Origin of the sequence: Pseudomonas sp. PA-5-4B, assembly GCF_021606215.1 — a bacterium.
Lineage (GTDB): Bacteria > Pseudomonadota > Gammaproteobacteria > Pseudomonadales > Pseudomonadaceae > Aquipseudomonas > Aquipseudomonas edaphica.
Window position 1 is genome coordinate 1 of the sequence record NZ_WKDB01000053.1, and the last position, 47,607, is coordinate 47,607.

The window sequence follows — 47,607 nt, forward strand, 5'->3', positions numbered from 1 at the left end:
AGTGGAAAGGTGGATGGCAGCTTTGCTCCCACTCGTGCTTCTAGCACCGCGGACTCACAGCTTGCCATCCACCCCTCTCACCTCAGAGTTTATTCCCAGATCAAGACACAAGCGGGCTTGCCCGCGAAAGCGGTGGGTCAGTCAGCATCATTGTTTACTGTGCCGACGTCTTCGCGGGCAAGCCCGCTCCCACACGTTTTGCGCTTAACTGAGCGGCATTGATGCAAACCCGTCTGCCACAAAGAGTAACGACTACAGGTTGTATTGCTCTTTGTAGGCTTTGAGCACCTTGAGTCGCTCACGCTTGAGCGCCTCGCCCAGCTCCGGGCCTTTGAAACCTTTCTCCAGCAAGGGCGCCACCGGTACTTCGCGAGCGGCCTTGGCTGCGCCGCGTAAATAATCCGCCTGTGGATAACTTCTCTGCTCCAGGCCCTTGCGGCCCCGGGCGTCCATTTCGCAACTCACCACAAACTCTTCAAAGCGCTGCGGCCGGCGATACACGTCAAAACTTTGCAGCAACTCCAGCAGCGTCGAGGCTTTCAGCTCCAGCGCACGGTGGCCGTGGGTGTGGTATTGGCCGACCAGCAGGGCCAGTTCCTGGCAATCCTTCGGCACCTTGAAGCGTTCATTGACCGCCTTGATCAGCTTCAAGCCCGTGTGTTCGTGGGCAATATGCTGCGGCAACTTATCCACAGGCGTCAGGCCTTTGCCCAGGTCGTGCAGCAGGCAGGCCCAGCGCACGGTCAGCGGCTGCTGATGCAAGGCGGCTTGCTCGAGCACGCTAAGGGTATGGATGCCGGTGTCGATTTCCGGGTGATGAGCCTCGGGTTGTGGCACGCCAAACAGTGCATTCACTTCGGGCATCAGGGTTTTCAGCGCGTTGCAGTCGCGCAGTACCTGAATAAACACCTGCGGCTGATCCTCCATCAGCGCCCTGGAAATTTCTTTCCAGCTGCGCTCCGGGGTCAAGGCTTGCAGTTCGCCGGACTCGCTGAGTTGGCGCATCAGTTCCAGGGTTTGCGGGGCGACGGTAAAACTCAAGTGAGCGTAACGCGCAGCAAAGCGTGCAACACGCAGCACTCGCAGGGGATCTTCGGCGAACGCGGGAGAAACGTGACGCAGAATCCGTGCTTCTAGGTCGCTCTGGCCGCCATAGGGATCGGTCAGGTTGCCGTCATCATCCTCGGCCATGGCGTTGATGGTCAGGTCACGGCGAATCAGGTCTTCTTCCAGCGTGACCTCGGGGCTTGCGTGAAACACAAAGCCGCCATAACCCCGGCCACTCTTGCGTTCGGTGCGGGCGAGGGCGTATTCGTCGCCGTTCTTTGGGTCCAGGAATACCGGGAAGTCAGCACCGACTGGCTTGTAGCCTTTAGCGAGCATTTCTTCAGTGGTCGCACCGACCACGACGCGGTCGATATCGGTGACCGTGAGGCCGAGCAGGCGATCACGCACCGCACCGCCGACTGTGTAGATTTTCATGAAAAAGCCTCCATTAGCGGCACAGGATACCGCCTGAGCCGGACCAATGGAGGCTTTGCTGTTTCAGAGATGTACGACGGCCAGGTCCAGGCGGCCGTAGTCGTTATCGTTGTGGTCGGTGCGTGGCGGCACGTGGTGGGTTTTCATCACCTGATCGCCCTGCAGGGTTTCCAGGTGAATGTCGAAGCCCCACAGCCGGTGCAGGTGTTTGAGCACTTCCTCGGTGGACTCGCCCAAAGGTTTGCGGTCGTGCTGCTGGTGACGCAAGGTCAGCGAACGGTCGCCGCGCACATCAATGCTGTAGATCTGCACGTTTGGCTCACGGTTGCCCAGGTTGTACTGCGCTGCCAGGGTTTCACGGATGGTGCGGTAGCCGGGCTCATCGTGGATGGCAGGCACCACCAGATCATCCTTGAGGTCGTCATCAAGAATGCTGAACAGCTTGAGGTCGCGAATCACCTGGGGTGACAGGTACTGCAGGATGAAACTCTCATCCTTGAAGCTGCTCATGGCGAACTTGATGGTCGACAACCAGTCGCTGCCGGCGATTTCCGGGAACCAGCGGCGGTCTTCTTCGGTGGGGTGTTCACACATGCGCCGGATGTCGCGGTACATGGCAAAGCCCAGCGCGTAGGGGTTGATGCCGCTGTAATACGGGCTGTCAAAACCGGGCTGGAACACCACGCTGGTATGGGAGGTGAGGAACTCCATCATGAAACCGTCGGTGACCAGGCCTTCGTCGTACAGGTCATTCATCAAGGTGTAGTGCCAGAACGTTGCCCAGCCTTCGTTCATCACCTGGGTTTGGCGCTGTGGATAAAAATACTGTGCGATCTTGCGCACAATGCGCACGATTTCTCGCTGCCACGGCTCCAGCAACGGCGCGTGTTTTTCCAGGAAATACAGGATGTTTTCCTGAGGTTCGGCGGGGAAGCGTGCATTGTCCTTGTCGCTGTTTTTGCCGGCCTTTTTAGGAATCGTGCGCCACAGGTCGTTGATCTGCTTTTGCAGGTGCTCCTCACGCTCCTTCTGGCGCAGGCGTTCTTCCTCGGCGGAAATCGGATACGGGCGTTTGTAACGGTCGACGCCGTAGTTCATCAGCGCGTGGCAAGAGTCGAGCAAGTCCTCTACCGCATCGATGCCATGGCGTTCCTCGCATTGCATGATGTACTGCTTGGCGAACACCAGGTAATCGATGATCGAGCTGGCATCGGTCCAGGTGCGGAACAGGTAGTTGCCCTTGAAAAAACTGTTATGCCCGTAGCACGCGTGGGCCACCACCAGCGCCTGCATGCAGATGGTGTTTTCTTCCATCAGGTAGGCGATGCACGGGTCGGAGTTGATCACGATCTCGTAGGCCAGGCCCATCTGCCCACGGGTGTAGGACTTCTCGGTGCTGAGGAAGTGTTTGCCATAGGACCAATGGTGATAGCCCAAGGGCATGCCGACCGAGGCGTAGGCATCCATCATCTGTTCGGCGGTGATCACTTCAATCTGGTTGGGGTAGGTGTCCAGGGCATAACCCGCCGCGATACGGCTGATTTCCCGGTCATAGGCCTGGATCAGTTCAAAGGTCCACTCGGAGCCAGTGGAAATGGGTTGGCGCTTATGCTCTTTTTTGGCGGTCATGTCACTAACCTGCGCTGGAAGAGTTCACGGAAGACCGGGTAGATATCGCCGGCCGAGACCAGTTGCTGCTGGGCGAACGTATCGGCAAAGGCTTCACCGATGCGCTCGTATTCGAACCACAGTGCCTGGTGCTCACGAGGGGTAATTTCAACGTAGGTGTAGTACTGCACGAACGGCATGATCTGGTTGATCAGGATGTCGCGGCAGATCGGCGAGTCATCGTTCCAGTTATCGCCGTCGGAGGCTTGCGCGGCGTAGATGTTCCACTCATTGGCAGGGTAGCGCTCGGCCATGATTTCCTGCATCAGCTTTAACGCGCTGGACACGATGGTGCCGCCGGTTTCCCGCGAGTAGAAGAACTCTTCTTCGTCCACTTCCCGGGCGCTGGTGTGATGGCGGATGAACACCACGTCGATCTTGTCGTAGTTACGCTTCAGGAACAGGTACAGCAGGATGAAAAAGCGCTTGGCAATGTCCTTGGTGGCCTGGGTCATGGAGCCGGACACGTCCATCAGGCAGAACATCACCGCCTTGGAGCTGGGGTTGGGTTGTTTCACCAGCAAGTTGTATTTGAGGTCGAAGGTGTCGAGGAACGGCACGCGGTGAATGCGCGCACTGAGTTTCTCGATTTCGGCCTCTATTTGCTGGATATCACCGAAGTTATCCGGTTCTTCGCGCTTTAAGCGCGCCAGTTCTTCCTTGGCCTCCTTCAGTTTGGCGCGGCTGCTACCGGACAGTGCGATACGGCGTGCATGGGCCGAGCGCAGCGTGCGAATGATATTGATGCGGGACGGGTTGCCCTCGTTACTGATCCCTGCGCGCACGGTCTTGAAGGTGTCGGTGCCGGTCAGGTTGCGTTTGACCAGGTTGGGCAATTCCAGGTCTTCAAACATGAATTCCAGGAATTCTTCCTGGGTGATCTGGAACACGAACTCGTCCATGCCCTCGCCGGAGTTGCCGGCTTTGCCGGGGCCTTTACCGCCACCACCGCCTTGGGGGCGCTGGATATGCTCGCCGGTGGTGAATTCCTTGTTGCCGGGGTGCACGACGGTCTGTTTGCCGCCCCGGCCGTGGTGCAGCACCGGTTCGTCGATGTCGCGTCCGGGAATGCTGATTTGCTCGCCATGCTCCATGTCAGTAATGGAGCGGCGGCTGACGGCCTCTTCAACGGCCTTTTTGATGTGGTCACGGTAACGCCGCAGGAAACGCTGACGGTTTACCGTGCTCTTGTTCTTGCCATTGAGGCGTCGGTCGATCACATAGCTCATGGGGAGCCCTCCGGGCAGCTTCACGTTACAAGCTTCAAGCCGCGAGCTGGAAGCTTAGAGACAAGCGGTCGGCTGCCGGGCCAGAAGCCCGGCAGCACGCGCCTGTCGCTGCCTTACTGTGATTTACGCACCCGCAGGTACCACTCGGAAAGCAGGCGTACCTGTTTGTCGGTGTAGCCGCGTTCGACCATGCGCGTAACAAAGTCGTTGTGTTTTTGCTGGTCCTCCTTGCTGGCCTTGGCGTTGAAGCTGATAACCGGCAGCAGGTCCTCGGTGTTGGAGAACATTTTTTTCTCGATGACCACCCGCAGCTTCTCGTAGCTGAGCCAGGTAGGGTTCTTGCCGTTGTTGTTGGCACGGGCGCGCAGCACGAAGTTGACGATTTCGTTGCGGAAATCCTTCGGATTGCTGATGCCGGCCGGTTTTTCGATCTTCTCCAGTTCCTCGTTGAGGGCCACGCGGTTGAGGATCTCGCCGGTTTCCGGGTCGCGGTATTCCTGGTCCTGAATCCAGAAGTCGGCGTACAGCACGTAGCGGTCAAAGATGTTCTGGCCGTACTCGCTGTAGGACTCCAGGTATGCAGTCTGGATTTCCTTGCCGATGAACTCGATGTAGCGCGGCGCCAGGTATTCCTTGAGGAAGCGCAGGTAGCGTTCGCGGGTTTCGGCCTGGAATTGCTCCTGTTCGATCTGCTGTTCCAGCACATAGAGCAGATGCACCGGGTTGGCGGCGATCTCGTGCGGGTCGAAGTTAAAGACCTTGGAGAGGATCTTGAACGCGAAACGGGTGGAAAGGCCGTTCATGCCCTCATCCACGCCCGCCGTGTCGCGATATTCCTGGATCGACTTGGCTTTGGGGTCGGTGTCCTTGAGGTTTTCGCCGTCGTACACGCGCATTTTCGAGTAGATGTTCGAGTTTTCCGGCTCCTTGAGGCGCGAGAGCACGGTGAATTGCGCAAGCATCTTCAGGGTGTCAGGCGCGCAATGGGCCTTGGCCAGGGAGCTGTTGAACAGCAGCTTGTCGTAAATCTTGATTTCATCACTGACCCGCAGGCAGTACGGCACCTTGACGATGTAGATCCGGTCGATGAAGGCTTCGTTGTTCTTGTTGTTGCGGAAGGTATGCCATTCCGATTCGTTGGAGTGAGCCAGCAGGATCCCGGTGAACGGAATCGCGCCCAGGCCTTCGGTACTGTTGTAGTTGCCTTCCTGGGTGGCGGTAAGCAGTGGGTGCAGCACCTTGATCGGCGCTTTGAACATTTCCACGAACTCCATCAGGCCCTGGTTGGCCCGGCACAGTGCGCCCGAGTAGCTGTAGGCGTCGGCGTCGTTCTGTGGGAATTCCTCGAGTTTGCGGATATCGACCTTGCCCACCAGCGCCGAGATGTCCTGGTTGTTCTCGTCACCTGGCTCGGTCTTGGCCACGCCGATCTGGTTGAGGATCGACGGGTAGAGTTTCACCACGCGGAACTGGCTGATGTCGCCGCCAAACTCCGACAGCCGTTTGGTGGCCCACGGCGACATGATGGTATTGAGGTAGCGGCGTGGGATGCCGAAGTCTTCTTCGAGGATCGCGCCATCTTCCGTGGCGTTGAACAACCCCAAAGGCGACTCGAACACCGGCGAGCCCTTGATGGCGTAGAAGGGCACCTTCTCGATCAGTTGTTTGAGCTTTTCCGCCAGGGACGACTTACCGCCGCCGACCGGGCCGAGCAGGTAGAGGATCTGTTTCTTCTCTTCCAGGCCTTGGGCGGCGTGGCGGAAGTAGGAGACGATCTGGTCGATGCATTCTTCCATGCCGTGGAAGTCTTCAAAGGCCGGGTAGCGGCGGATCACCTTGTTGGAGAATATTCGCGACAGGCGCGAATTGTTCGAGGTGTCTACCAGCTCCGGCTCACCAATCGCCAGCAGCAGGCGTTCGGCGGCAGATGCGTAGGTGCTGCGGTCCTTTTTGCACAGCTCGAGATACTCCTGCAGGGTGAGTTCTTCCTGCTGGGTGGACTCGAAGCGTTGTTGGAAGTGGCTAAAGATACTCATGACGTCGTCACCTCGCTCGATACGTGGAGCCGACGCCGGATCAATCAGTCGATGCTGGCAGCCATTGGCGATCGCCACTGGCTGTTTTCCCCCCAGAACACCCTGAAACGCTACCGATGACCCGCACGCCGGTGTACCGGCTCTCCCCTGATTCGGATGGCCTGCGCTTAAGGATAGTTCGGAATCCGGGAGGTCAAGGCGCGATGCGCAATTAGTTTGGCTGCGCCGTTCGTCAGAAACGGCGCAAGCCCAAGCGTCACGCGGGGTGGCGGGGTGTGAAAAAAATTATTGCGAATTGTCGGAGGCAATTTCTGCAGGATAGGTCGTACGCCACAGCTCGAAGCCACCGTCCAGGCTATAGACGTCGGAGAAGCCCTGGCTGATCAGATAGGCCGCTGCGCTCTGGCTGGAATTGCCGTGGTAGCAGGCCACGATCACCGGTGCGTCGAGGTCGGCGGCACGGATGAAGTCTTGGATGTTGTGGTTGTCCAGATGCTGCGCGCCGCTGATGTGGCCTGCTGCATAGGTCGGCTGGTCGCGGATGTCGACCACCACGGCGCCTTGCTCGCGCAGGGCCTGGGCTTGTTCGGGAGGGATACGTTTGAATTCGCTCATGGCGGGCTCCTAGGGCTTGGCGCCCGGCAGTGTTACAGAAGGGGGAGGTTCACACTGGCAGCTCAGGCGCTCGCCGGTGTCGATGTTCATCAGGGTCATGGCGCCGCCCCACACGCAACCGGTGTCGAGGGCGAACACGCCAGGTTCTTCGCATTTGCCTTCCAGGGCCGCCCAGTGACCGAAGATGATCTTCATGTCACGGGTCTTGCGTTCCTTGTGGGCAAACCATGGCTTATAACCGGGCAGCGCAGTGTCGGCGCCTTCCTTGCTCTTGAGGTCCAGCTTGCCTTCGGCGGTGCAGAAGCGCATGCGTGTGAAGTAGTTGGTGATCACGCGCAGGCGGGCCACGCCGGTGAGGTCATTGTCCCACTTGACCGGCTCGTTGCCGTACATGCCGTCGAGGTAGGCGGTGTACAGGTTGTCATCGGCCAGGGCGCTTTCGACTTCGGCGGCGCCCTTGAGGGCTTTCTTCAGCGTCCATTGGGGCGGGATGCCGGCATGCACCAAGGCCATGTTGCGGCCTTCGTCGTAATGCATGAGCTTTTGGCGGCGCAGCCAGTCCAGTAATTCAGTTCTGTCCGGCGCTTCCAGGATCTCGCGCAGGGTGTCGCCTTTTTTCAGGCGTTCGATGTTATTGCCGGCCGCCAGCAGGTGCAGGTCATGGTTGCCCAGCACGCACACCAATGAATCGCGCATCTTATAAAGAAAGCGCAGGGTCTCCAGGGACTCGGGGCCGCGATTGACCAGGTCGCCGACCAGCCACAAGCGGTCGCTCGCCGGGTTGAAGGCTACGCGCTCCAGCAGGCATTTGAGGGGTTCCAGGCAGCCTTGCAGGTCACCGACTGCGTACGTCGTCATCAGTGCAGGGCTCCGGGCACTGCGAGGCGAAACGGCGCGATGATGGCGTCGAACAGTTTTCCGTCGCTGGCTTTCATCTGATACGAGCCCTGCATGGTGCCGACTTTGGAGGTCATCACCGTGCCGCTGCTGTAAGTATGGCTGGCGCCGATGTCGATCAACGGCTGCTGGCCAACCACGCCGGCACCACGCACTTCCTCGACCTGGCCGTCGCCATCGGTAATTACCCAGTGGCGCGACAGCAGTTTGGCCGGCACCTGCCCGTTGTTCTTCACCGTGATGGTGTAGGCGAAGGCATAACGGTCGTGTTCAGGTTGCGATTGGTCCGCGAGGAAGCGGGTGACGACGCTGACGTCGATCTGGTAGCGAGGATCGGACATGCAAGAGGCCTTAAGAGCAAAAGCGGAGGACAGCAGATGCGGATCAGTCTAGGCCATGAGCGGGGCACTAGGCCAGACATGTGTCGGGCAGGCGGCAAGCGCTATCGGTATAACGCGGAGCAACTGTGGGGGCGGGCTTACTCGCGAATGCAGTGTGTCAGTCACTGAATGTGTCACTGATGCACTGCATTCGCGGGCAAGCCCGCTCCCACAGTTGTATCGAGTTACAGCTTATTCCACGGTCGGCGCAGGCTGGATCGCAAGCTGATCAGCCAGACGCACAAACGCGGCCAGGTCCAGTTGCTCGGGGCGCAGGCCACCGTCGACACCGGCGGCTTCGATCTCGGCGTTGCTCAGCAGCGCCTTGAGCGTGTTGCGCAGGGTCTTGCGGCGTTGGTTGAACGCTTCGCGTACCACGCGCTCCAGCAACTTGTGGTCCTTGGCCGGATGCGGCAGCACCGCGTGCGGCACCAGGCGCACGATGGCCGAGTCGACCTTCGGCGGCGGGTTGAAGGCGCCAGGGCCGACGTTGAACAGGTGCTCTACGCGGCAATGGTACTGAACCATGATCGACAGACGGCCCCAATCACCACCGCCTGGGCCTGCGGCCAAACGCTCAACCACTTCTTTTTGCAGCATGAAGTGCATGTCGCGGATGATCCCGGCATTGTTCAGCAGGTGAAAAATCAGCGGCGTAGAGATGTTGTACGGCAGGTTGCCGACCACCCGCAGGCTGTTGGGCGCGGCGTTGAGGCTGTTGAAGTCAAACTTCAGCGCATCGCCCTGGTGCAGGTTGAAGTTGGGCATACCGGCGAACTGCTGGTTGAGGATCGGGATCAGGTCCTTGTCCAACTCCACCACGTCCAACTGGCCGCCACTGTTGAGCAGGCCTTGGGTCAATGCGCCCTGGCCCGGGCCGATTTCCAGCAAGCGGTCTTCTGGCTTGGCATGGATGGAACGCAGAATACGGTCGATCACGCCAGCGTCGTGCAGGAAGTTTTGCCCGAAGCGCTTGCGCGCCCGGTGTTGGTAATGCTCAGTCATATACGGGTCTCGGCCATCTGATAGGCGGTTTCTAGGGCCACGTGCAGGCTGCCGGTATCGATCTTGCCGCTGCCCGCCAGGTCCAGGGCAGTGCCATGGTCGACGGAGGTGCGGATGATCGGCAGGCCCAGTGTCACGTTGACTGCGGCGCCGAAGCCTTTGTACTTCAGCACGGGCAGCCCTTGGTCGTGGTACATCGCCAGCACTGCGTCGCAGTGCTCCAGATATTTGGGGGTAAACAGAGTGTCTGCAGGCAATGGGCCGCGCAGGTCCATGCCTTCTTGGCGCAGACGCTCTAATGTCGGTTCAATGATGTCGATTTCTTCATGGCCCAAATGACCGCCTTCACCGGCATGCGGGTTGAGCCCACAAACCAGGATGCGTGGTTGGGCAATGCCGAATTTCTGTTGCAGGTCGGTGTGCAGGATGCGTGTAACGCGCTCCACACGCTCGGCAGTGATGGCGTCGGCGATATCGCGCAACGGCAAGTGCGTGGTCACCAGCGCTACCCGAAGGCCGCGAGTGGCCAGCATCATCACCACTTGTTCGGTATGGGTTAGTTCGGCGAGGAATTCGGTATGGCCGGAAAAGGCAATGCCGGACTCGTTGATCACGCCCTTGTGCACCGGGGCGGTGATCATACCGGCGAAGTCGCCGTCGATGCAGCCTTGGCCTGCGCGTGTCAGGGTTTCCAGCACAAACGCGGCATTGGCCTTGTTCAGTCGCCCGGCAACCACCTTGGCTGCCAGCGGGGTGTCCCACACATACAGGCTGCCGGCCGGGGCGGGCAGGTCGGGCCAGTTGCCCGGCGCCACGTCCAGCAAGGTGACAGCCACACCCAGCTGCGCGGCCCGCTCAAGGAGCAGGTCGCGACTGGTAATGGCAATCAGGGGGTGTGGCTGAGGGTGCGAGGCGAGCAGCAGGCACAGGTCTGGACCAATGCCGGCCGGCTCGCCGGGTGTTACCGCGAAACGCTGGGGTTTCACTGTGCTGCCTGGTCGGTGCCTGTTTGCTCGGCGCCTGGCAGCTTGTTCTCTACGTAGGCTTCGTCACGGATCTGACGCAACCAGGTTTGCAGCTCTTCGTCGTACTTGCGGTTACGCAGCACGGTCAGGGCTTGTTGCTCGCGGGCCTGGGTGGTGTTGTCGGTGGCGCGGCGGCCAAGGACTTCCAGGACGTGCCAGCCATATTGGGTCTTGAACGGCTTGGACAGAACGCCTTGCGGGGTCTTGGCCATGACGTCCTGGAACTCCGGCACCAGCGCTTTCGGGTCGATCCAGTTCAGGTCGCCACCGTTGAGGGCGGAACCCGGGTCTTCCGAGAAGCTCTTGGCCAGGGTGGCGAAGTCTTCACCGCCTTCGATGCGGTCATAGATCTTCTGGGCCAGCTCCTTGGTTTGCGCCTCGGTGCGGATTTCGCTTGGTTTGACCAGGATATGACGAACATGCACTTCGTCTTTCAGCGAGGTCTCGCCGCCGCGTTTGCCGAGCAACTTGAGGATGATGAAGCCGCCTGGCGTACGCGCTGGCTGGGTGATTTCACCCACATTCATGGCGCTCAGCTCACGGTCGAACGGAGGTGGCAGTTGCGCGGCTTTACGCCAGCCCATGTCACCGCCGTCCAGGGCGTTGTCGCTGCCGGACATGGCAATGGCCGTTTGGGCAAAGTCAGCACCGGCTTTCAGGCGATCATAGATAGCCTGGGTTTTCGCCGCAGCGGCATTGAGCTGCTCGGAGCTGGCGCTGTCTGGGGTTGGAACCAGGATATTGGCCAGGTGCAGTTCTTCGGAGAGCTGCATCTTGCCGAGGTCCGAGGCCAGGAAGTTCTTCACTTCCTGCTCAGACACCTGAACGCGCTCCGCTACACGGCGCTGACGCACACGGCTGATGATCATTTCACGCTTGATCTGGTCACGGGCGTCTTCATAAGACAAACCATCGTGGGCCAGGGCAGCCTTAAACTGGTCAATGCTCATGTTATTGCGCTGAGCGATGGTGCCGACGGCCTGGTTCAGTTCTTCGTCCGAAATACGGATGCCGGAGCGCTCGCCGATCTGCAGTTGCAGGTTTTCGACGATCAGGCGCTCCAGTACCTGTGGGTCCAGCACGCTGGTAGGCGGTACGCCGCCGCCACGCTTGGCGATGGTTTGCTGAACTTCCTTGACCCGTTGGTCGAGTTGGCTCTGCATGATCACGTCGTTATCGACGATGGCCACTACCTTGTCCAGCTGTTGAACCGCAGCGTGTGCCGATGCGGCCCCCAGGAACAGCGCGCCCAGCACTAGCGGGCGCAAGCAATCAGAAAGCTTGGTCTTCACGTTCACGATAACCTTCAATGCCTTTGTCGAGGAAGCTCTCTACCTTGGCGCCGGTCAGGCCGCCGAGTCCTTTGAGGACGATCTGGAAGAAGAGCCCGTGGTCACCCTTTTCGTTAAGCGGGGCGATCTGGCTGTATTCGTCGTTGGAAACCCAGTAACGGTTGATGACGCGCAGTTTCCAGCAGCAGTTGTCGTACTCGAAACCACCGAAGGCTTCCAGGGTACGGTTGCGGGCATAGTCATACTGCCAGCGGGTGATCAGGTTCCACTGCGGAATGATCGGCCACATCATCGAGAAGTCGTGTTGCTGGATTTTGTAGTAATCCTTCACGAAGTTCGGTTGACCTTCGGTGCCGTAGTCGCCACCGAACTGCCACTTGCCGGTCAGCTGGTTGTAGACAACCTGGTCGTTGCGATAGCGATAGCCGAGGTTGATAACCTTGTTCGGGTTGTCTTCCGGCTGGTAGTGGAACATCGCGCTGCCGGAACGAGGGCTGTGGCTTTCGGTGTCCCAGTTGTAGTCGGCAGTGGCGCGCCAGTCGCGGTTGAAACGGAACTCGTATTCCAAGGCGATCGGCGAGACATTCGAATGAGCGTCATCACGTGTCGCGGCATCAATACCTGGCAGTTGAACTTCACGATCCTTGAAGTAAACAGCCTGGCCGATGGATGCGCGTTGACGCTCAAAGCCGTTTTCTTGAATCCAGCGGCTGGTCAAGCCAAACGACAGCTTGTTCTCGTCGCCGATACGGTCCGAGCCGGAGAAACGGTTATCCCGGAACAGGGAGGAGTAGCTGAACACGTTTTCGCTGGTATCGAATACCGGAATGTCTTTTTGATCTTTCTCTGGTACGTAAAGATAGAACATGCGCGGTTCAAGGGTCTGGCGATAGTTTTCGCCGAACCATTGGGTATTGCGGTCGAAATACAGGCCGCTGTCGATGCTGGCGATTGGAACTGCACGATCCTGTGAGCTGTTGAAGCTCTCACCCAACGCCGAGGAGCCGAGGCGGTTGGTCAGTAGGTCATTTTTGCCGGTGCCGTCCAGGTCAAGATCGTACTTGGTGTAGACGTACTTGAGCTTCGGCGTGATGTAGCCGTAGGTCGCGGTCATCGGCAGGGAAATGCTTGGCGCCAGGTTCAGACGCGTACCGTTCGCACGGTTCAAGCCCAATACGTAGGTGTCCAGGCGACGCGTTCCAACCTCTCCGGTTAGTGGGTCGAATGGCCCACCGTCTTTTTCCGTGTAGTTGCCGGTTTTGAGATCTCGGTCAAACCTTACAGCCTCGGTTTCATAAGCGAGGTCGACGCCACCAGGATGGTAAGGCAACGTACCGTTGAAGGTCAGTTGCGGTAACCGGTCATAGGGGGTGATCTGCGAAACGGTCGCCAACTGATAGGACTGAACGTTCAAGCGCGCCTGATAAGAGTCGCCGCGATAGGTCAAGGCACCTTGTTGGTTCACAAAGTCCTGGGCTTGAACACCTTCCTGGTAAGTCTTCAGATCCTGGAAGAAGTAAGGGTCGCTGATGTTGGTGTAGTCGACCAGGGTGGTCAGGCGCGAATCCAACCCGCCCTTATGCTGCCAATTGAGCATGTAACGGGTTTTTTCGTAATCAGTTTGTTTCTTACGCTCGTCGCTGTCGTCGTTCAGGTACGCGCCGCCGAACTGCCCTTCGCTGGATTTGGTGAGGTAGCGGAATTCGCCTTCCACCATCATGCCGCGCTTGGTCATGTATTGCGGGTACAACGTGGCGTCATAGTTTGGCGCCAGGTTGAAGTAGTACGGCGTAACCAGTGTGAAGCCGGTTTCGCTGCCGGTGCTGAAGCTTGGCGGCAGGAAGCCGGATTGACGACGGTCGTCGATCGGGAAGTAGATGTACGGGGTGTAGAGGATCGGGATGTTCTTGATCCGCAACGTCGCGTTGGTGGCCGTACCGAAACCGGTGGCCGGGTTCAACGTGATGTTGTTGCCCTTGAGCTGCCAGGCGTTGCTGTCCGGCTCGCAGGTGGTGTACGTACCGTCCTTGAGACGGATGATCGCGTTTTCGGCACGCTTGGCGTACAGGGCGTTACCGCGAATGCGCGACTTGTGCAGCACGTATTCGGCATTGTCGATCTGGGCCGCGCCGGTATCGAGCTGGACCTCGGCGTGGTCGCCGACGATCAGGGCGCCGTTGTCGCGCAGACGCACATCGCCGTTCAGCTCGCCACGGTTCTCGGCCTGGTACAGGCTGGCTTCCTGAGCCTCCATCTGCATGCTGCCCTGGCGCATGACGACGTCACCGGCCAGGGTCGCAACCTGCTGTTCCTGCTCGTAACGAGACACCTTGGCACCGATGAAGGTCGGCGAATCGCTTTTGTCCGTCTTGTCGTTCATGCCAGGACGGGTCGGCTCGATGTACGCGCCGGAGCAATAGGGGCCGGTCTCAGCCAGTTGGGCTGCGGTCAGCTTGTCGCGAGGCACCCAGTCCAGGTGGCTGTAGTCGGCACTGCGCGAACGCAGGCCACGGCCCTTGGACTCGGTGACCAGGGTGGTCTTCGGCTCGGCCGCAGCGGTGCCGCCAGCATCGGCTTGCGCCGTGCTGCCAGCGGCGCTGACGGCTGCACCGTCGTGCACCGGGCGCGGTGGTAACGGGGCTGCGGCGGTTTTTGGCGCGCAATCCCAGGCACCCGAAGCAGAGACTGAGCAGTCATACTGTTCCGCGGCGACCACGAATGAGGTGGCGAAAGGTTGCATGGCCAGCAGACTGCCGGTTACCAGCAACGGAAATTTTCTACGAAACGCGGGGGATTTCAATGCCATCTTATTAGTCCGGGCTTCCTGCGTGCCATCTGCCCGCGGTTTGGGCCGCACGCCTCTCGATGGTCTGAAAAAGATGCGTGATAATAAAGCATGACCCGCTTGACGGCTAGCGCCGTCGGAGACCCTTGTAATGCCCGAGCAAGATCTACGTTTACAACAGCTGAAAGTTTGGCTGGATGAGCAGTTGCCGATCCTTTTCAACGCTCAGGACTGGGGTGTCGTACCTCCGGCCACATTGACCGCGGCCAGCAGCGACGCGAGTTTCAGGCGTTATTTCCGGTGGGAGGGCGGCGGTCGCACGTTCGTCGTCATGGACGCTCCACCGCCCCAGGAAAACTGCAAACCTTTCGTCGATATCGCTGATTTACTCGCGAAATCGGGAATAAATGTGCCAAAAATTTATGCAGAAGATTTGCCGCGCGGCTTTCTTTTGCTCAATGACCTGGGCAGAAAAACCTATCTGGACGTGATTGACGCGCAAAACGCCGATCAATTGTTTGCCGATGCCATCGACGCGTTGCTGGCTTTTCAGCAATTGCCGATGGACGCGCCGCTGCCCAGCTATGACGTGGCCTTGTTGCGCCGTGAGCTGGAATTGTTTCCGGAGTGGTACGTGCGCCGGCATTTGGGTATCGAATTCGACACCCGGCAGCAGGCCCTGTGGCAACGTGTCAGCGATAACCTGATCGACAGTGCCCTGGCCCAGCCCAAAGTGCTGGTGCATCGCGACTATATGCCGCGCAACCTGATGATCAGCGCGCCGAACCCCGGCGTGCTGGACTTCCAGGACGCGGTCTACGGCCCGGTTACCTATGACATCACCTGCCTGTTCAAGGATGCGTTTCTCAGCTGGCCCAAGGCGCGTGTGCAGGCGTGGCAACGCGGCTACTGGGAACGTGCTGGCGCTTTGGGCATCCCGGTGCAGGCGGATTTCAACGAGTTCCTGCGGGCCAGTGACCTGATGGGCGTGCAGCGTCACCTCAAGGTCATCGGCATTTTTGCACGCATCTGCCATCGCGATGGCAAGCCACGCTACCTGGCCGATGTGCCGCGTTTCTTTGCTTATATAGAAGCGGTACTGGCCGACCGGCCGGAGCTGGACGAGTTGGGCGAGCTGCTCGCCAGCCTGCGTGAACCAACCGAGGCGCGCGTATGAAGGCGATGATCCTGGCAGCAGGCAAAGGTGAGCGGATGCGCCCGCTCACGTTGCACACGCCCAAACCACTGGTGCAGGCGGGCGGCAAGCGTTTGATCGAGTATCACCTTGAAGCGCTGGCCAAGGCCGGCTTCACCGATATCGTGATCAACCATGCCTGGCTCGGCCAGCAGATTGAAAGCTACCTGGGTGATGGTGCGCAGTTTGGCTTGCGCATTCAGTACTCGCCCGAGGGCGAGCCGCTGGAAACCGGTGGCGGAATTTTCCAGGCGCTGCCGTTGTTGGGCGAGGAGCCTTTTCTGGTGGTCAATGGTGATATCTGGACCGACTACGACTTCAATCTCCTCAAGCAACCGCTCAAGGGCCTGGCTCACCTGGTGATGGTCGATAACCCGGCGCATCACCCTTCTGGCGGCGATTTCTACCTGGACGAAGGTCTGCTTCATGATGCCGCGCCCGGTGCCGATAACCTGACCTTCAGTGGCATTTCAGTTCTCGACCCGAAGTTGTTCGCGGGTTGCAGCGCCGGTGCCTTCAAACTGGCGCCGCTGTTGCGGGAGGCCATGGCCAAAGGTCTGGTAACGGGAGAGCACATGACAGGACGCTGGATTGATGTCGGCACGCTGGAGCGTCTGGCGCAGGTTGAAACCTTGCTGACTGCGGGGCAATAAGATGTTGTGGCCAGGGACACTGATCGGTGCCGGGGCTGGCTTTGCCATTGCCAGTATTCCGGGGGCCTTGTTGGGCGCATTGCTGGGGCAGGCACTGGATCGCCGCCTGCAGTTGCACAGCTGGGCGCAATTGCGCGAGCGCCTGGGCGGGCGCCCGGCGTTGCGCAACGACGAATTGCTGTTTGTTTTGTTGGGGCGCCTGGCCAAGAGTAATGGCCGGGTGGTGGATGGGCATATTCAGCAGGCGCGCCAGGAGATGCGCTCGCTGGACATGAGCGAGCCGGCCCAGCGCCGGGCGATTACCGCGTTCAATCGTGGCAAGTCGGGATCCGACCGAGTGCGCAATTACCTGCGCGTACTCAAAGCCCAACCCCATGCGGCAGAAGGTGTATTGCGTGCATGCTGGCGCATGGCCTGGGCGGACGGCAGGGCCGATGACGCCGAGCGCGACCTGATTGACCTATGGGGCAAGTGGCTGGGGTGGACGCCGCAACAGCTGCAGGCGCTGGCGTCTGATTACGCCCCCGAACGCAAGCCATTGGCCAGTCGTGGCGGGGCGTATCAGGAGGCGTTGCGGATTCTGGGGGTGACGTCCACCAGCGAACCGGCGGCGATCAAACGTGCCTATCGCCGCCTGCTCAGCCGCCATCACCCGGACAAGATCGCCGGCAGTGGCGCGAGCCTGGCGCAAGTGCGTGAGGCCACCGAGCGTACCCGCGAGTTGCACAATGCCTATGCGTTGATTCGTGAGCGGCGGGATTTCAGGTAGCCACCACCATTTGGAAGTGACAACCCAATCAGTGTGGGAGCTGGCTTGCCTGCGATAGCGATGTGTCAGTAACACAGATGTCACTGACAGTCCGCTATCGCAGGCAAGCCAGCTCCCACAGTTGATCGGCTTGCCAGGCTGGATTAGTTGGAGGCCGGCTCCGGGCTCAACCACCCGCGAACCCGCCGATACAGCTGCTCTTGCTCAGCCGCACTGTTGCCCGGCAAGGTCTTGAGTGACACCTGTTTATAGCTGTCATTCTTCGCCCGCTTGGCGGCCTGCATGCGTTCCCGGGCGTTTTTGCGCTCTTGAGCGCCGTCCTGGTAATACACATCCGCCGTCGGCACCTTCAGCGCCGGTGCCAGTTTTTGCAGGTCCGGCTGCCTGGCCGCTGGCGTCTTGCCATCCACCATCACCAACTTCTGCACTTGGGACGGCTGTTTCTCGCTCAGGTAGCGTGCAGCCCACCAGGCGCCGGTGCCGTGGCCGAGCAGTACCACACTGCGGGCGCTCTGGGTTTGGGCAAAGGCAACGGCGGCGTCAATGCGATCAAAGATGCGCTTGGCGTCGGTCTTGTCTTGTTCATCAGCACCAGGCACCACCGCCGGGTCAGTGCCTTCGGCTTCGGCGCTGGCGGCTTGTTCGATCGGTTTGGCGGCCGTGCTGCCGTCTTTGCTGCTGGTGTCGACGGCGGCTTTAGGTGGCTCCATGACCCGTGGCGGCAAGGTGTCGAGGTTCACATCCGGCAGCGACAGACTGAGGGTGCCCCAATTGGCATCGGGCAGCTTGCGCCGTAAGGGCGCGATTGCTTGCGGCCAGTCAGCACTTTCCCCTGCGCCCGGTACGATAATCACCACCCCTTCGGGCTCGGCGCTGTTGGCAGGTTTCCACAGCGCCAGAAATGAGTCGGTGCCGGCCTGCAACTGTTGTTGTTCCTGGCGTGGAAGTTGTCGCTCAAGGGCGTTGGCCTCTTCCTGGCTGCGCTCGGGCAGGGCTTGGCGTTCAGCCGGTTTTTCGGCGGTGGGCGCAGGCGCGTCGGCGGCGTGAACAGAAAAGGCGCTGGTAAATAGCAGCGATAGGCACAATGCTGGCAGTGCCGAACGGTGGGTAAAGGGCATCGTTAATTCCCGGCCAGAAGTGATTCCAGCAGCCTAATGGGTTGGTCAGTGTTTGTCAGTGATGTGAGACGTGGATCATGGGTTTTCGCTGTCTGCTGGTTATCGGCTGTGTGTGCTTTGCCTTGATGGCGAATGCCGCGCCTGCGCCTATCGCGCCGCAGGCGCAGCTCAATGCTCAGCAGCGTGAATGGCTGGCGCAGCACCCGCAGTTGCGCGTGGGACTGGTATTGCAGGCACCGTACGCCCAATACGATCGGCGCCTGCAGCGCTTGTCCGGGGCGAATGTCGAGTTGATGCAATGGCTGGCCAAAGCGCTGAATATCGACCTGACCTGGCGCAATTTCCCCAGCCAGGAGCAATTGGAAGCCGCCGTGCGCGATGGCGAGGTGGATATCGCCCCGGGCCTGCAGCAAACCCCGGCGGGCTTGCGTTTGTGGTTATTCAGCGACCCTTATATGCGCGTGCCTCAGCATATCGTCGGTATTCGCGAGGGCGGCGGCGCGGTGGAGCTGGAAAAGCTTGACGAGCTGTCCCGCGTCGCCGTGCGCATGCCCAGCGCTGTCGCCGATTACCTGCGCAGCAACTATCCCAACCTCAACCTGCAAGGCGTCCCTTTGGAGCGTCAGGCCTTGCAATTGTTGGTGAGCCAGCAGGCGCGTTATGCCGTGGTGGATGAGGCGCAATTGAGCCGATTGTCCGGCGAGGCGGAGTTTGCCGGGCTGGCGGTGGTCGGCGATATCGGCCTGCCGCAATTGCTGCGTGTGGCCACGCGCCGTGAGTGGCCGGAGCTGGCGAGCATCATGCAAAGTGCCTTGCGCGCGATACCCGCCCGCGACCTCGACCAATTGCACAGCCGCTGGCTGCAACCCAAATACCCACGGCTGACGGAATCGCCGGGCCTGTGGCAAAACCTCAGCCTGCTCTTGGCGATGTTCCTGCTCGCCAGCCTCGCCGTGGTGGTTTGGCAGCGCCGTCACCAGCGAGTGCTGGAACACAGCTTACTGGCCGCCCGAGAAGAAAGCGCCGCGCGTGCGGCCGGTGCCGAAGCGTTGCGGCTGACGCAGTTCTCCATCGATCAAAGTACGGTCGGCATTCTTTGGGTCAATTGGGACAGCCACGTGCGTTACGCCAACCGCGCCGCCGAGACCATGCTGGGCTACGCCGCGGGCGCGCTGATCGAGCGACCGCTGATCGATTTTGACCCGACCTTGAACATGGACCGCTGGCTCGACGTGTGGAAGCGTGCGCGCGCCAGCGAAGAAGGCCCGCAGACCTTCGCCGCCGATTGCGTGCGCGCTGACGGCAGCATCCTGCCGGCGGATGTGTCGTTGAGCTTCCTGCGCTTTGCCGAGGGCGAATACCTGGTGGTTTATCTCAACGACGTCACCGAGCGCCGTCGTTACGTGGCCGCCTTGCAGCAAAGCGAAACACAGCTGCGCGAGCTCTCTGCCCACCTTGAAACCGTGCGCGAAGAGGAAAAGGCGCGCATCGCCCGTGAAGTGCATGACGAGTTGGGTCAGATGCTCACGGTGCTCAAGCTGGAGACCTCGATGTGCGAGCTGGCCTATGCGCAATTGGACCCGGGCTTGACCGAGCGCCTGAACAGCATGAAACGCCTGATCGCCCAGCTGTTCCAGCTTGTCCGGGATGTGGCGACCGCGCTACGCCCGCCGATTCTCGACGCTGGCATCGCCTCGGCGATTGAATGGCAAGCCCGCCGCTTCGAAGCGCGCACGCACATTCCCTGTCTGGTACAAGTCCCGGATAACCTGCCGGCCCTCAGCGATGCCAAGGCAATTGGCCTGTTCCGCATCCTGCAGGAGGCGCTGACCAATGTGATGCGTCATGCCCAGGCGCATACTGTCGAACTGACCCTGACAGTGGAAAGCGCCGACTTGCGGCTGACCATCAGCGATGACGGCGTCGGTTTCGTCGAGAACCCCGGCCGCCCGGTATCCTTTGGCGTAGTCGGCATGCGTGAGCGGGTGCTGATGATGGGCGGGCAATTGAGCCTGCACAGCGAACTGGGGGAGGGCACCACCTTGAGTGTCACGGTGCCGTTGGATGCATAACGATAGGAGCAAGCCCCTGTGATTCGCGTATTGGTAGCCGAAGACCACACCATTGTTCGTGAAGGCATCAAGCAATTGATTGGCCTGGCCAAAGACCTGCTGGTGGTCGGCGAGGCCAGCAATGGCGAGCAGTTGCTGGAGACCTTGCGCCATATCGCCTGTGAGGTGGTGTTGCTGGATATCTCGATGCCGGGCGTAAATGGCCTGGAAGCGATTGCGCGCATCCGTGCATTGAGTAACCCGCCCGCGATTCTGGTGCTGTCGATGCACGATGAAGCGCAAATGGCTGCCCGCGCCCTGAAAGTCGGGGCGGCGGGGTATGCCACCAAGGACAGTGACCCGGCGCTGTTGCTGACGGCGATTCGCAAGGTGGCGGCGGGCGGGCGTTACATCGACCCGGACCTGGCGGACCGCATGGTCTTTGAGGTCGGCCTCACCGATACGCGGCCGTTGCATTCGTTACTGTCGGAGCGCGAGTTCTCAGTGTTCGAGCGCCTGGCCCAGGGCGCCAACGTCAATGACATCGCCCAGCAACTGGCGCTGAGCAGCAAGACCATCAGCACCCACAAGGCGCGGTTGATGCAAAAGCTCCATATCACCTCCCTGGCCGAACTGGTGAAGTACGCCATGGAACACAAACTCTTGTAACCCCCTCGATCGTTCCCACGCTCCGCGTGGTAACGCCTCTTGTGACGCTCTGCGTCACGCTTTAGGACGCAGAGCGTCCTGGGCTGCATTCCCACGCGGAGCGAGGGAACGATCAAGCCGGGCTCCTCCAGGTGCGCGTATCTGTTTACGACATAGGCTTTGCCGGCAGACGCTGACGATTGCCGCCGCACTGTTCTCTGCCCGCCATCCGTGTAGGGCAATCCCTACCCCCAACCTTCCATCCTGCTGATGTGATTCTCTCCTCGCCCCCGATTTCCGGGGGCTCGCGCCTGGACTACGCTTTGTGCCACAGCAGTCCAAAACAAAAGGTGCGGGTATGAGCGAGGTGGATTCAAATGATGTGCTGGTCAGCTTTCGTGGCGTGCAGAAGAGCTACGACGGCGAGAACCTGATCGTCAAAGACCTCAACCTGGAGATTCGCAAGGGCGAGTTCCTCACCCTGCTCGGGCCGTCGGGTTCGGGCAAGACCACCAGCCTGATGATGCTCGCCGGTTTCGAGACGCCGACCGCCGGGGAAATCCTGCTCGCCGGGCGCGCTATCAACAACGTGCCGCCGCACAAGCGCGACATCGGCATGGTGTTCCAGAACTACGCGCTGTTCCCGCACATGACGGTGGCAGAGAACCTGGCCTTCCCCTTGTCGGTGCGCGGCTTGAGCAAGACCGATATCAGCGAGCGGGTCAAACGCGTGCTGAGCATGGTCCAGCTGGATGCCTTCGCCCAGCGTTACCCGGCGCAACTCTCCGGCGGTCAGCAACAGCGCGTGGCCTTGGCCCGCGCGCTGGTGTTCGAACCGCAGCTGGTGTTGATGGACGAACCCCTCGGCGCCCTCGATAAACAACTGCGCGAACACATGCAGATGGAGATCAAGCACCTGCACCAGCGCCTCGGCGTGACCGTGGTGTACGTGACCCACGACCAGGGCGAAGCCTTGACCATGTCCGACCGCGTGGCGGTGTTCCACCAGGGCGAGATCCAGCAGATCGCCGCGCCGCGCACGCTGTACGAAGAGCCAAAAAACACGTTCGTCGCCAACTTCATCGGCGAGAACAACCGACTCAATGGCCGCTTGCACAGCCACACCGGCGAACGCTGTGTGGTGGAGTTGGCGCGCGGTGAAAAGGTCGAGGCGCTGGCAGTGAATGTCGGCCAACTCGGCGGCCCGGTGACCCTGTCAGTACGCCCGGAGCGCGTCAGCCTCAACGGCTCCAGTGAGTCCTGCGTCAACCGCTTCTCTGGGCGGGTGGCGGAATTTATCTACCTGGGCGACCACGTGCGTGTGCGCCTGGAAGTCTGCGGCAAGGCCGATTTTTTTGTGAAACAACCGATCGCTGAGCTGGACCCAGCGCTTGCGGTCGGCGACGTGGTACCGATTGGCTGGCAAGTCGAGCACGTTCGCGCACTCGACCCACTTCTAGAGGCGAATTAATCGCCCCATGGCTTCACCAACCCTGCACGTGGAGAGAACAACAATGTTGAGATCCCTTAAATATTCCGCCTTGGCCATCGGCTTGATGGGCGCGACACAGGCCATGGCAGGCCCGGACCTGACGGTCGTATCCTTCGGTGGCGCGAACAAGGCGGCTCAGGTCAAAGCCTTTTACACTCCGTGGGAAAGCGCGGGCAATGGCAAGATCGTCGCCGGTGAGTACAACGGTGAAATGGCCAAGGTCAAAGCCATGGTCGATACCAAGAGCGTGTCGTGGGACTTGGTGGAAGTGGAGTCGCCGGAACTGTCCCGTGGCTGTGACGAAGACATGTTCGAACCGCTCGACCCGAAACTGTTCGGCAATAGCGCCGATTACGTGAAAGGCGCGATTCAGCCCTGCGGCGTGGGCTTCTTTGTGTGGTCCACCGTGCTGGCGTACAACGCCGACAAGCTTGCCACTGCACCGACCAGTTGGGCGGATTTTTGGGATACCAAGAAATTCCCAGGCAAGCGCGGCCTGCGCAAAGGCGCCAAGTACACCCTGGAATTCGCCTTGATGGCGGACGGCGTGGCCCCCAAAGACGTGTACAAAGTGCTGGCTGGCAAAGACGGCCAGGATCGCGCGTTCAAGAAACTCGACGAACTCAAACCGTCGATCCAGTGGTGGGAAGCCGGCGCACAACCGCCGCAGTACCTGGCCTCGGGTGATGTGGTCATGAGCTCGGCCTACAACGGCCGCATCGCTGCCGTGCAAAAAGAAAGCAACCTGAAAGTGGTGTGGAACGGCGGCATCTACGACTTTGACGCCTGGGCCATCCCTAAAGGCCTGGCCAAGGACCGTGCCGAAGCGGCGAAGAAATTCATCGCCTTCTCGGTGCAGCCGCAACAGCAGAAGACCTACTCGGAAAACATCGCCTACGGCCCGGCCAATACCCAGGCTGTGCCGTTGCTGGCCAAGGATGTGCTGAAAGACATGCCGACCACGCCGGAGAATATCGCCAACCAGGTGCAGATCGATGTGAGCTTCTGGGCGGATAACGGCGAGCAGCTCGAGCAGCGCTTCAATTCCTGGGCGGCCAAGTAACACCGCATATTCCTCTGTGAAAGCAGGCTGGTGTGGGAGCTGGCTTGCCTGCGATGGGATCGACTCGGTCTTTGAGTGACACCGAGGCGATGCCATCGCAGGCAAGCCAGCTCCCACAAAAAAGCACCGCTCACAGGGAACTCTTAGAAGATTTCCGGAGTTTGCCATGGTTATCGCCATTCCCAGCCCCACCCTCAAGCAGCGCCTGGCGCGTGCCGAGCGGCTCAACCGCTGGAAGGCCCAGGCCTTGATTGCGCCGCTGGTGCTGTTTTTGCTGCTGGTGTTCCTGGTGCCGATTGTTGCGCTGCTTTACAAAAGCGTCGGCAACCCGGAAGTGGTGGGCGGTTTGCCGCGTACCGTGGTGGCGGTCAAGACCTGGGACGGTCGCGGCCTGCCGGGTGAGCCGGTGTATCAGGCGCTCAGCGAAGACCTGGGTGAAGCGCGTAAAAACCAGACGCTGGGCGACTTGTCCAAACGCTTGAACATGGAACTGGCCGGCTACCGCAGTCTGTTGACCAAAACCGCGCGGGCGCTGCCGTTTACCGAAGCGCCCGCCTCTTATAAGGAAGCGTTGGAAAACCTCGACGAACGCTGGGGCGACCCGGCGTACTGGCAGGCGATCCGGCGTAATACCAGCAGCCTCACGCCGTACTACCTGCTGGCGGCTGTCGATCACCGTATCAATGACCTTGGCGAAGTGGCCCCGGCCACGCCTGACCAGGCCATCTACCTGGACATCTTCGCCCGCACGTTCTGGATGGGCTTGGTAATAACCTTCATCTGCCTGTTGCTGGCCTACCCGTTGGCCTATTTGCTGGCCAACCTGCCGGCACGCAAAAGTAACCTGCTGATGATTCTGGTATTGCTGCCGTTCTGGACCTCAATCCTGGTAAGGGTGGCGGCGTGGATTGTACTGCTGCAGTCCGGTGGGTTGATCAACAGCGCATTGATGGGCATGGGGCTGATCGATAAACCCATGGAGCTGGTGTTTAACCGCACCGGGGTTTACATCTCGATGGTGCACATCCTGTTGCCCTTCATGATTTTGCCGATTTACAGCGTGATGAAAGGCATCTCGCCCACGTATATGCGTGCAGCGATTTCCCTGGGTTGCCACCCGTTTGCCAGTTTCTGGCGTGTGTACTTCCCGCAGACTTATGCCGGTGTCGGCGCCGGTTGCCTGCTGGTGTTTATTCTGGCGATTGGTTACTACATCACCCCGGCGCTGCTCGGCAGCCCGAACGACCAGATGGTCAGCTATTTCGTCGCGTTCTACACCAACACCAGCATCAATTGGGGTATGGCCACGGCGCTGGGCGGCTTGCTGCTGCTGGCGACCGTCGTGCTGTACCTGATCTACAACCGTCTGGTCGGCGCCAGTCGCCTGCGCCTGAGCTGAGGAGAGTTGGCGATGCTGAGCCCTTATATGTCACCCGTGGAGCGGGTGTGGTTCTACAGCTTGCGGATCCTGTGTGGCTTGATCCTGCTGTTCCTGATCTTGCCGGTGCTGGTGATTATCCCGCTGTCGTTCAACAGCGGCAGTTTCCTGGTGTACCCGCTGCAAGGCTTCTCGCTGCACTGGTATCAGGACTTCTTCGCCTCGGCCGAGTGGATGCGTGCATTGAAGAACAGCATCATTGTGGCCCCGGCGGCCACGGTGCTGGCGATGGTGTTCGGTACGCTGGCGGCGATTGGCCTGACGCGCGGCAACTTTCCCGGCAAGGCGTTGGTCATGGCCTTGGTGATTTCGCCGATGGTGGTGCCTGTGGTGATCATTGGCGTGGCCAGCTATCTGTTCTTTGCGCCACTGGGGCTGGGCAACAGCTTCCTCTCGCTGATTGTGGTACATGCCGTGCTGGGTGTGCCGTTTGTGATCATCACCGTGTCGGCGACGTTGCAGGGCTTCAACCACAACCTGGTGCGGGCAGCGGCCAGCCTGGGCGCCTCGCCGCTGACCGCGTTTCGCCGTGTGACCTTGCCGTTGATCGCGCCGGGGGTGATTTCCGGGGCATTGTTTGCCTTCTCGACGTCCTTTGATGAAGTGGTAGTGACGCTGTTTCTCGCCGGCCCCGAGCAAGCGACTTTGCCGCGCCAGATGTTCAGCGGCATCCGCGAAAATTTAAGCCCGACGATTGCCGCAGCGGCAACCTTGCTGATTGCGTTCTCGGTGCTGCTGTTGCTGACCCTTGAATGGCTGCGAGGCCGCAGCGAGAAACTGCGCACCGCGCAAGTCTAAAGGTCGAAACCGGATCAAATGTGGGAGCTGGCTTGCCTGCGATAGCATCAACTCGGTATGTCAGGAAAACCGAGGCGGTCGCATCGCAGGCAAGCCAGCTCCCACACCGACCGAGCCATTCAGTGCGTGAATGCTGGGCAACCTGAAATACCCGGCTATTCTTGTGCCAGCCCATCATTAATAAGAGGCCGCGCACATGAGTACTTCCTCATTCAAGATCGCCCACAAACTGCTGACCGGTGCTGGCGCCATCGAACAACTGGCCGCCGAGCTCACGCGTCTTGATGTGGATAACCCGTTGATCGTTACCGATGCCGCGCTGGTCAAGTCCGGCACCGTGGCGCTGGCGCTCGAGCACCTGGGCGAGCGCACTTATGAGATTTTCGACCGTGTGCTGCCCGACCCGGAAATCGCCATCGTCGAGGACTGCATGCGCGTGTACCGCGAGGGCGGGCATGACGGCCTGATCGGCGTGGGCGGTGGCAGTGCCATCGACATTGCCAAGAGTGTCGCGGCCTATGCCGGTTACCACGGCGCGCTGGCGGACTTGTTCGGCGTCGACCAGGTGCCGCGCAAAGGCCCGCCGCTGATCGCCATCCCGACCACGGCCGGCACCGGTTCGGAGGTGACCAATGTGGCGATTCTCTCCGACAAGGCCGCACAACTGAAAAAAGGCATCGTCAGCGATTACTTATTGCCGGATGTTGCGCTGATCAGCCCGCAAATGACCCTCACGTGCCCGCGCAGTGTCACCGCGGCCAGTGGCGTGGATGCGCTGGTGCATGCCATCGAGTCCTACCTGTCGCTGAATGCCTCGCCGATCACTGACGCGCTGGCCATCGGCGCGATCAAACTGATTGCCAATGCGCTGCCCAAGGCCTACGCCAACCCGGCCAACCTGCAGGCCCGCGATGATATGGCCACCGCCAGCCTGATGGCCGGCATGGCGTTCGGCAATGCTGGCGTCGGCGCAGTGCATGCCTTGGCGTACCCGCTGGGCGGGCGATTCAATATTGCTCACGGCGTGAGCAATGCGCTGTTGCTGCCCTACGTGATGCACTGGAACAAACTGGCCTGCGTGGAGCGCATGCAGGACATTGCCCAAGCCATGGGCGTGAATACCGCCGGGCTCAGCGTCAACGACGCCGCCGATCAGGCGGTCGAGGCGATGACGCGGCTATGTGCCGCCGTGGAAATCCCGGCAGGGCTGCGCAGCTTTGGTGTGCCGGAAGACGCGATCCCCGCCATGGCGACGGAAGCGGCGGGTATCGAGCGCCTGATGCGCAACAACCCGCGCAAGCTCAGCGCGGCGGATATCGAGAAAATCTACCGGGCGGCATACTGACCATTGAGTTAGGTCACGGTGTGCTGGGTAAAGCATGAGGTATACAATGCGCGCCATCGTGATTTAGCTCAAAAAGGTGCGTCATGCAGCCCTTCGTTATCGCTCCATCGATTCTCTCCGCCGACTTCGCCCGCCTGGGTGAGGAAGTGGACAAGGTATTGGCCGCCGGTGCCGACTTCGTGCACTTCGATGTCATGGACAACCACTATGTGCCCAACCTGACCATCGGCCCGATGGTCTGCGCGGCACTGCGCAAGTACGGCATTACTGCGCCGATCGATGCGCACCTGATGGTCAGCCCGGTGGACCGCATCGTCGGTGACTTCATCGAGGCCGGCGCCACCTACATTACCTTCCATCCGGAAGCCACGCTGCACGTCGACCGCACCCTGCAACTGATCCGCGAAGGCGGTTGCAAGGCCGGCCTGGTGTTCAACCCGGCCACGCCGTTGAGCGTGCTGGAGTACGTGATGGACAAGGTCGACATGGTCTTGCTGATGAGCGTCAACCCAGGCTTCGGCGGGCAGAAGTTCATCCCCGGCACGCTGAACAAGCTGCGCGAAGCCCGTGCGCTGATCGATGCGTCGGGCCGTGATATCCGCCTGGAAATCGACGGTGGGGTCAACGTCAACAATATTCGCGAAATCGCCGCCGCTGGCGCTGACACCTTTGTGGCTGGCTCGGCGATCTTCAACGCCCCCAACTACCAGGAAGTCATCGACAAGATGCGGGCCGAACTGGCGCTGGCGCGTCCATGAGCGGTTTTGAGCAGTTGTTCCCCGGCAAACTGCCACGACTGGTGATGTTCGATCTGGACGGTACATTGATCGATTCGGTGCCAGACCTGGCGGCGGCGGTGGACGAGATGCTGCTCAAGTTGGGGCGAAAGCCAGCGGGCATCGAGGCGGTGCGTGAGTGGGTCGGCAACGGCGCGCAGATGCTGGTGCGTCGGGCCTTGGCCAACCATATTGATGCCGAAGGTGTGGATGAGGTTGAGGCCGAGCACGCCCTGGAACTCTTCAATGTTGCCTATGAAAGCAGCCATGAGCTCACCGTGGTTTACCCAGGCGTGCGCGACACGCTCAAGTGGCTGCACAAGCAAGGCGTGGAGATGGCGCTGATCACCAACAAGCCGGAGCGCTTTGTCGCGCCGCTGTTGGACCAGATGAAAATCGGCCGGTATTTCCGCTGGATCATCGGCGGCGACACCTTGCCGCAGAAAAAGCCTGACCCGGCGGCGCTGTTCTTTGTGATGAAAATGGCCAATATTCCGGCCTCGCAATCGTTGTTTGTCGGCGATTCGCGCAGTGATGTGCAAGCCGCCAAAGCCGCTGGCGTGCAGTGTGTGGCGCTGAGCTACGGCTACAACCACGGCCGACCGATCGCCGAGGAGTCGCCGGCGCTGGTGATTGATGATCTGCGACTGCTAATCCCCGGTTGCTTGGGAGCGGGCGCTGAGATAACGTTGCCCGACATCGAATCAACCCCTTCTGGAAATTCCATCGTGGTGGTCACTCGCAAACTCTGGATGAAAGTCATCAAGGCCCTGGCCCGCTGGCGTTGGCGCGCCTGACTGATCCTGGCCGCGTTGCGGCACGTTTGCACACCTGACCGTTTGACCCTCAAGCCACGAGGCACCTCATGATCCGCGAAGAATTCCTGCGTTTGGCCACTGCCGGCTATAACCGTATCCCCATGGCCTGCGAAACCCTGGCTGACTTCGATACGCCGCTGTCGATCTACCTCAAACTGGCCGACAAGCCCAATTCCTACCTGCTTGAATCGGTGCAGGGCGGCGAGAAGTGGGGCCGTTACTCGATCATCGGCCTGCCGTGCCGCACCGTGCTGCGTGTGCATGACCACCATGTGAGCATCACCCATGATGGCGTCGAGATCGAAAGCCATGACGTGGAAGACCCGCTGGCGTTCGTCGAAACCTTCAAGGCGCGCTACAACGTGCCGACCATTCCCGGTCTGCCGCGTTTCAACGGTGGCCTGGTGGGGTATTTCGGCTACGACTGCGTGCGCTACGTAGAAAAACGCCTGGGCAAATGCCCGAACCCGGACCCGCTGGGCGTGCCGGACATTCTGCTGATGGTCTCCGACGCGGTGGTGGTGTTCGACAACCTCGCCGGCAAGATGCACGCGATTGTCCTCGCCGACCCGTCCCAGGCCGATGCCTTCGAGCAAGGCCAGGCTAGCCTTGAGGCATTGCTGGAGAAACTGCGTCAGCCGATCACCCCACGCCGTGGCCTGGACCTCAGCCGTCCGCCGGCCGCCGACCCGATCTTTCGTTCAAGCTTTACCCAGGATGACTACGAGCGCGCGGTCGACACCATCAAGGAATACATCCTTGCCGGTGACTGCATGCAGGTGGTGCCGTCGCAACGCATGTCCATCGACTTCAAGGCGGCGCCAATTGATCTGTACCGCGCGCTGCGGTGCTTCAACCCGACGCCGTACATGTACTTCTTCAACTTCGGAGACTTCCACGTGGTGGGCAGTTCGCCGGAAGTGCTGGTGCGGGTCGAAGACAACCTCATCACCGTGCGCCCGATAGCCGGCACACGCCCGCGTGGCGCGACCGAAGAGGCCGACCTGGCGCTGGAAGAAGACCTGCTGAGTGACGACAAGGAAATTGCCGAACACTTGATGCTGATCGACCTGGGCCGCAACGACACCGGGCGGGTTTCGGAAATCGGTTCGGTGAAGCTCACCGAGAAGATGGTCATCGAGCGGTATTCCAACGTGATGCACATTGTGTCCAACGTCACCGGCGAGCTGAAAGCCGGGTTGACCGCGATGGACGCACTGCGGGCGATTCTGCCGGCGGGCACTTTGTCGGGCGCGCCGAAGATTCGCGCGATGGAGATCATCGACGAACTGGAGCCGGTCAAGCGTGGTGTGTATGGCGGCGCCGTGGGATATTTCGCCTGGAACGGCAATATGGACACTGCGATTGCGATCCGCACCGCCGTGATCAAGGACGGCGAGCTGCATGTGCAGGCGGGTGGCGGGATTGTGGCTGACTCGGTGCCGGCCCTGGAATGGGAAGAAACCCTGAACAAACGCCGCGCGATGTTCCGGGCTGTGGCGTTGGCCGAGCAAACGCCGCAAAGCTAAAGTCAGACATTGGACAACCTGTGGGAGCAGGCAAGCCAGCTCCCACAGTTGTTTTGTGGGGCGTTTAAGATCCGCTTAGAAATCCAGACTCACCCCCACACTGACGCCTTGCTGGGTAAAACTGTCATCCTTCCTCACGTTATACGCCGCCCGTAGCGCCAGCTCCTGAGTCAGCTTGTGGCTGACCCCCAGACTCAATCGGTCCGAATTGCTGCGCGGCGTGTAGCCGTCCAGCTTGAAGTCGATCCCGGGCACGCTGTTGAGCGACATCTTTACCTTCTGGGTGTCGTTTTCGAACTCATGCTCGTGGGCCACTTCGCCAAACACTTGGGTTTGCGGCGTAATCCGGTAGCTGCCCTGCAGGCCGACGCCCAGGCGTTTGGAGTCGCGTTGCTGGTCATCGAAGGTCAGCGCGGTGGAGCGGTTGTCCTTTTCCGAATAACCATCGACTTCGACCCGCGAATAGTCCGCGCTGATGAACGGTGACAAATGCCAGTCGCTGCCGGCGCCGGCAATGTCATAACCCAAACGGCCGCTCAAGGCCCAGAGCCAGCCATCGGTGTCGCCTTTTTCGGCGCCTTCGCTGACGCCCAGGGCGAACTTGCGCTTGAGGCTGTCGAAGTCCAGCTTGCCGCCGGTCAACGCCGCATCGGCCCACCAATGGTTTTGCTGATATTGCGCAAAGGCCGTGCCCATGTAGCTGTTGAGCTTGTAGTCCGAATCGCGGGCGCCGGCTTCGAGTGTCTGGCGATACAAGCCGGCGGCCACGCCGACGCGCCAGTTTTCGTCGAGGCGATAGCTGCCGCCGACGTTCACGTTGTAGCCACTGCCGTCGCCGCTGGCCGAACTGCGTTGATCATCAAAGTCCAAATGCTGGCCACCACCGGCGACAATCGCGCGCCATTGGCCGACGGCCTGCCAGTTGCCATTGTCGGCTTGCCACTGGTTGCGCAGCTCATCCTGATGGGCGCGCAACGTGCCTTGGGCCATCTCCGGCAGCAAGGTCACTTCCCACGGCGCGGCGAGCAGCGAGTAGGCGTAGTCGGCGATCAACTGTTGCCCGGCGATGGTGGGGTGAACCGAGTCGTTATAGATCAGCTTGGTCGGGTCCGGGGTGGCGCCGCCAATGCCATACACCGGGTTGGCGGTGCAGCCGTTGCCGCTGAAGCAGGTGCCGGTGAGGTTTTGCCCGGAGGCCAGGCCAAAGCGCGCAGGGTTGGCGAAGGTTTCATTGAGCAGTAACGGGATGTTCAGCGGGATGACCTGGGCGTCGATCTGCGACAGGCGCTGCACCAGCGCCTGGTTGAAAATGCTGCTCAGGGCCGAGCTGGCGCCTTGCGCGGGCGTGCCGTTGATGGCGGGTGTCAAGCCCAGGTCGGGCAGCATCCACACCATGATGTAGCGCGCGCCGGCCTGTTGCAGGGCTTGGGCGCTGTCGGCCAGGCGCCCGCCGGCGGCCACGGCCTGGCCTGGGCTGAGGACGCGTCCTTGCAGAAAGTCATTGCCGCCACCGGATAGGAAATACAACGCGTTCGGGTCAGCCCGCCCGCCGTTGGCCGGCAGATAACCCTGACGGCTGCGCAGTACGGTGCCACCACCGGCATTGCCGGGCGGGATCGCCGCATTGGAGACCGAGGTGATGGAATCGAGGATATTGTCGGTACGGTAGCCGCCGACCGCCCAGTTATTACCATCCGGCAAACCTTGGGCGGCACGTACCGGCGAGGTGGAGGCGTTCAGGTCGTTGGGTGCCACGCCCAGCTTGCCCCCCAAAAGCGTAGATGACACCAGGCCATAATCGCCCTGGAATGTCGGCCCGGTGCGGTTGGTAAAGCGCAATGTGGCGCCGGCCGAGCCATCGGGGAACTGGCCGGCGTCGGCCAGGCTGTCGCCGAACACGACCATGGTTGAGTAAGGTGAAGGTGCTGCAAACGCCTGCGCGCAGGCCAGTGACAGGAGGCAGCCGGCGAGGGGGGCGAAAAACGGTGGTCTGAGCATGCGAAATTCCATTTAGTTGTTTTTGTATCGGACGCGAAACACTAGCAATGTAGTGAGGGTTTTCGTCGAAGAAAACTGTTTTTTCCTGTAAAGACACCGTAGTGATTCCCCCGTATTCGCTGCTCCATATTGCACCGCTGGCGAGGCTACGTTACTGTGCCTGAACGTATGAATGAGACCCTCCCCGTGTTGATCATCAGCAAACTCTTGATGCGAGTAGTCAAGGCACACGCCCGTTGGCGTTGGCGCGCCTGACATTTTTCTCTGCCGGCTCGGCCGGACCTGTACCGATTTGCCTTCTTCACCCTTTGTTTGACGCCCCTTGCCGGCTCACCCTGGCAACCGGAACGTGCGTCTGGCAGCGGGACACTCTCTTGGAAGGCGGTCATTCGAAATCAGTGAATTCAAGAGGTTTGAACCCACATGTTGCTGATGATTGATAACTACGATTCCTTTACCTACAACGTTGTGCAGTACCTGGGCGAACTCGGCGCCGAGGTCAAGGTGGTGCGCAACGACGAACTGACGGTCGCCGAAATCGCTGCCCTGAACCCGGAGCGCATCGTGGTTTCGCCTGGCCCGTGCACGCCGACCGAAGCGGGCATCTCCCTCGAAGCCATCCAGTATTTCGCCGGTAAATTGCCGATCCTGGGCGTGTGCCTGGGTCACCAGTCCATCGGCCAGGCGTTTGGTGGTGACGTGGTGCGTGCGCGCCAAGTGATGCATGGCAAAACCAGCCCGGTGTTCCATAAAGACCTCGGCGTATTCCACGGCCTCAACCTGCCGGTGACAGTCACTCGCTACCACTCGCTGGTGGTCAAGCGTGAAACCCTGCCCGAGTGCCTGGAGCTGACCGCCTGGACTCAGCTGGAAGACGGCTCGGTCGACGAGATCATGGGCCTGCGTCACAAGACACTGAATATCGAAGGGGTGCAATTTCACCCCGAATCAATCCTGACCGAGCAGGGCTACGAGCTGTTCGCCAACTTTCTCAAGCAGAGCGGCGGCACGCGCTAAGGACTTTCCATGGATATCAAGACTGCCCTGAGCCGTATCGTCGGCCATCTGGACCTGAGCACCGCTGAAATGAGCGACGTGATGCGCGAGATCATGACTGGCCAATGCACTGACGCGCAGATCGGCGCGTTCATGATGGCGATGCGCATGAAGAGCGAGAGCATCGACGAAATCGTCGGCGCCGTGTCAGTGATGCGTGAGCTGGCCGACAAGGTTGAGCTCAAGACCCTCGACGGCGTGGTCGATGTGGTCGGCACCGGCGGCGACGGTGCGAATATTTTCAACGTGTCGACGGCTTCCTCCTTTGTGGTGGCGGCAGCCGGTTGCACCGTGGCAAAACACGGTAACCGTGCGGTGTCGGGCAAAAGCGGCAGCGCCGACTTGCTGGAGGCGGCTGGTATTTATCTGAACCTGACGCCGGTGCAAGTGGCGCGCTGCATCGACAGCGTGGGCATTGGCTTCATGTTTGCCCAGTCCCACCACGGCGCCATGAAACACGCCGCCGGCCCGCGCAAGGACCTTGGCCTGCGCACCCTGTTCAACATGCTCGGCCCGCTTACGAATCCGGCCGGCGTGAAACATCAGGTGGTCGGTGTGTTCAGCCAGGCGCTGTGCCGGCCGTTGGCCGAAGTGTTGCAGCGTCTGGGCAGCAAGCACGTGCTGGTGGTGCATTCCAAGGATGGCCTGGACGAATTCAGCCTGGCAGCGCCGACCTTTGTGGCGGAGCTGAAGAATGACCAGGTCAGCGAATATTGGGTCGAGCCCGAAGACCTCGGCATGAGAAGCCAAAGCTTGCATGGCCTGTCGGTGGAAAGCCCGGCGGCCTCGCTGGAGTTGATCCGTGATGCCTTGGGGCGCCGCAAGACAGAAAACGGTCAGAAAGCCGCAGAAATGATTGTTCTGAATGCTGGCGCGGCACTTTACGCGGCGGACCACGCCTATAGTCTTAAGGAAGGTGTCGCCTTGGCCCACGATGCGTTGCACACCGGTCTGGCTCGCGAAAAGCTCGAAGAACTGGGAGCCTTTACCGCTGTGTTCAAAATGGAGAATGAAGGATGAGTGTCCCGACCGTTCTGGAAAAAATCCTCGCGCGCAAGGCTGAAGAGGTGGCCGAGCGCCGTGCCCGTGTGAGCCTGGCTGAGCTGGAGGGCTTGGCAAAAAGCGCCGACGCGCCGCGTGGTTTTGCCGCTGCGCTGATCAAGCAGGCGAAGGAAAAACAGCCTGCCGTGATTGCCGAGATCAAAAAAGCTTCGCCCAGCAAAGGCGTGATTCGCGAAGTTTTCATTCCTGAAGACATTGCCAAGAGCTATGAGAAGGGCGGCGCAACCTGCCTGTCCGTGTTGACCGATATCGACTTCTTCCAGGGTTCCGATCTGTTTCTGCAACAGGCCCGCGCCGCGTGCAAGTTGCCGGTGATCCGCAAGGACTTCATGGTTGACCCGTACCAGATCGTCGAAGCCCGCGCCTTGGGCGCCGATTGCGTGCTGCTGATCGTCTCCGCGCTGGACGACGTGAAGATGGCCGAGCTGGCGGCCGTGGCCAAAAGCGTAGGCCTGGACGTACTGGTAGAAGTGCACGATGGCGATGAGCTGGAGCGCGCGCTGAAAACCCTCGACACGCCGTTGGTGGGGGTTAATAACCGTAACCTGCACACCTTTGAAGTCAGCCTGGAAAATACCCTCGACCTGTTGCCGCGTATTCCGCGTGATCGGTTGGTGATTACCGAGAGCGGCATCGTCAACCGCGCCGACGTAGAGCTGATGGAAATCAGCGGTGTGTTTTCGTTCCTGGTGGGTGAGACATTTATGCGCGCCGAGAACCCAGGTGCGGAATTGCAGCGTCTGTTTTTCCCGGAGCGTGGCGTGGCGGTGAGTGGTTCGACCCTCGACTGATTTGAAATACGGTAAACATGTGGGAGCTGGCTTGTGTGGGAGCTGGCTTGCCTGCGATAGCATCACCTCGGTGTTTCTGGAAGACCGCGGTGCCTTTATCGCAGGCAAGCCAGCTCCCACATTCGGTTTTGTGTTTGTTCAGATGATAGGTGTCCGATGATCGAGCCGGTGTCGATGACAGTTGAAGCAGGACTTGCCGCCGAGCAAGACTTGCTGGCGGCCGTTTGCGCCGGTGAACGGGAGTTTGGTTTGCTGTTCTGGCAGCCCAGCGACCAAGCGCTGGTCATGCCGCGTCGCTTGAGCCGCTTGCCGGCTTTTGACGCGGCCAGCCAGGGTTCGGCTGCTGCCGGTTGGCCGGTGCTACTGCGCGAGACCGGCGGAGAGCCGGTGCCGCAGTCGGCCGCCACGGTCAATATCGCGCTGGTTTACGCGCCGCCACGCAGCGAAGGTGATCAAGGCCGCATCGAAACCGGTTATCAGCGTTTGTGCCAGCCGATCTGTGATTTGCTGATTGAGTTGGGCGGTGACGCTTCTGTTGGCGAAATCGACGGCGCCTTTTGCGACGGTCGCTATAACGTCAACCTCAACGGCCGCAAGATGGTCGGCACTGCCCAGCGCTGGCGACAAAGTGGCGGCCGCCCAGTAGGTTTGGTGCACGGTGCATTGTTGCTGGATAACGACCGCGATGAGCTGATTGCGGCGGTCAATCGTTTCAATGAGGCCTGCGGCCTCGACCAGCGGGTGCGTGCCGACAGCCATATCGCGTTGCACGAAGCCTTTCCCGCACCGGATGCCATCACCCGACTGGACGCGTTGTACCGTCAGATGCTGGCCGGATTCCTGCCGGCTTAACGCGTACCGAACACCACCATCGTCTTGCCTTTGACGTGTACCAGGTTGCGCTCTTCCAAGTCCTTGAGCACACGACCGACCATTTCCCGTGAACACCCGACAATGCGTCCGATCTCCTGGCGCGTGACTTTGATCTGCATGCCGTCAGGGTGGGTCATGGCGTCGGGCTGTTTGCACAGTTCCAGCAGGCAACGGGCTACGCGGCCGGTGACATCAAAGAACGCCAGGTCACCCACTTTGCGCGTGGTGTCGCGCAAGCGCTGGGCAATCTGACCGCTTAAGGCGTAGAGAATGTCGGGATCATGTTGGGCCAGTTCGCGAAACTTGGCATAGCTGATCTCGGCGACTTCACACTCAACCTTGGCCCGCACCCAGGCACTGCGCTCCTGCTCTTTGCCCGCTTGTTCAAACAGCCCCAGCTCACCGAAGAAATCCCCGGTATTGAGGTACGCGATGATCATCTCGCGGCCGTCTTCATCTTCAATCAGGATGGTGACCGAGCCCTTGATAATGAAGAACAGCGTCTCGGAGCGTTCGCCTGCGCAAATGATGTTGTGCTTGGCCGGGTAACGCCGGCGCTGGCAATGCATCAACAATTTGTCGAGGTTCTTGATCTTGGGTGTGGGAGCAAGAGCAACCATGGTTGTATCCCGAAAAGACTGCACGGTGTGGTTGGAATTATTTTTATCCAGCGGTAATGGCATTGATACACGCTGTACAAAGGATGGCAATGCGCCATTGAATTGGCGCCAGCTTAACAGACACATTCTGCCTCGATTAAGGAATTTAGCGGGCAAACGTTGTCATTGATCGTTTTCATACCGGGCGCTGCGGGTTCAAGACCCTGTGCTAAGCTGGCGACCCTTTTTTAGCAGTGGAGTCTGGGCGATGAAGGCACGCATCCAATGGGCGGGCGAGGCCATGTTCCTCGGTGAGTCGGGCAGTGGCCATGTGGTAGTTATGGACGGCCCGCCGGACGCCGGTGGCCGTAACCTGGGTGTACGCCCGATGGAAATGCTCCTGCTCGGTGTTGGCGGTTGCAGCAATTTCGACGTGGTCAGCATCTTGAAGAAGTCCCGCCAGGCCGTCGAGAGCTGCGAAGCCTTCCTGGAAGCGGAGCGGGCCACTGAAGACCCCAAGGTGTTTACCAAGATCCACATGCATTTCGTGGTCAAGGGCCGGGCGTTGAAGGAAGCTCAGGTCAAGCGCGCCATCGAGCTGTCGGCCGAGAAGTATTGCTCTGCATCGATCATGCTTGGCGCGGCCGGTGTGGCCATCACCCATGATTACGAGATTATCGAGCTGGGTTGATTGCCAGTCGGCAATAGAAAAGGGCGCCTGTTGAGGGCGCCCTTTTTTGTGCGGCATTGTTTAAATTCGATAGGTGCTTTTGGTCATGACCTTGGCCAGTACGCTCATGCCGAACCTCACGGGCGCCGGGAAGCGGAAGCCGCCTGCATCCAGTGCGCTTTCTGCGTGGTGTTCTTCATCAATGCGCATCTGTTCAAGAATCGCCCGCGACTTTTCGTCTTCGGCCGGCAGTTGCTCCAGGTGTTCATCCAGGTGTTTGCACACCTGATGCTCGGTCGCAGCCACAAAACCGAGGCTGACCTTGTCGCTGATCAGGCCGGCAGCGGCGCCGATACCGAACGACAAACCATAAAACAGTGGGTTGAGCACGCTGGGATGGCTACCGAGCTGGCGAATGCGCTGCTCGCACCAGGCCAGGTGGTCGATTTCTTCTTCGGCCGCATGTTCCATCGCTGCGCGTACTTGCGGCAGCTTGGCGGTCAGCGCCTGGCCTTGGTACAGCGCCTGGGCACAGACTTCACCGGTGTGGTTGATGCGCATCAGGCCGGCGACGTGGCGGGTGTCGGTCTCGCTCATCTGCGCGTCGGGCTGCACGATGGCGGGCGAAGGCCGGTACGGTTGGCCGCTGAAGGGCAGCAGTGTGCGCATGGCCATGTCGGCTTGCAGCAACAGACGGTCAATCGGCGAGTAGTGACGTTGGGTAGTCATGCTGACCTCCGGGAAGAATCTCGGCGGCCAGTTTACCGCAAGAGAAGGCGATGCGTTTGCGCTGTGTCAATTTGCCCCTGTGGCGAGGGAGCTTGCTCCCGCCCGACGGCGTAGCCGTCGCAAACTCCCCGCAACAATCAGCCCGGCGGCCAGTTCATCTGGCGCTGACCCAGCACGTGCATATGGATGTGATAAACAGTCTGCCCGCCATCCTCGTTGCAGTTCATCACCACGCGAAAGCCCTTCTCGCAGCCTTGCTCTACGGCCAGCCGTTGAGCGGTGAACAGAATATGGCCAGCGAGGGCTTTGTCTTCTTCGGTGAGGTCGTTGAGGGTACGGATCGGCTTTTTCGGAATGACCAGAAAATGCACGGGTGCCATTGGGGCAATATCGTGGAAGGCGAGGACTTGGTCATCTTCATAGATGATCTTCGCAGGTATTTCTCTGTTGATGATCTTGGTGAACAGAGTATCCACAGCTGTTTCTCCATTATGAAAGTGCAGAACGAGTGTACCGAGGCCGTCAGCGCGGGCAATAGGCCTTGTTGATGGCGCCGGCAATCTTGCGGGTCAGCCAGCGTGGGCTCAAGCGCGGGCTGAAGGCCAGCCAGCGGTTGCGTCGCCCGGGAATAATGATGGCTTTGTTCTTTTCCAGCGCGCGCACGGTGTAGAGCGCCACTTCTTCCGGGCTCATCAGTTGACCGCTGCGGTCGAGCTTGGCGGTGTCCATTTGCGCGGTGCCGAAGAATGGCGTGCGCGTGGGGCCGGGACACAGCACCGAGACCTTGATACCGCAGGTCTTCAACTCTTCGCGCAAGCCTTCGGAGAAGTGCAGCACATACGCCTTGCTGGCGTAATAGCTGCTCATCCAGGGGCCGGGCTGGAAGGCTGCGACCGAGGCCACGTTGAGAATCTGCCCACCGCCATGCAGCGCCATGGCGTTGCCAAGGGCGTGGCACATGCGGGTGAGGGCCAGGATGTTGACTTCGATCAGGTCTTGCTCGGTCATCCAGTCCTGGGCAAGGAACGGCCCGCTGGTGCCCATGCCGGCGCAGTTGACCAACAGGTCGATCTGCCGCTCGCCTTCTTCAAGTTCCAGCAGGAACCCGGACAAACGCAGGGGTTCGCCCAGGTCGCAGGCACGAAACAGCACCTCGACGCCGAAGCGCTGAGTCAATTCAATTGCAATGCTTTCCAACTGATCACGCTGGCGGGCCACCAGAATCAAGCTACGGCCGCGACGGGCCAGTGCTTCGGCCAAAGCCAGGCCGATGCCACTGGAGGCGCCGGTGATCAGAGCGTAACGGGTCATGCCTTTCTCCATCGCAACGCCGCCGAGCCTGTGACAGAGGCATCACAGGCGGCGGGGCGTTTCTTCACTGTTCTGGAGAGTCTACAGGTTCGGCTGCGTCCTCAGCACTTTGCACGCTTTCTTCTTCATCTACGGTGACGCTTTGATCGGTGGCGTCATCGGCGGTGATGGAGCTGCTTTCGTAGCTGCTGTCCATATTGGCTTCGAGTTGGTTCAGGTAGCCGTTCATGCCCAGCGTCACCACAATGGCGAGCATCACCGGAATAAACGCCAGCCACAGGGTCGCCAACACTTTGACTGCCGTGGAGTTGCGCGGCGGCGGCGGGCCATATTGGTTGGCGCCTGCATTGCCCGGCAATACCAGCAGCAAGATTGGGAAGATGCTGTTGACCACTGGCACAAGGTTGAGGAAGTACAGCCAGCCGGACCAGCCCAGGTCGTGCAGGCGTTGCACACCGATTTGCACGCTCACCCACACCAGTGCAACAAACAAGGCCAAGCCCAGCAGCACCCCGAGGATGGTGCCGGCAGTCGGCGAGGCGGTTGCCACGGCGAAGCTCGCGGTACTGATGATGCCACCGGCCACCAACAGCGCCAGGGTCAATACCAGCGTCCAGGCCAGATAACGCAAGCGGCCGATGCGACCGTGGATGGTGAACACTTTAAGGGTTGAGTATTCCTCGGTGTACTCACCCACGGCAGCACGCGGTGGTGCATAGGGCGAAGCCGCAGGGCGCGAGAAGTCTGCAGTGCTGGCGTCGGTTTCGTGGGTTTCGGCCAGGTTGAAGGTTACCGGCTGCTCGGCTTCGATACGGGCATCGATGCCGGCGTTTTTCAGCGCTGTAAGGTAGGTTTCGGCATCGGCACGGGAAAGGTCGCGCTTGAGTGCGACCGGGCGGCCGGTGAAAAGCTTTTCGATGGCTGCCACATCACTTTTGAACAGCTCGGCGAGGTTCAGCTTGGCGGTGGTGCTTTCGACACCCGGGAGCAGGGCTCCGTCAAACACAATCTTGAAACGGCTGTCGCTCATGCGGGCATCCTTGTCACTTGTTCAGGGAGGGGGTTTGCAGGCCTGCACACATGGGCAGGCCTGCTATTGAGTTTAACGGGGCCAGCGCAACTGCGCTGCCTTCTCGCGTGCCTTGCGGTATTCGGCATCCAGGCGGGCAATCAGTTCATCGACGCTGGGCAAATCATCAATCTGGCCGACACCTTGGCCGGCTGACCATACGGTTTTCCAGGCCTTGGCCTCATCGCTTAACGGCTTGAGCTTGGAGCCGAAGTTGACTTCGCCTTTGCCCTGCAGGGCGGCGAGGTCGAAACCGGCGTTTTCCAAACTCTGGCGCATGAAGCTTGCGGGTACGCCGGACACCGCAGGAGTGTGCACGATGTCGGCGGCGCGCGATGTGAGCAGCATCTCTTTATAAGCGTCCGGGGCGTGGCTTTCGGTGGTGCCGATAAAGCGCGTGCCGAAATACGCCAGGTCTGCGCCCAGCAGTTGGGCTGCGAGTATCTCATGACCATGGTTGAGGCAGCCGGCCAACAGCAGGGTTTTATCAAAGAACTGGCGAATCTCGGCGATCAGCGCGAACGGGCTCCAGGTACCGGCATGGCCACCGGCGCCCGCTGCCACGGCGATCAGGCCGTCAACACCGGCTTCTGCGGCTTTCTCGGCATGCCGGCGGGTGGTGACGTCGTGAAACACCAGGCCACCGTAGCTGTGGACCGCATCCACCAGCTCCTTGACCGCGCCCAGGCTGGTGATGACGATCGGCACCTTGTGCTCGACGCAGATCGCCAGGTCGGCCTCAAGCCTTGGGTTGCTGTTGTGCACGATCAGGTTGACGGCATAGGGCGCGGGGTTGTCCAGCTGTGCCAGGCCCGCTTCGATTTCCTCCAGCCAGGCCTTGAAACCGCTGCTTTCGCGCTGGTTAAGTGCCGGGAAACTCCCAACCACGCCATTGCGACAGCACGCCAGCACGAGTTGCGGGTTGGAAATCAGAAACATCGGCGCAGCCACCACGGGTAGGCGCAGACGTTGTTCGAGCGAAGCGGGCAGTGACATTGGAGGTTCCCCGAGTAATTGAAATTAGAACGGTTTGACCACGACCAAAATTACGATAGCCAGCAATATCAGAACCGGCACTTCATTGAACCAGCGATAAAAGACATGGCTGCGGGTATTTTCGCCACGGGCGAAACGTTTTACTTGGGCGCCGCACATATGGTGGTAGCCGATCAGCAGCACCACCAGGGTAAGTTTGGCGTGGATCCAGGCGCCGGATTGAAAAATGGCCGGGTTCAGGTAGATCAGCCAGCCGCCGAATATCAGGGTAGCGATCATTGCCGGACCCATGATGCCGCGGTACAGCTTGCGCTCCATGACGCTGAAGCGTTCTTTGCTGACGGTGTCCTCACTTTGCGCGTGGTAGACGAACAGGCGTGGCAGGTAAAACAGCCCGGCAAACCAGCAGACGATACTGACGATATGGAAGGCTTTGATCCATAGATAGAGCATTTCTAGTTATTCCCAGGTTCACGGTAACTGAAGATAGTAGTGGCTCATGCGCCTGTACGTCACGTTGACGGTTGTCGCAGGACGATACGGCCCCTATTATCGACGGCTTTCCAGTGGGTTCGTTGAGGGCAGGTTTATGGTCAAGGTCGGTATCGTCGGCGGCACGGGTTACACCGGTGTCGAATTGCTGCGTCTGTTGGCTCAGCATCCGCAAGCTGAGGTGGTGGTCATCACTTCCCGATCCGAGGCCGGGTTGGCCGTGGCCGATATGTACCCGAACCTGCGAGGCCACTATGACGGCCTGGCGTTCAGCGTGCCGGACATCAAGACCCTGGGCGCGTGCGATGTGGTGTTCTTCGCCACGCCTCACGGGGTTGCGCATGCACTGGCCGGCGAATTGCTGGCGGCGGGTACCAAGGTCATCGACCTGTCAGCCGACTTCCGCTTGCAGGACGCCGATGAGTGGGCCAAGTGGTACGGCCAGCCACACGGCGCGCCTGAGTTGCTGGAAGAGGCGGTGTACGGTCTGCCGGAAGTCAATCGTGAGCAAATCAAGCAAGCACGCCTGATTGCTGTGCCAGGTTGCTATCCGACCGCAACGCAGCTGGGGTTCCTGCCGTTGCTGGAAGCGGGTCTGGCCGACACTTCGCGCTTGATCGCCGACTGCAAGTCGGGTGTGAGTGGCGCCGGCCGTGGTGCAGCTGTAGGTTCGCTGTACTCCGAGACGTCGGAAAGCATGAAGGCCTACGCGGTTAAAGGGCATCGTCACTTGCCGGAAATTCGCCAGGGGCTGCGCCGCGCGGCCGGTAAAGACGTGGGCCTGACCTTCGTGCCGCACCTGACGCCGATGATTCGTGGCATTCACTCCACGCTCTACGCCACTGTTGTCGACCGTTCGGTAGACCTGCAGGCGCTGTTCGAAAAGCGTTATGCCAATGAACCGTTCGTCGATGTGATGCCGGCCGGCAGCCACCCGGAAACCCGTAGCGTGCGCGGTGCGAACGTATGTCGCATTGCCGTGCACCGTCCACAGGATGGCGATTTGGTGGTGGTGTTGTCGGTAATCGATAACCTGGTCAAGGGCGCGTCGGGCCAGGCGGTGCAGAACCTGAACATCCTCTTCGGCCTGGACGAGAAGCTGGGCCTGTCCCACGCGGGCATGCTGCCTTAAGGCGGTTTAGCGGTTAAGCAAAAGGCCCGTTGATCGGGCCTTTTGTGTTTTTAATGGCGGCAGCGCAGATTGATATACCGTAACAATAGTTGACCGCTTTTCTAGGAGAAGCGGATAATGCTCGCCATTACGCATATGGCGGCGCTACGCCGGGAGATTATCAGCATGAGCGTTGAATCCTTCACCCCCACGGCTTTGCAATTCACCCACGGTGCTGCGCACAAGGTGAAGAGCCTGGTCGATGAAGAGGGTAATGATCGCTTGAAGCTGCGCGTATTCGTTACGGGCGGCGGTTGTTCAGGGTTTCAGTACGGTTTTACCTTCGATGAAGATGTGGCCGACGATGACACCATCGTCGAGCGCGAGGGCGTCAGCCTGGTCGTGGACCCGATGAGCTTCCAATACCTGGCGGGTGCCGAGGTGGATTATCAGGAAGGTCTGGAAGGGTCGCGTTTCGTGATCAAGAACCCTAATGCCACCACGACCTGTGGTTGCGGGTCTTCGTTCTCGATCTGATCAGCAGCCTGATCTTCAGCAAATAAAAAAACGCCGCTTGGCTTTGATAGGCCAAGCGGCGTTTTGCTGCCTGCAGGTTTACGCTGGATAGATCGCGCCTAATACCCGAAGCCCACGCGCGCCAGTGACACTTGGGCGGTTGGCGGCGATGCCCTCAAGGCAGCAATGGGCCAGCCAGGCGAAGGCCATGGCTTCAACCCAATCGGGGTCCACGCCGTAAGTGGCGGTGCTGCTGACCTGAGTGGACGGCAACAACGCTGCCAAGCGCTTCATCAGCGTGGCGTTATGCGCGCCGCCGCCACAGACCAGCAGGGTTTCGGTGTCGGTTTGTGCGGATTGCAGGGACTCGACGATGGTCAGCGCGGTCAGTTCAAGCAGGGTCGCTTGCACATTCTCTGCCTGAAACGCTGGCAATCTGGCCAGGTGGTGTTGCAGCCATCCCAGGTTGAATACTTCGCGGCCAGTGCTTTTCGGGCCTTTGGTCAGGAAGAACGGGTCGCTGAGCAGAGCGTTGAGTAGTGCAGGCTCGACCTGGCCACCGGCCGCCCATTGGCCATCGCGATCAAAGTGCTCGCCCCGCTGATTGTGGATCCACGCATCCAGCAGCACGTTGCCCGGGCCGCAATCGAAGCCAGCTACGGGCTTGTCGGTCTCGATCAGGCTGAGATTGCTGAAGCCGCCGACATTCAGCACGGCGCGGTTGCCGGCACGTTCGCCGAACAAGGCTTCATGAAAGGCGGGCACCAAGGGGGCGCCTTGACCGCCGGCGGCCACATCGCGGCTGCGGAAATCACTGACGACGGTAATGCTCGTCAGCTCTGTGAGCAGGGCAGGGTTGCCGATTTGAACGGTAAAGCCTCGAGCGGGTTCATGGCGGATCGTCTGGCCGTGGCTGCCGATCGCGCGTATGTCCTGAGGCTTGAGGGCGTGTTGTTCCAGTAAGGCATGGATGCCTTTGGCCGCCAGTGTCACCCAGTGTTGCTGGGCGAGCGCCGAACGGGCGATCTCATCCGGGCCGCTGGCGCACAGGCTTAACAGCTCAGTGCGCAGATCGTCCGGCATGGGGATGTAGTGCGTGCCGATCAAGTTGATCGCCGGGTTCTGTTCGATCAGGGCGATATCCAGGCCATCAAGACTGGTCCCGGACATCACACCTATATAGAGCGGCATACCTTAGCGCTTCGCCGAGGCCAGCAGGGTGGAGCGCTCCTGGTCCATGCGTGCCATCAATGGCTGGCTTTGTTGCAGGAAGCGCGCGCGCTCGGCTTTGGCTATCGGGTCGGCCATTGGCAGCTTTTGGCCCAGTGGGTCGACGTGGACGCCGTTCACCTGGAACTCATAGTGCAAATGCGGGCCGGTGGACAGGCCGGTGGTGCCGATATAGCCGATAACCTGGCCCTGCTTCACGTTGCTGCCGGTCGAAACGCCTTTGGCGAACCCCTGCATGTGGCCATAGAGGGTACGGTAGGTATTGCCGTGCTGGATGATCACGGTATTGCCGTAGCCACCGCGGCGGCCGGCGAGCAACACTTTGCCATCACCGGCGGCCTTGATGGGCGTACCGCGAGGAGCGGCATAGTCGACGCCTTTGTGGGCGCGGATCTTGTTGAGGATCGGGTGCTTGCGGCCCATGGAGAAGCGCGAACTGATGCGGGCAAAGTCCACCGGCGTGCGGATGAAGGCTTTGCGCATGCTGTTGCCATCGGCGGTGTAGTAGCTGGTGTTGCCTTGTTTGTTGGTGTAGCGCACTGCGGTGTAGGTCTTGCCACGGTTGGTAAACCGCGCAGATAGAATCGCACCGGTCCCGACGACTTTGCCGTTGGCGACTTTCTGCTCGTAAATCACGTCAAATTCGTCACCCTGACGGATGTCCTGGGCGAAGTCGATGTCGTAGCCAAACACGCTGGCCATGTCCATGGTCATGCTGTGGGACAAGCCGGCACGCGCAGCCGACTGTGACAGCGAACTGTTGATGACGCCATGCACGTAGGCGGAGCGCGTCACCGGCTTGGTGGTGATGCGGTTGAACGCGAAGCCTTTGGTGCCTTTAGTCAGGGCAATGCTTTCTAGGTCGCTGACAGTGCTATGCAGGCTTTTGAGCTGACCGTCGGCAGCCAATTCGAATTCAAGCTTCTGGCCATGTTTGAGCTGGGTGAATTGTTTGGCTTGTTTATCGCTGGCCAACACCTCATTAACCGTAGCAGCGGGCAGACCAACCTTTTCAAACAGCGTTGAAAGGGTGTCGCCTTTGGCGACGGTCACTTCGCGGTGCAGCGGATTTTTTGGAGTGACTGGCGCAGGCGGCTCTTGAGTCGCCTGCCGGGTGTCTTCCGGGGTGGTTTCTATCTGTGCAAATGGAGATTCTGTCGGTGCGTTTGTGGCTTGTTGTGCGTCGGAAGCGTCTTGATCTTGTGTCAGTTGTTCAACTGGACTTTCCAGGTCAAGGCTCAGGGATGTTCGTTTGGCTTCTACGTCACTGGAAGGGAATACCAGGAGTGCCAGGCTGAGAAGGGCGGCGATACCACTTGCGGCGAGCAGGTGGGTCTTCGGGTAAAGCGGCGGCGCTTTAGACGGTTCTGTGGTCATAGGTAATTTTGACTTTGAAGATGAAATGGAAAAGATGAATGACATGATGAAGATGAAATAACTGTATAAAATATAACCAAATCATCTGTGGCGCAAGCTCGCGAACGCTGGGCTTGCTGAACGGTGTCCGTGCGCGGGACAAAACTTGTAATTAGTCCCTGATCTTGTATGGTTGGTTCCCTTTTGAATCTGAGCCTTGCGGGTCTGTTATGAAGTCGGTTGAAGAGCAGCTAGCGCTGATAAAACGTGGTGCGGAAGAACTGTTGGTCGAGGCCGAGCTGATCGAAAAGCTCAAGCGTGGCCAACCCCTGCGTATTAAGGCTGGCTTCGATCCGACCGCGCCGGATCTGCACCTGGGTCATACCGTGCTTATTAATAAGCTGCGCCAGTTCCAGGAGCTGGGGCATCAAGTCATCTTCCTTATAGGTGACTTCACCGGGATGATCGGTGATCCGAGCGGCAAAAGCGCAACGCGTCCGCCGCTGACCCGTGAGCAGGTTCTCGATAATGCCGAGACCTACAAGACTCAAGTGTTCAAGATTCTTGATCCGGCCAAGACCGAGGTGGCGTTCAACTCCACCTGGATGGATCAGATGGGGCCGGCCGACTTCATTCGCCTGACTTCCCAATACACAGTGGCACGCATGCTTGAGCGTGATGACTTCGATAAGCGTTATTCCACCAATCAGCCGATCGCGATTCACGAGTTCCTCTACCCGCTGGTGCAGGGCTATGACTCGGTGGCATTGCGCGCGGACGTCGAGCTGGGCGGCACTGACCAGAAGTTCAACCTGCTGATGGGGCGCGAGCTGCAGCGTGCGTATGGGCAAGAAGCTCAGTGCATTCTGACCATGCCGTTGCTGGAAGGGTTGGATGGCGTCAAGAAGATGTCCAAGTCCCTGGGTAACTACGTCGGTATCCAGGAAGCGCCGGGTGTGATGTACGGCAAGCTTGTGTCGATTCCTGATGCGCTGATGTGGCGTTATTTCGAGCTGTTGAGCTTCCGCTCAATGGATGAGATCAATGCGTTGCGCGCTGAAGTCGAGGCGGGTGCGAACCCTCGTGACGTGAAGATCAAGTTGGCGGAAGAGATCGTCGCGCGCTTCCATGGTGAAGAGGCTGCGGCCAGTGCTCACCGCGCGGCCGGTAACCGCATGAAGGATGGCGAGCTGCCGGATGATCTGCCAGAGATCGAATTGGCTGCGGCTGAGGCGATGCCGATTGCTGCTGTACTTAATAAGGCGGGCCTGGTTAAGAACTCCGCGGTCGCGCGCGACCTGTTGAGTTCCGGTGGTGTGCGTATAGATGGTGAGGTTGTCGATCGCACCTTTATCTACGAGCTGGGCGCTACCCACGTTTGTCAGGCTGGAAAGAAGGCATTTGCGCGTATTACGCTCAAAGCCGAATAAAACTGAAATGAGGGATTGACGGCGTTTTATATCTGTCTATAATTCGCCCCACTTCCGGCGCAGTCGAAACGGAAAACTCCTTGTTAAACAACGAGTTACGAAGTTTTCGGCAGCAAGTTGCTTCAGTTCATCGAAGCCAAAAGGAAGTTGAAAAAGAGGTGTTGACAGCAGCGTGTAACGCTGTAGAATTCGCCTCCCGCTAACGAGAGAT

Annotated in this window: 43 protein-coding genes; 21 read left to right on the forward strand and 22 right to left on the reverse strand. The window is 60.0% G+C overall.

Going from position 1 to position 47,607, the window contains the following annotated elements; translation table 11 throughout:
• Positions 1–252 precede the first annotated feature (252 nt).
• The 11 genes from GIW28_RS22430 to GIW28_RS22480 all read right to left on the reverse strand — a co-directional run bounded on the left by GIW28_RS22430 (position 253) and on the right by GIW28_RS22480 (position 14,435).
• Positions 253–1,482, reverse strand: coding sequence for a multifunctional CCA addition/repair protein (locus tag GIW28_RS22430; protein WP_177034665.1), 1,230 nt, complete (start codon positions 1,480–1,482; stop codon positions 253–255).
• A gap of 63 nt (positions 1,483–1,545) precedes the next feature.
• Positions 1,546–3,111 carry a SpoVR family protein gene (locus GIW28_RS22435; protein WP_017138056.1) on the reverse strand — a complete coding sequence of 522 codons (1,566 nt, stop codon included), beginning with the start codon at positions 3,109–3,111 and terminating at the stop codon, positions 1,546–1,548.
• On the reverse strand, positions 3,108–4,379 hold the full coding sequence (locus GIW28_RS22440; RefSeq protein WP_017138057.1) for a YeaH/YhbH family protein: 1,272 nt from the start codon (positions 4,377–4,379) through the stop codon (positions 3,108–3,110). The genes GIW28_RS22435 and GIW28_RS22440 overlap by 4 nt, the downstream gene beginning before the upstream one ends.
• 113 nt (positions 4,380–4,492) lie before the next feature.
• Entirely contained in the window at positions 4,493–6,415 is a 1,923-nt protein-coding gene (locus GIW28_RS22445) for a PrkA family serine protein kinase (RefSeq protein ID WP_026013778.1), read from the reverse strand.
• A gap of 285 nt (positions 6,416–6,700) precedes the next feature.
• Positions 6,701–7,030, reverse strand: coding sequence for a thiosulfate sulfurtransferase GlpE (gene glpE, locus GIW28_RS22450; protein ID WP_017138059.1), 330 nt, complete (start codon positions 7,028–7,030; stop codon positions 6,701–6,703).
• Between the two features lie 9 nt (positions 7,031–7,039).
• Positions 7,040–7,888: a symmetrical bis(5'-nucleosyl)-tetraphosphatase gene (locus GIW28_RS22455; RefSeq protein ID WP_099550419.1), complete on the reverse strand. Its 849-nt coding sequence runs from the start codon at positions 7,886–7,888 to the stop codon at positions 7,040–7,042.
• Positions 7,888–8,268, reverse strand: coding sequence for a Co2+/Mg2+ efflux protein ApaG (gene apaG / locus GIW28_RS22460; RefSeq protein WP_169987482.1), 381 nt, complete (start codon positions 8,266–8,268; stop codon positions 7,888–7,890). The genes GIW28_RS22455 and apaG overlap by 1 nt, the downstream gene beginning before the upstream one ends.
• Positions 8,269–8,499: 231 nt before the next feature.
• Positions 8,500–9,312 (reverse strand): 16S rRNA (adenine(1518)-N(6)/adenine(1519)-N(6))-dimethyltransferase RsmA, encoded by an 813-nt coding sequence (gene rsmA / locus GIW28_RS22465; RefSeq protein WP_056857851.1) that lies wholly within the window; start codon positions 9,310–9,312, stop codon positions 8,500–8,502.
• Positions 9,309–10,298: a 4-hydroxythreonine-4-phosphate dehydrogenase PdxA gene (gene pdxA / locus GIW28_RS22470; protein WP_169987480.1), complete on the reverse strand. Its 990-nt coding sequence runs from the start codon at positions 10,296–10,298 to the stop codon at positions 9,309–9,311. Before pdxA ends, rsmA begins: the two co-directional genes overlap by 4 nt.
• Positions 10,295–11,635 (reverse strand): peptidylprolyl isomerase, encoded by a 1,341-nt coding sequence (locus GIW28_RS22475; RefSeq protein WP_017138064.1) that lies wholly within the window; start codon positions 11,633–11,635, stop codon positions 10,295–10,297. Before GIW28_RS22475 ends, pdxA begins: the two co-directional genes overlap by 4 nt.
• Entirely contained in the window at positions 11,610–14,435 is a 2,826-nt protein-coding gene (locus GIW28_RS22480) for an LPS-assembly protein LptD (RefSeq protein WP_236446328.1), read from the reverse strand. The genes GIW28_RS22475 and GIW28_RS22480 overlap by 26 nt, the downstream gene beginning before the upstream one ends.
• Positions 14,436–14,565: 130 nt before the next feature.
• Between GIW28_RS22480 and GIW28_RS22485 the strand changes: the two genes are divergently transcribed.
• From GIW28_RS22485 to GIW28_RS22495, 3 genes are read left to right on the forward strand one after another with little or no spacing between them, the layout of a single operon-like run.
• Positions 14,566–15,591, forward strand: a complete 1,026-nt coding sequence (locus GIW28_RS22485) for an aminoglycoside phosphotransferase family protein (protein WP_236446325.1) — start codon at positions 14,566–14,568, stop codon at positions 15,589–15,591.
• Positions 15,588–16,262, forward strand: a complete 675-nt coding sequence (gene murU, locus GIW28_RS22490) for an N-acetylmuramate alpha-1-phosphate uridylyltransferase MurU (RefSeq protein WP_017138067.1) — start codon at positions 15,588–15,590, stop codon at positions 16,260–16,262. Before GIW28_RS22485 ends, murU begins: the two co-directional genes overlap by 4 nt.
• A gap of 1 nt (position 16,263) precedes the next feature.
• Entirely contained in the window at positions 16,264–17,031 is a 768-nt protein-coding gene (locus GIW28_RS22495) for a TerB family tellurite resistance protein (RefSeq protein ID WP_169987473.1), read from the forward strand.
• A 143-nt stretch (positions 17,032–17,174) separates the two neighbouring features.
• On the opposite strand, the gene GIW28_RS22500 is transcribed toward GIW28_RS22495, so the two are convergent.
• A complete protein-coding gene (locus tag GIW28_RS22500) occupies positions 17,175–18,149 on the reverse strand; it encodes an alpha/beta hydrolase family protein (protein WP_169987470.1) in 975 nt (324 codons plus the stop codon).
• Between the two features lie 77 nt (positions 18,150–18,226).
• On the opposite strand from GIW28_RS22500, the gene GIW28_RS22505 reads away from it, so the two are divergent.
• From GIW28_RS22505 to trpE, 10 genes are all read left to right on the forward strand, one after another.
• On the forward strand, positions 18,227–20,221 hold the full coding sequence (locus GIW28_RS22505) for a PAS domain-containing sensor histidine kinase (protein WP_017138070.1): 1,995 nt from the start codon (positions 18,227–18,229) through the stop codon (positions 20,219–20,221).
• A gap of 18 nt (positions 20,222–20,239) precedes the next feature.
• Positions 20,240–20,869 carry a response regulator gene (locus GIW28_RS22510; RefSeq protein WP_017138071.1) on the forward strand — a complete coding sequence of 210 codons (630 nt, stop codon included), beginning with the start codon at positions 20,240–20,242 and terminating at the stop codon, positions 20,867–20,869.
• A 337-nt stretch (positions 20,870–21,206) separates the two neighbouring features.
• Positions 21,207–22,319, forward strand: coding sequence for an ABC transporter ATP-binding protein (locus GIW28_RS22515; RefSeq protein ID WP_017138072.1), 1,113 nt, complete (start codon positions 21,207–21,209; stop codon positions 22,317–22,319).
• Positions 22,320–22,362: 43 nt separating this feature from the next.
• Positions 22,363–23,403: an ABC transporter substrate-binding protein gene (locus GIW28_RS22520; protein WP_017138073.1), complete on the forward strand. Its 1,041-nt coding sequence runs from the start codon at positions 22,363–22,365 to the stop codon at positions 23,401–23,403.
• 166 nt (positions 23,404–23,569) lie between these two features.
• Complete coding sequence (locus GIW28_RS22525) at positions 23,570–24,802, forward strand: ABC transporter permease (protein WP_017138074.1); 1,233 nt, start codon at positions 23,570–23,572, stop codon at positions 24,800–24,802.
• Between the two features lie 12 nt (positions 24,803–24,814).
• Positions 24,815–25,639, forward strand: coding sequence for an ABC transporter permease (locus GIW28_RS22530; RefSeq protein WP_017138075.1), 825 nt, complete (start codon positions 24,815–24,817; stop codon positions 25,637–25,639).
• 196 nt (positions 25,640–25,835) lie between these two features.
• Entirely contained in the window at positions 25,836–26,984 is a 1,149-nt protein-coding gene (locus tag GIW28_RS22535) for an iron-containing alcohol dehydrogenase (protein ID WP_017138076.1), read from the forward strand.
• An 83-nt stretch (positions 26,985–27,067) separates the two neighbouring features.
• Positions 27,068–27,742 (forward strand): ribulose-phosphate 3-epimerase, encoded by a 675-nt coding sequence (gene rpe / locus GIW28_RS22540; RefSeq protein ID WP_017138077.1) that lies wholly within the window; start codon positions 27,068–27,070, stop codon positions 27,740–27,742.
• Positions 27,739–28,557 carry a phosphoglycolate phosphatase gene (locus GIW28_RS22545; protein WP_017138078.1) on the forward strand — a complete coding sequence of 273 codons (819 nt, stop codon included), beginning with the start codon at positions 27,739–27,741 and terminating at the stop codon, positions 28,555–28,557. Before rpe ends, GIW28_RS22545 begins: the two co-directional genes overlap by 4 nt.
• Positions 28,558–28,625: 68 nt before the next feature.
• Positions 28,626–30,107, forward strand: a complete 1,482-nt coding sequence (gene trpE, locus GIW28_RS22550) for an anthranilate synthase component I (RefSeq protein WP_017138079.1) — start codon at positions 28,626–28,628, stop codon at positions 30,105–30,107.
• Between the two features lie 75 nt (positions 30,108–30,182).
• On the opposite strand, the gene estP is transcribed toward trpE, so the two are convergent.
• Positions 30,183–32,105, reverse strand: coding sequence for an esterase EstP (gene estP, locus GIW28_RS22555; protein ID WP_236446322.1), 1,923 nt, complete (start codon positions 32,103–32,105; stop codon positions 30,183–30,185).
• Between the two features lie 423 nt (positions 32,106–32,528).
• On the opposite strand from estP, the gene GIW28_RS22560 reads away from it, so the two are divergent.
• From GIW28_RS22560 to GIW28_RS22575, 4 genes are all read left to right on the forward strand, one after another.
• The gene (locus tag GIW28_RS22560; RefSeq protein ID WP_053258301.1) at positions 32,529–33,122 is read left to right on the forward strand and encodes an aminodeoxychorismate/anthranilate synthase component II; all 594 of its coding nucleotides are present in this window, start codon (positions 32,529–32,531) and stop codon (positions 33,120–33,122) included.
• A 9-nt stretch (positions 33,123–33,131) separates the two neighbouring features.
• The gene (gene trpD / locus GIW28_RS22565) at positions 33,132–34,181 is read left to right on the forward strand and encodes an anthranilate phosphoribosyltransferase (protein ID WP_017138082.1); all 1,050 of its coding nucleotides are present in this window, start codon (positions 33,132–33,134) and stop codon (positions 34,179–34,181) included.
• Positions 34,178–35,014: an indole-3-glycerol phosphate synthase TrpC gene (gene trpC, locus GIW28_RS22570; RefSeq protein ID WP_017138083.1), complete on the forward strand. Its 837-nt coding sequence runs from the start codon at positions 34,178–34,180 to the stop codon at positions 35,012–35,014. Before trpD ends, trpC begins: the two co-directional genes overlap by 4 nt.
• A gap of 156 nt (positions 35,015–35,170) precedes the next feature.
• Complete coding sequence (locus GIW28_RS22575) at positions 35,171–35,866, forward strand: lipoate--protein ligase family protein (RefSeq protein WP_236446319.1); 696 nt, start codon at positions 35,171–35,173, stop codon at positions 35,864–35,866.
• On the opposite strand, the gene crp is transcribed toward GIW28_RS22575, so the two are convergent.
• Positions 35,863–36,507 carry a cAMP-activated global transcriptional regulator CRP gene (crp, locus tag GIW28_RS22580; RefSeq protein WP_017138085.1) on the reverse strand — a complete coding sequence of 215 codons (645 nt, stop codon included), beginning with the start codon at positions 36,505–36,507 and terminating at the stop codon, positions 35,863–35,865. The two genes, GIW28_RS22575 and crp, sit on opposite strands and share 4 nt — an antisense overlap.
• Before the next feature lie 247 nt (positions 36,508–36,754).
• Between crp and GIW28_RS22585 the strand changes: the two genes are divergently transcribed.
• Positions 36,755–37,177: an OsmC family protein gene (locus tag GIW28_RS22585; RefSeq protein WP_017138086.1), complete on the forward strand. Its 423-nt coding sequence runs from the start codon at positions 36,755–36,757 to the stop codon at positions 37,175–37,177.
• 60 nt (positions 37,178–37,237) lie between these two features.
• Here GIW28_RS22585 and coq7 read toward each other — a convergent pair whose 3' ends face one another.
• The 6 genes from coq7 to hemJ all read right to left on the reverse strand — a co-directional run bounded on the left by coq7 (position 37,238) and on the right by hemJ (position 41,714).
• Entirely contained in the window at positions 37,238–37,885 is a 648-nt protein-coding gene (coq7, locus tag GIW28_RS22590; protein ID WP_017138087.1) for a 2-polyprenyl-3-methyl-6-methoxy-1,4-benzoquinone monooxygenase, read from the reverse strand.
• A gap of 137 nt (positions 37,886–38,022) precedes the next feature.
• Positions 38,023–38,361, reverse strand: a complete 339-nt coding sequence (locus tag GIW28_RS22595) for a histidine triad nucleotide-binding protein (protein WP_003210943.1) — start codon at positions 38,359–38,361, stop codon at positions 38,023–38,025.
• Positions 38,362–38,407: 46 nt separating this feature from the next.
• Positions 38,408–39,196 carry an SDR family NAD(P)-dependent oxidoreductase gene (locus tag GIW28_RS22600; RefSeq protein WP_236446316.1) on the reverse strand — a complete coding sequence of 263 codons (789 nt, stop codon included), beginning with the start codon at positions 39,194–39,196 and terminating at the stop codon, positions 38,408–38,410.
• A gap of 64 nt (positions 39,197–39,260) precedes the next feature.
• Positions 39,261–40,226, reverse strand: a complete 966-nt coding sequence (locus GIW28_RS22605; protein ID WP_138449317.1) for a DUF805 domain-containing protein — start codon at positions 40,224–40,226, stop codon at positions 39,261–39,263.
• Between the two features lie 72 nt (positions 40,227–40,298).
• Entirely contained in the window at positions 40,299–41,261 is a 963-nt protein-coding gene (locus GIW28_RS22610; RefSeq protein ID WP_138449319.1) for an NAD(P)H-dependent flavin oxidoreductase, read from the reverse strand.
• Between the two features lie 24 nt (positions 41,262–41,285).
• On the reverse strand, positions 41,286–41,714 hold the full coding sequence (gene hemJ, locus GIW28_RS22615) for a protoporphyrinogen oxidase HemJ (RefSeq protein WP_017138091.1): 429 nt from the start codon (positions 41,712–41,714) through the stop codon (positions 41,286–41,288).
• Positions 41,715–41,850: 136 nt separating this feature from the next.
• On the opposite strand from hemJ, the gene argC reads away from it, so the two are divergent.
• Together argC and erpA are read left to right on the forward strand one after the other, a co-directional pair.
• Positions 41,851–42,885: an N-acetyl-gamma-glutamyl-phosphate reductase gene (gene argC, locus GIW28_RS22620; protein ID WP_017138092.1), complete on the forward strand. Its 1,035-nt coding sequence runs from the start codon at positions 41,851–41,853 to the stop codon at positions 42,883–42,885.
• A gap of 165 nt (positions 42,886–43,050) precedes the next feature.
• Complete coding sequence (erpA, locus tag GIW28_RS22625) at positions 43,051–43,401, forward strand: iron-sulfur cluster insertion protein ErpA (RefSeq protein ID WP_003176443.1); 351 nt, start codon at positions 43,051–43,053, stop codon at positions 43,399–43,401.
• Positions 43,402–43,479: 78 nt separating this feature from the next.
• On the opposite strand, the gene GIW28_RS22630 is transcribed toward erpA, so the two are convergent.
• Together GIW28_RS22630 and GIW28_RS22635 are read right to left on the reverse strand one after the other, a co-directional pair.
• A complete protein-coding gene (locus tag GIW28_RS22630; RefSeq protein ID WP_170040777.1) occupies positions 43,480–44,571 on the reverse strand; it encodes an anhydro-N-acetylmuramic acid kinase in 1,092 nt (363 codons plus the stop codon).
• Positions 44,572–44,574: 3 nt separating this feature from the next.
• Positions 44,575–45,987 carry a peptidoglycan DD-metalloendopeptidase family protein gene (locus GIW28_RS22635; RefSeq protein WP_017138095.1) on the reverse strand — a complete coding sequence of 471 codons (1,413 nt, stop codon included), beginning with the start codon at positions 45,985–45,987 and terminating at the stop codon, positions 44,575–44,577.
• A gap of 209 nt (positions 45,988–46,196) precedes the next feature.
• Between GIW28_RS22635 and tyrS the strand changes: the two genes are divergently transcribed.
• Complete coding sequence (tyrS, locus tag GIW28_RS22640; protein ID WP_236446312.1) at positions 46,197–47,396, forward strand: tyrosine--tRNA ligase; 1,200 nt, start codon at positions 46,197–46,199, stop codon at positions 47,394–47,396.
• The last annotated feature ends 211 nt before the right edge of the window (positions 47,397–47,607 follow it).

What these genes read in the sequence shown, in the direction of transcription:
- GIW28_RS22430 (WP_177034665.1), bottom strand. Translation starts at nt 1,482, where the DNA reads ATGAAAATCTACACAGTCGGCGGTGCGGTGCGTGATCGCCTGCTCGGC.
- GIW28_RS22435 (WP_017138056.1), bottom strand. Translation starts at nt 3,111, where the DNA reads ATGACCGCCAAAAAAGAGCATAAGCGCCAACCCATTTCCACTGGCTCC.
- GIW28_RS22440 (WP_017138057.1), bottom strand. Translation starts at nt 4,379, where the DNA reads ATGAGCTATGTGATCGACCGACGCCTCAATGGCAAGAACAAGAGCACG.
- GIW28_RS22445 (WP_026013778.1), bottom strand. Translation starts at nt 6,415, where the DNA reads ATGAGTATCTTTAGCCACTTCCAACAACGCTTCGAGTCCACCCAGCAG.
- glpE (WP_017138059.1), bottom strand. Translation starts at nt 7,030, where the DNA reads ATGAGCGAATTCAAACGTATCCCTCCCGAACAAGCCCAGGCCCTGCGC.
- GIW28_RS22455 (WP_099550419.1), bottom strand. Translation starts at nt 7,888, where the DNA reads ATGACGACGTACGCAGTCGGTGACCTGCAAGGCTGCCTGGAACCCCTC.
- apaG (WP_169987482.1), bottom strand. Translation starts at nt 8,268, where the DNA reads ATGTCCGATCCTCGCTACCAGATCGACGTCAGCGTCGTCACCCGCTTC.
- rsmA (WP_056857851.1), bottom strand. Translation starts at nt 9,312, where the DNA reads ATGACTGAGCATTACCAACACCGGGCGCGCAAGCGCTTCGGGCAAAAC.
- GIW28_RS22480 (WP_236446328.1), bottom strand. Translation starts at nt 14,435, where the DNA reads ATGGCATTGAAATCCCCCGCGTTTCGTAGAAAATTTCCGTTGCTGGTA.
- GIW28_RS22485 (WP_236446325.1), top strand. Translation starts at nt 14,566, where the DNA reads ATGCCCGAGCAAGATCTACGTTTACAACAGCTGAAAGTTTGGCTGGAT.
- murU (WP_017138067.1), top strand. Translation starts at nt 15,588, where the DNA reads ATGAAGGCGATGATCCTGGCAGCAGGCAAAGGTGAGCGGATGCGCCCG.
- GIW28_RS22495 (WP_169987473.1), top strand. Translation starts at nt 16,264, where the DNA reads ATGTTGTGGCCAGGGACACTGATCGGTGCCGGGGCTGGCTTTGCCATT.
- GIW28_RS22500 (WP_169987470.1), bottom strand. Translation starts at nt 18,149, where the DNA reads ATGCCCTTTACCCACCGTTCGGCACTGCCAGCATTGTGCCTATCGCTG.
- GIW28_RS22505 (WP_017138070.1), top strand. Translation starts at nt 18,227, where the DNA reads ATGGGTTTTCGCTGTCTGCTGGTTATCGGCTGTGTGTGCTTTGCCTTG.
- GIW28_RS22515 (WP_017138072.1), top strand. Translation starts at nt 21,207, where the DNA reads ATGAGCGAGGTGGATTCAAATGATGTGCTGGTCAGCTTTCGTGGCGTG.
- GIW28_RS22520 (WP_017138073.1), top strand. Translation starts at nt 22,363, where the DNA reads ATGTTGAGATCCCTTAAATATTCCGCCTTGGCCATCGGCTTGATGGGC.
- GIW28_RS22525 (WP_017138074.1), top strand. Translation starts at nt 23,570, where the DNA reads ATGGTTATCGCCATTCCCAGCCCCACCCTCAAGCAGCGCCTGGCGCGT.
- GIW28_RS22530 (WP_017138075.1), top strand. Translation starts at nt 24,815, where the DNA reads ATGCTGAGCCCTTATATGTCACCCGTGGAGCGGGTGTGGTTCTACAGC.
- GIW28_RS22535 (WP_017138076.1), top strand. Translation starts at nt 25,836, where the DNA reads ATGAGTACTTCCTCATTCAAGATCGCCCACAAACTGCTGACCGGTGCT.
- rpe (WP_017138077.1), top strand. Translation starts at nt 27,068, where the DNA reads ATGCAGCCCTTCGTTATCGCTCCATCGATTCTCTCCGCCGACTTCGCC.
- GIW28_RS22545 (WP_017138078.1), top strand. Translation starts at nt 27,739, where the DNA reads ATGAGCGGTTTTGAGCAGTTGTTCCCCGGCAAACTGCCACGACTGGTG.
- trpE (WP_017138079.1), top strand. Translation starts at nt 28,626, where the DNA reads ATGATCCGCGAAGAATTCCTGCGTTTGGCCACTGCCGGCTATAACCGT.
- estP (WP_236446322.1), bottom strand. Translation starts at nt 32,105, where the DNA reads ATGCTCAGACCACCGTTTTTCGCCCCCCTCGCCGGCTGCCTCCTGTCA.
- GIW28_RS22560 (WP_053258301.1), top strand. Translation starts at nt 32,529, where the DNA reads ATGTTGCTGATGATTGATAACTACGATTCCTTTACCTACAACGTTGTG.
- trpD (WP_017138082.1), top strand. Translation starts at nt 33,132, where the DNA reads ATGGATATCAAGACTGCCCTGAGCCGTATCGTCGGCCATCTGGACCTG.
- trpC (WP_017138083.1), top strand. Translation starts at nt 34,178, where the DNA reads ATGAGTGTCCCGACCGTTCTGGAAAAAATCCTCGCGCGCAAGGCTGAA.
- GIW28_RS22575 (WP_236446319.1), top strand. Translation starts at nt 35,171, where the DNA reads ATGATCGAGCCGGTGTCGATGACAGTTGAAGCAGGACTTGCCGCCGAG.
- crp (WP_017138085.1), bottom strand. Translation starts at nt 36,507, where the DNA reads ATGGTTGCTCTTGCTCCCACACCCAAGATCAAGAACCTCGACAAATTG.
- GIW28_RS22585 (WP_017138086.1), top strand. Translation starts at nt 36,755, where the DNA reads ATGAAGGCACGCATCCAATGGGCGGGCGAGGCCATGTTCCTCGGTGAG.
- coq7 (WP_017138087.1), bottom strand. Translation starts at nt 37,885, where the DNA reads ATGACTACCCAACGTCACTACTCGCCGATTGACCGTCTGTTGCTGCAA.
- GIW28_RS22600 (WP_236446316.1), bottom strand. Translation starts at nt 39,196, where the DNA reads ATGACCCGTTACGCTCTGATCACCGGCGCCTCCAGTGGCATCGGCCTG.
- GIW28_RS22605 (WP_138449317.1), bottom strand. Translation starts at nt 40,226, where the DNA reads ATGAGCGACAGCCGTTTCAAGATTGTGTTTGACGGAGCCCTGCTCCCG.
- GIW28_RS22610 (WP_138449319.1), bottom strand. Translation starts at nt 41,261, where the DNA reads ATGTCACTGCCCGCTTCGCTCGAACAACGTCTGCGCCTACCCGTGGTG.
- hemJ (WP_017138091.1), bottom strand. Translation starts at nt 41,714, where the DNA reads ATGCTCTATCTATGGATCAAAGCCTTCCATATCGTCAGTATCGTCTGC.
- argC (WP_017138092.1), top strand. Translation starts at nt 41,851, where the DNA reads ATGGTCAAGGTCGGTATCGTCGGCGGCACGGGTTACACCGGTGTCGAA.
- erpA (WP_003176443.1), top strand. Translation starts at nt 43,051, where the DNA reads ATGAGCGTTGAATCCTTCACCCCCACGGCTTTGCAATTCACCCACGGT.
- GIW28_RS22630 (WP_170040777.1), bottom strand. Translation starts at nt 44,571, where the DNA reads ATGCCGCTCTATATAGGTGTGATGTCCGGGACCAGTCTTGATGGCCTG.
- GIW28_RS22635 (WP_017138095.1), bottom strand. Translation starts at nt 45,987, where the DNA reads ATGACCACAGAACCGTCTAAAGCGCCGCCGCTTTACCCGAAGACCCAC.
- tyrS (WP_236446312.1), top strand. Translation starts at nt 46,197, where the DNA reads ATGAAGTCGGTTGAAGAGCAGCTAGCGCTGATAAAACGTGGTGCGGAA.